Here is a 54,247-nt window from a genome sequence, read left to right as displayed (position 1 = left end):
ACCAGGCGGGCGCGTCCAGGTGGAACCGCGACTGGCAGGAACGCGTGATCGGCCCGGCGAGGACGCGACCCCCCGCCTCGCCCACGCCTCCGTCCGGAACACCTTCACCGGCGGCATCGAGGCGGCCGCGACGAGCTGCGCGTACTCGATCGTCTACGTCACCGCGAAGACCGGCTCCTTCGCCGGCATGGAACTGCTCACCGGCCGCGTCGACGGACGCGAGGGGAGCTTCGCGGTCGAGGAACGCGGGTCCTTCGGCGAGGACGGAACCGTGCACTGCACCTTCGAGGTGGTGCCGGGCTCGGGCAGCGGGCAGCTGACCGGCCTGAAGGGGAAGGGCGCCTTCACCGCACGGCACGGTGAGACGGCTGTGGAGTATCGGTTCGCCTACGAGGTGGAGTAGCCGGCCGGCCGGAACGGAACGCCGTGGCTCGGCGTAACGGGCTCTGTGTACAGTGGAGCCGCCCTCGCGCGCGGCAACGCGACGCACGGCGCCCGCCTCCTTAGCTCAGCTGGCCAGAGCAACGCACTTGTAATGCGTAGGTCGTCGGTTCGAATCCGACAGGGGGCTCTCAAGGCCCAGGCCGGATCACTCCGGACCTGGGCTTTTTCAGGCGTCGGGCGATTTCCAGCCGGGTGTCGTCGAGGGGGCGGTCGTCCTCGATGTCCCACAGGGTGTTCTGGAGGAGGCGGCCGAGGGTCCAGGCGTGGGCCCGGGGGCGGTCCAGGGTGAGGACGTCGGTCATGGCGTCGAAGCGCCAGACGATGTCGTCGGGATCGAAGCGGTTGTCCAGGGCGGGCCACAGTTCGAAGCCCGGGTCGCCCGCGAGGGGCTTGGGGTCGATCGCGAGCCACGGGGCGCGGCCCGAGGCGAGGACGTTCTCGTCGTGGAGATCCCAGTGCAGGAGCCGGTCGCCCGGCTCGTCGGCGACCTCGCGCACGGCGGCCGCGCAGTCGGCGACGAGCCGGCGGGCCTCCGGGTCGGGGATGCGGGCGAGGGCCCTGGGGGTCCGGTCGAGCATGTCCCGGGCGATGTCGCCGAGACGGCGCATGCCGGGCGGGGCCGGGAAGGACGTGAGGTGGGCCAGGAGCTCGGCGATGGTGACCACGGCCTCGTGGGCGTCCGGCACGTGGGACAGCATGCGGGTCTCGTCGAGGCGCTCCAGGAGCATGGTGCCGGTGGGCTCGTCGTGGTCGAGGAAGCGGACGGCACCGTCGCCGTTCCAGGCGCGCAGTGCGACCGGTTCGCCCTCGCTCTCCTCGTCGAGGATCTGGAGCTTGAGGACCGCCGGGGTGCCGTCGGAGCGCACGACCGGCAGGACCAGGGCGGAGACGCCGTGCATGGCCGGTCCGTCGGGTCTCAGGTCCCAGTGGTCGAGGAAGCGGGCCGTCCGCTCGGGCAGTCCGGCGATGAAGGCGCGGCCCGCCTCGCCGTTGAACTTCTCCTGTGATGCCGCCAGTTCCCGGGGAATGTCGATCACTCCCGGCACGGTAGTGGGGCGCGCCGGGTGCGTCATGTGGATATCGCGCTGAAGGCGTGGGGGGTGCGCCGGTCGTCCTCGGACCTGTCGAGGTCACGCCGGGCGGCGGGGAGGGCGATGGGTGCGTCGAGTTGAGCGTCAGCCGGGCCTGGGGCGATGTCGGCCCGGATCCACCAGCGGCCCGGGTCGGTGTCCACGGGAGGGCCGGGGCGGCGGCCGGCCTCCGCGGGTTCGTCGCCGCTGGTGGGGCGTCAGGTCACGGCTCCAGAACCACCTTTCCGGTCGTGCCGCGGGTCTCCAGCGCCCGGTGCGCGGCCGCGGCCTGTGCGAGCGGGAAGCGCTGTACGGCCGGGGTGAGCCGGCCGGCCGCGGCCTCGGCGAGGGCGCGCAGTTCGAGGGTGCGGACGGGGTCGGGCCCGCCGGCCTTCCCGAGCATCACCGGGCCGAGGACCTCCTCGGAGACGCCGTCGACGAGGTAGGGGCCGCCGCCCTGGATGCCCTCGCCGGACCAGCCGAAGACGATGTGCCGGCCGCCGGGCCCGAGGAGGCTGACGGCTTCGCGGGCGACGTCGCCGCCGACGCCGTCGAAGACGACGGTCGCGGTCCGGCCGCCGAGATGGGCGCGGACCTTCGCGGGCCAGTCGGGGTCCTTGTAGTCGACGGCGAGGTCGGCGCCGCCGGCCCGCACGCGGGCGGTTTTCTCCGGCCCGCCCGCGAGGCCCACGACGGTCGCGCCGGCGTTCTTGGCGTACTGCACGAGGAGGGTGCCGATGCCTCCGGCGGCGGCCGGGACGACGACCACGGAGTCGGGGCCGAGGTCGGCGAACTGGAGGATCCCCATCGCCGTGCGGCCGGTGCCGATCATGGCGACGGCCTCGGCGAAGTCCAGGCCGCCGGGGATCTCGTGCAGGCGCTCGACCCCGGTGACGGCCAGTTCGGCGTAGCCGCCGGGGACGAAGCCGAGGTGGGCGACGACCTTCTTGCCCAGCCACAGTCCGTCCACGCCCTCGCCCAGGGACTCGACGACACCGGCGACCTCGCGGCCGGGGATGGTAGGCAGCGGCGTCGGCTCGGCCGCCGGGCCGCCCCGCATGCCCTCGCGCAGGGCCGTGTCCAGGAGGTGGACGCCCGCCGCGCGTACGGCGACACGGACCTGGCCCGGGCCCGGGCGGGGGTCCTCCACCTGCTCGTAGGTGAGGTTCTCGGGCGGGCCGAAGGCGTGCAGGCGGATGGCGTGCATGGCAGCTCCTCTGGTGGGGCGTTCCGATGCGACCAGCCTTCAACCTCAAGCATGCTTGAGGTCAAGCTCGCGCCGGCCCAGGGCCAGGGAGACGGCCGTCAGGGCGCTGTTGAAGGAGACCTCCGAGAGCACACCGGGGGCCGCCACCTGGTCACCGGCGAGGTAGACGCCGTCGCCCCGGTCCACGGCCGGCCGGTCCCGCCAGCTGGTGCCGGGCGGATCGACCGCCCCCGTACGGCCGTTGGCCACGGATGCGCGCCGCCAGGTGACGCGCTCGCGCCAGCCCGGGAAGCCCAGGTCGAGCAGCTGCTCGGCGCGGGCGGTGCCGTCGGTCTTGGACTCGTGCGGGGCGAGGGGGATCTGGCCCTGGATCAACTGCTCACCGGCCGGGGCGAGTGTGCGGTCCTGGGCGGTGAAGCGTTCCAGCCAGCCGGGCGCGTCCAGGTCGGAGATCGCGAAGGCGTCCCCGCGCCGGGTGCGCAGGGCCAGGTCGACGAGGGCGGTACGGCCGCTCGGCCAGGTCAGGGAGTCGTCACCGAGCAGGCGGCGGGCGGCGTCGAGGGAGGTGGCGACGACGACCGGCGTGTCGGTGGGGAGCGTGTCGACCCGGGACAGCGTCTCCATCCGGACGCCCAGGTTCCAGGCCCGGGAGGCCATCCGGTCGATGAGGCTCGCCCAGCCGCCGCGCGGGTAGTGGGCCTCGGGCGGCAGCTTGGTGGCTCGGCGCAGCCTCTCCTGCACGAACGCGGCCGACAGCGACCCGGGATCGTGGTGGAACAGGGCGACCGCCGCGTAGTGGGCGGCGGCCCGGGCCCCCTCCTCGCCCGCGATGCCGGTCGCCCAGGACAGGAAGTCGGCGTCCACGGGAGCCTGCCGGCCCGTCCGGCGCAGCAGCTTCAGCATCGGGAAGGGCGGGGTGCGGCGCAGCACGCCCTGGTGCCGCAGCCTCAGCCGGGCCGCCTCCAGGGGCGGGAGCGGGGCGAGCGGGCCGATCAGGTCGCGCTGCCTGAGCCACGCCCAGTGCGGACCGCCGTTGTAGAGGGCGTGCGGGCCCTCGTTGGTGCGGTAGGGGCCCTCGGCGGTGCGCGCCCGGCCACCGAGGGTGTGGTGGGCCTCGTGGACGGTGACCTTGGCGCCCGCCTCGGCCGCGGTGATGGCCGCGGTCAGTCCGGCGAAGCCGCCGCCGATGACGGTGATGCGGTGCATGGCTGGGGGTCTCCCTCGGGTCGGGGTCGCCTTCTGGGAGTACGACCGATCGAGAGCGCCGGAATGTGACATGGCCGGCGTTCTCGCAGGTCAGGTCCGGTTGTCAGTGGTCGGGTGCAGCATGGGGGCATGGCGAGGAGAGCGGCGGGCGGTACGGGTGTGAAGGGCGCGCGGCGACCGGAGGTGCGGCTGCCGGTGCTGGAGCCGTACGAGGGCGGCGGGCTGGAGCCCGACGGGGACTACGACGGGCTGGACTTCCGCGAGGCCGACCTCTCCGGACAGGACGGAGGGGGCGCCCGCTTCATGGACTGCGCCCTGACGGGCTGCGCGCTGGACGAGACCCGGCTGCGGCACGCCCGAGTCCTGGACTCGGCCCTGACCGGCGTCCGGGGCGTGGGTACCGACCTCGCCGAGGCGACCCTGCGCGATGTGGAGCTGACCGACGCCCGGCTCGGCGGACCCCAGCTGCACGGGGCGGTGCTGGAGCGGGTGCTGGTCCGCGGCGGCAAGATCGACTATCTGAACCTGCGCACGGCCCGGCTCAGAGACGTCGTCTTCGAGGGCTGCGTCCTGGTCGAGCCGGACTTCGGCGGAGCCCGTCTGGAGCGCGTGGAGTTCGTGGACTGCGCGCTGAAGGGCGCCGACTTCCACGCGGCGACCCTGACGGACGTCGACCTGCGGGGAGCCGTGTCCCTGGAGATCAGCCGCGGGCTGGACCGGCTGTCGGGGGCGGTGATCAGCACGGCACAGCTGCTGGATCTGGCGCCGGTGCTGGCCGCGCAGTGGGGGATCCGCGTGGAGGGCTGATCCCCGGCGGCGGCTACGGGAGGCGGGGGAAGCGGGCCTGGAGGGTCCAGATCGCCGGGTTCTCCGCGAGGTCGTCGTGCAGGTCGGTGAGGTCGGCGATCAGGTCGTGCAGGAAGTCCCGGGCCTCGCGGCGCAGTTCGGAATGGGAGACGGTGAGCGCGGGCTCCTCCGCGCGCATCCAGTCGGCCTCGATGTCCACCCACCCGAAACGGCGCTCGAACAGCATCCGGTCCGTCGACTCGGTGAAGTCCAGCTCCGCCCGCTGCGGGCGGGACGCCCTCGATCCCGCCGGGTCCCGGTCGATCCGCTCCACGATGTCGCACAGCGCCCACGCGAAGTCGAGCACCGGCACCCATCCCCAGGCTGTGGACACCTCGTGGTCCGTCTTGGTGTCCGCCAGGTAGACGTCCCCGCAGAACAGGTCGTGCCGCAGCGCCCGGACGTCCGCGCGGCGGTAGTCGGTCTGCGGCGGGTCCGGGAAGCGGTTGGAGAGGGCGTAGCCGATGTCGAGCACGGAGGTGATGGTGTCACGTGATCGTAGGATCGCGGTCGTGGCCCGATCTGTACGTCTTGTCCCCACCCTGCTCGCGCCCACCCTGTCCGCCTGCGCTCTCGTGCTCACCGCGTGCGGCGGCGGAGTGCACGGCACCCCGGGCGGCTCCGGCGTACGCGACCCGTACTTCCCGAAGGCCGGCAACGGCGGCTACGACGTCACCCACTACGGCCTGCGCCTCGCCTACGACCCCGGCGCCCACCACCTCACCGGCACGGCCACCCTCACCGCCCGCGCCACCCGGGACCTCTCCGCCTTCAACCTGGACCTGCTCGGCATGGAGGTCGAGAAGGTCACCGTCGGCCGCGGGATCGCCCGCTGGAACCGCGCCGGGCAGGAGCTCACCGTCCGGCCGCACGACGACATCGACCGGGACGAGACGTTCCGCGTGACCGTCCGCTACTCCGGAGCGCCCGAGACCGTCACCGACCCGGACGGCTCCCGCGAGGGCTGGCTGCGCACCACCGACGGGGTGCTCGCCCTCGGCGAGCCGACGGGGTCGATGGCGTGGTTCCCCGGCAACCACCACCCCTCCGACAAGGCGGCGTACGACCTCACGGTGACCGTGCCGAAGGGCCTGCGGGCCGTGTCCAACGGCGAGTTGCGAGGCGAGACGACCGCGCGGGGGCGTACGACGTTCGTGTGGCACTCCGGTGAGCCGATGGCGAGCTATCTCGCCACCCTCGCGATCGGCCGCTTCGACATCAGCCGCTCCAGGGCCGGGGACCTGCCCGTGTACACGGCCGTCGACCCGGCCGAGGCGGCGGCGAGCCGGCCCGTGCTCCGGCGGATTCCGGAGGTGCTGCGGTGGGCGGAGCGGCGGTTCGGGCCGTACCCCTTCTCCTCCACCGGCGCTATCGTCGACCGCGCGGCCGACATCGGCTACGCCCTGGAGACGCAGAGCCGCCCAGTGTTCCCCGGTGCTCCCGACCTCACGCTCCTCGTCCATGAGCTCGCCCACCAGTGGTACGGAGACTCCGTCACGCCCGAGAGCTGGCGGGACATGTGGCTCAACGAGGGGTTCGCGACGTACGCGGAGTGGCTGTGGGAGGAGGACCACGGCGGGGACAGCGCCCAGGAGACGTTCGACGCGCTGTACTCGGGTGCGTACGGCGACACGGAGGAGGCCGCGGAGGAGATCTGGGAGTTTCCCCCGGTGGATCCGCCGAGCGCCGCGCGGATCTCCGACCCGCCGGTGTACTGGCGGGGGGCGATGGTGCTGCACAAGGTGCGGCAGGCCGTCGGGGACGCGAGATTCTTCGGGATTCTCCGGGGCTGGGCGGCGACCTACCGGCACGGGAACGCCGACACCGCCGACTTCACCGCCTATGTCGACAAGAGGGCGCCCGGGGCGGACTTGGCGGAGGTCTGGGACGCGTGGCTGTACGGAAAGGGGAAGCCGGAGCGGCCCTGAGGCCTCACGAGGTGGTGGTCAGTTCCTTGCGCAGGACCGTGCAGGGCCGCCGGTGCCGCAGATCCTCACGGTGGTCGACGACCTGGTAGCCGAGGGCCGTCCAGAAGGCCAGGGCCTTCGCGTTGTCCGCCAGGACGGCCAGGCGGACGGCGGTGCGGCCGGTCGCGCGGAAGCGGTCCTCCACGAGGGCGGCCAGGCGGCGGCCGTGGCCCTGGCCCTGGAGGCTCGCGTCCACCATCAGCAGGCCGATCCAGGGGTCCGGGTCGGCCGGGTCGGGGTGGTGGGCGAGGGTGACGGCGATGCCGATCAGCCGGCCGAAGCTGCGGGCGAGCAGGATCTCGGCGCCGGGGTGCTCCCCCTCCTGCGACAGCGCGGCGGCGACCTGCTCGGGGCTGATGTCGTGCGGGTCGGGGAAGTCGCCGCTGAGGGTGTGGAACTCGGGGTGGGAGGCGTAGAGGGCCGTGAGTTCCGCGAGGACGGCGGGGCCGGGGGCGGGAGGGAGCAGGGGTTCGAGGATCACTGGGCGGTGCCGGGCTTTCGTGCGGGGGCGTTTGCCGTGCCCTGAGGGCGCCGGAGCCCCCGGCCCGATACCCGCGGCCGGGGGCTCCACACGTCACGCGTGGACGGAGGGCGTCCGTCAGACGTTCACGCCGAAGTCCTGGGCGATGCCGACCAGGCCCGAGGCGTAGCCCTGGCCGACCGCGCGGAACTTCCACTCCGCGCCGTTGCGGTACAGCTCGCCGAAGACCATGGCCGTCTCGGTCGCCGCGTCCTCCGACAGGTCGTAGCGGGCGATCTCCGCGCCGCCGGCCTGGTTCACGATGCGGATGTAGGCGTTGCGGACCTGGCCGAAGTTCTGGCTGCGGTTCTCGGCGTCGTAGATCGAGACCGGGAAGACGATCTTGTCGATGTCGGCCGGGAGGGCGGCGAGGTTGACGTTGATCGCCTCGTCGTCGCCGGCGCCCTCACCCGTGCGGTTGTCGCCGGTGTGGACGATGGTGTTGTCCGGCGTCTGCTTGTTGTTGAAGAACACGAAGTGGGCGTCCGAGTAGACCTTGCCCTGCGTGTTGACCGCGATCGCGGAGGCGTCGAGGTCGAAGTCCGTGCCGGTGGTGGTGCGGACGTCCCAGCCGAGGCCCACGGTGACGTCGGTCAGGCCCGGAGCCTCCTTGGTGAGCGAGACGTTGCCACCCTTGGACAGGCTTACAGCCATTGTTGGGAGTCCCTTCCCTCGTTTACGTGCGGCAAAGAAGCTGCGGCAAAGAAGCTACAGCTACCCCCATGAACGTGGAGAGGGGTACGCGAGGTTCCAGCTCCTTTACTTTCTTTACTCGCGGTTATTCGGGTGACGTGGACGGGTCAGGAGCGGGAACATGGAGGGCATGTCCGGTCCCCACGTCATCCGCGGCTCCGTCTCCCTGCCCGAGGCCGAGCTCATGTGGCGTTTCTCGCGGTCCTCGGGGCCGGGCGGGCAGCACGTCAACACCAGCGACTCCAAGGTCGAGCTGAGCTTCGACCTGGCGAAGACCGAGGCGCTGCCCGCGGTGTGGAAGCAGCGGGCCCTGGAGCGGCTGGCCGGGCGCCTGGTCGACGGGGTCGTCACCGTGCGGTCCTCCGAGCACCGCTCCCAGTGGCGCAACCGCGAGGCCGCCGCCGTACGCCTCACCGCGCTCCTGGCCGAGGCGACCGCACCTCCGCCCAAGCCCCGCAAGCCGACCCGGATTCCCCGGGGCATCAACGAACGCCGGCTGCGCGAGAAGAAGCAGCGCTCGGAGACGAAGCGCGGACGCGGCGGGCAGAACTGGGGCTAGGCCAGCTCCATGACGCCCACCGTCTGGCCTCCGCTGGTCTCCCCGTTCGGGCGGAAGCCGAGTCCCAGGTAGAAGCCTTCCGGGCCGTCGGGGCCCGGGTGCCAGGTGACGTAGAGCTGTTCGTGGCCGCGCCGGCGCAGTTCGGCCGCCACCGACTCGACGGCGAACCGGCCGTACCCCCTGCCCTGCTCCCCGGCCGCGATGTTCAGCCGCCACAGGCCCGAGCGGCGGACGCTGCCGTCCTCGTACCAGTCGATGTCGAGGAAGGCCATGAGGAAGCCGACCGGGCGGTCGTCGTCGACGATCAGGCGGGGCCAGGCCGCTCCGGAGTGGACGTACGCCTCGGCGAGCGACTTCACGACCGGGGCGACCGCGTGTTCCTGGTCGGGGCGGACGTGGATGCCGAGGGCGGCGTCGAGGTTCGCGGGGGTGATCTCCTGGAGCCGGGGGCCGGTCGTCGTCATGGGCGCACCCTAGGCGGGCGGATCACCACCGGGCCAGCGATCACCTCAGCCCAACTGCCGGTACCGGCCCCGGAAGTACGCCAGGGGGCCGCCTTCCGCGCTCGGGACCCGGGCGGTCAGGACACGGCCGATGACCAGTGTGTGGTCGCCCGCCCGGACACGCTGCTCGGTGCGGCACTCCAGGACGGCCAGGGCGCCGCCGACCAGCGGGGCGTGGGTGTACTCGCCGCGCGTGTACGGGATGTCCGCGAACAGCAGACGGTCGCTGAGGCGGCCCTTCATCGCGAAACGGCCCGCGATGTGCCGCTGGCTCCCGGAGAGGACCGAGACCCCCCACAGCTCCTGCTCCTCCAGCAGCTCGTCCATGCGGGAGCCCTCGCGCAGGCTCACCAGCACCAGGGGCGGGTCCAGCGACACCGACATGAAGGCCGTGGCCGTCATGCCCACGTCCTCGACATCCGGCGCCGAGGGGTCGTCCGGGTCGAGCGAGGGCTCCTGCGCGGTCACCAGGACCACGCCCGAGGCCAGCCGGGACATGGCGGCGCGGAACTCGTCGTTGCTCACCCCCTCAGCATGCCCGGAGGCGGGCGACGGAATGATCGGGGACGTGGCAGCGGGAGTGTTCGGCACGGGGAAACGCTAATCTCCGCCGCGCACGCCCCGCATCGGACTCCCGCCCGATCACGGTCCTAGGACTCGCGACGGACATCCGCGGTCCGGCGACGGGCACGACGGGAATACAGGTGCGCAACCTGACAAAGTCTGCGTTCGGTGGCCGCATGTGAAGAACGCAGAAACTCCACTCAATTGTTCAGCTTTGCCTGTGACTTGAGTCACAAGGGGCAGGAATTGTTGACCCTGTGTACCGAGTGAGCAGCGCGCTGTGATTCAGTGGCGGGGAAGCTGCCAGGACGATACGCCGACGAGACCCTTGAATCGCTGCGAGTACTCGGGGGGAGGGCGAGCATGGAGACCGAGTCGGAGCCTTACGTCCGTCTTGCGTCCCTGCGACAACTGCACCAGGTCATGGCCGACATGAACACGGCCCGCAGCCTGGCGGACACACTGCAGACCGTCGCGGAGGGCGTCGTGGCGGCCCTCGGGTACGAGCTGGCGTGCGTGAACCTCGTACGGCCGGACGGCGACCTCGTCGTCGCCGCCTTCGCCGGGAACCCCGCCGCCGAGGCCCTCATCACCGGCCGGGTCGGCTCGCGCGACTCCTGGGAACGCCGCCTCGGCATGGGCGAGCACTGGGGCGATCTGGTGTTCATACCGCACACCGAGGGCTGGGTCCTCGACGACGACGACGTCCCGCAGTGGTACACCGACGGCCCCGCCCCCCGCTTCGAGGACGAGTGGCACCCGGCCGACCGGCTCTTCGCCCCGATGTACGCGCCCGCCCCGAAGGGCAGCGGGACGTGCGGCGAACTGATCGGCGTGCTCTCCGTGGACCGGCCGCGCAACGGCCGCCGGCCCGGGGCGTGGGGCCGCGAGGCGCTCCAGATGTACGCCTTCCAGGCCGCCATCGCGATCAGCAACGCCCGGCTGCGCGCCAACATGCAGCGCGCGCTGGTCCGCCTGGAGCGCGAGCAGCAGGCGCTGCGGGCGAGCGAGGAAAGCTTCAGGCAGGCCTTCGAGTACGCACCGTCCGGCATGGCCATCGCCGAGATGGGCGGCGACCAGCACGGCCGGATCCTGCGCACCAACGACGCCCTGTGCCGGCTGCTGGGCCGCCCGGCCTCCGCGATGCGCCGCTACTCGTTCTCCGACCTGGTCCACCCCGAGGACATAGGCACCCTGCTGCGCACCTCGGCGGAGGGCGGACGCGCGGAGCTCCGCCTCGGCCGCCGCGACGGCACGTACGTCTGGGTCAGCCTGCGCAACAGCGTGGTCGCGGACGCCGCCGACGGGCCGCGCTTCCTCCTCACCCACGTCGAGGACATCGAGGAGCGCAAGCGCCGCGAGCTCCAGCTCGCCCACCGCGCCTCGCACGACTCGCTCACCGGCCTGCCGAACTCCGCGGAGCTTCGCTCCCGCCTGTCCGCCCGGCTCTGTCAGCGCGCGGCGGCCCCGCACTCGGTCGTGGAGTCCGTCGACGCGGCCTACGGCCATCCCGCCTTCGACGTGGTCGGGCCCGGCTTCGACTTCCGGCAGGGCGCCGAGACGTTCGACGCCTACGACCACCATGTGCACACCGTCGCCCCGGACGGGGACCACGACGACGGCACCAAGGGCCTCGCCGTGCTCTTCTGCGACCTCGACGGCTTCAAGTCGATCAACGACCGGTTCGGGCACAACGCGGGTGACGCGGTCCTCATCGAGGTCGCCCGGCGGCTGAGCAACGGCGTCCGCGACGGTGACACGGTCGCCCGGCTCGGCGGTGACGAGTTCGTCATCCTCGCCGACGGGCTCGGCCGCGCCGACGCCCAGGACCTCGCGGTCCGGCTGCGCAACGAGATCATTCAGCCCATCCGCGCCGAGGGGCGGGCCGTCCGGGTGGGCGCCAGCTTCGGCATCGGATGGGCACACTGTGGAATGACGGCGGACGAAGTGTTGAAATCCGCTGACGAGCGGATGTACGTCGAGAAACGATCTCGTCCCAAACAACACAGACGCGCCGGGTGAAGCCCAGGTCAGTGAGTTGATGCGGTCTGAGTCACCCGTTTGGGTCTCCGGGAGCGGGTAGGCTCGCTTACTCACCCGTGTACCGCATGCACCGCACCTGACTGAGGAGACCAAGGGATGACGCCCGGCAACAACGGCGCGAGCACGCCCGAGGACGACGACCCGTTCGGCTATCTCTACGCCGACGGGCAGGCCAACGGAGCCCAGCCGCCGTCCGGGGGCTACGGCTACCCGAACTCCGTCAACCGAGTGCGAGCGGTCGGCACACGCCCCTACGGCCAGCAGCAGCCGCAGGGCGGTCAGACCGCGCCCTACGGCCAGGTCCCGCAGCAGCAGGGTGGCTACAACCGGCCGAACGCGCACTACGCGGCGCCGGAGACGTTGCCGGGCGGTGCGCAGACCGCACAGCACGCCAGCCCCGCGGGTGGTGGCGGCCGGGGTGGCCGCGGCCCCAACACCAAGGGCCTGCTGATCGGCGCGATCGCGGTGGTCGCCGCGGTCGTCATCGGCATCGGCGTGGCCATGCTGGGTGGCGACAAGGACAAGGACAAGGCGTCCGACGAGGTGGGCACGAGCCCGACCCAGTCCGAAGAGTCGAAGCCGAGCCCGTCTGCCAGCAAGGCTGGAGCGGCCAAGCCGGATCTCCCGAAGACCGACGCGAAGGCCCTCCGGCTCAGCCCCGGCATGACGACGGCGTCCGACTTCAAGGGCGCGAAGGCCGACGGCGGGGTCTACGTGACGGGCTTCAACCAGGTCGGCGCCAAGGTGACCTGGACGGTGGACGGCATCGAGAAGGCCGGCAGCTACCGGCTCTACGTGCGCTATGGCGTGCCGGGCGTGGACGCCGACGGGACCCTGGTGGTCAACGGCAAGGCGAACCCCCAGCCCTTGAGCATGAAAAATTTCGGGGGCACGCCCAAGGGTGACTGGGAGCATGGCTGGAAGGAGACCTGGGCCACGGTGAACCTGACCAAGGGCACCAACACCATCGAGCTTGCCTGCAACGAGGGCAACAAGTGCGATGCGGTGCTCGACCAGTTCTACGTCGCCAAGGGCTGACCCACCCCGCGCTCATGACGGCGGCCGTCTCCCACACTGTGTGGGAGACGGCCGCCGCCGTACGAGCGGAAACGAGCTCAGCTCACTCGACCCGGCCCCACTCCAGGCAACGGCTCGCGGCCCACGCCTTCTTGCCGTTCCACTGAACCTCGTGCCAGTCCTTCTCGGTCGGCGAGCTGCTCGTGCACTTGTAGGCGCCGCCGTTGTGCGTGCCGCTGCACCCGGCGACCCAGCACTTCACGATCTTCCCCTTCTTGAGGGTGCCGACCTTCCGTGCGGTGGTGCTGGGCTTCTCACGGATGCTGACGTCCCGGACGTCGCTCCAGCCGCCGCCCCAGTCCTGCACGGCCGCCGGACCGGCGTTGATCTCCGGCGCCGCCGAGGCCCCGGAGTTCATGGTGGCCATGAGGCCGACGGAGGCGATGCCGACCATGGCCAGCCTCGTGATCTTGTTCAATTGTTCCCCCAGCAAAAATGGTCGATCTTTGGTCATCCGCGATCTTAGGCGAGGCAGAGGCGGATCGCCCACGGATTTCGATCAGGTGTGCGCTACGCCGCCGAGGCCTCGCTCGTCACCCTGATCTGCTCGAGGAGTCCCTCGTACACCCCCCGGTCGAACTCCCCCGCAACCGGTGCCGTCACCGTCGCCGCCGCCAGGGCCGTCGCCCGGGTGAGGCGGGTCGGCCAGGGGAGGTGTTCGACCAGGCCGGACAGCAGGCCCGCGACCACCGAGTCGCCGGCGCCCGTCGGGTTGCCGCGTACCGAGGTGGGCGGGGAGGCTCGCCAGCGGCCCTCGGGGGTGACGGCGAGCAGGCCCTCGGCGCCGAGGGAGGCGACCACCGCGCGGGCGCCCCGGCGGCGGGCGTCCTGGGTGGCGCGCAGGGGCTCGTGGGAGCCCGTGAGTTCCGCCAGTTCGTCGGTGTTCGGCTTGATGATGTCGGGGCGGGCCGCGACGCCCCGGCGCAGGGCTTCGCCGCTCGTGTCCAGGAGGACCGGGACCCCGGCCGCCCTGGCCGTACGGACCAGGCCCGCGTACGCGCCCACCGGGACGCCCGGCGGCAGGCTGCCGCACAGGGCCACCGCCGACGCCGAGGGGAGCAGGTCCCCGTAGGCCTCCTGGAAGGACGACCACTCGGTGGGTGTGACGAACGGGCCCGGCTCGTTGAGTTGCGTCGTGTCTCCGGTCCGTTCGTCGACCACGGCGATGGTGCGGCGGGTCGCGCCGGAGATCGGGACGAGCGCGTCCACGACGCCCGGCACCGCCGCGAGCTTCTCCCGCACGACCCGGCCCGTCGCCCCGCCGGTGAATCCCGTCACCGTCACCTCGTGCCCGAGGGCCGCGAGCACCCGGGCCACGTTCACGCCCTTGCCGCCGGGGCGTTCGGTCACCTCGGAGACGCGGTGGGAGGCGTGCGGCCTGAGCGACCCGACGCGGTAGGTGATGTCGAGAGCGGTGTTCAGCGTGACCGTGAGGATCACCTGGGCCGACCTCCCCCGATGTGCTTGACGACGTGAATATGCAGGTAGTCCGATCATGCCAAAGAGACGGCGGCCGGCCCAGTCCTGGAGTCGGCCACCGTCTGTCGACTGCGGGATGGATCACCCCAGTTGGGGACCGACCACCCATTCGCCCCGGCGCATGACGCCCTTCAGCTCGTGATCGGCGTCCAGGAGCAGCAGGTCGGCGAACTTCCCGGGCTCCAGTGAGCCGATCGTGTCGTCCATGCCGAGCAGGCGGGCCGGGGTGGCGGACAGGGCCGTCACCGCGTCCTCGACGGACAGCCCGTCGACGGTGACCGCCCGCTGGAACGCGCGGTCCAGGGTGAGCGTCGAACCGGCGATCGTGCCGTCCTCCACGAGACGGGCCACGCCGTCCGCGACCTCCACCTCCAGCGGGCCCAGCCAGTAGCGTCCGTCGCCGAAACCGGCCGCGTCCATCGCGTCGGTGATGAACGCGACCCGGCGGGCGCCCGCGTGGTGGAACGCCAGCCGGAGCGCGGCGGGGTGCAGGTGGGTGCCGTCGTTGATCAGCTCGACCGTGATGCGGTCGTCCTCCAGGAGCGCGGTGACCGGGCCGGGGGAGCGGTGGCCGAGCGGGGGCATCGCGTTGAAGAGGTGGGTGGCGACCGTGGCGCCGGCGTCGATGGCCTCGACCGTCTGCTCGTAGCTGGCGTCCGTGTGGCCGATCGCCGCGATCACGCCGTGGTCGGCGAGGAGGCGTACGGAGTCGAGGCCGCCGGGCAGTTCGGTGGCCAGGGTGACCATTTTCGCCTGGCCCCGGGCCGCGTCGATCAGCTTGCGGACCTCCGTGGGGTCCGGGTCGCGCAGGAGGGCCTCGGAGTGGGCGCCCTTGCGGCAGGGAGAGATGAACGGGCCCTCGAAGTGGACGCCGGCGATCTCGCCCTGCTCGGCCAGTTCGCTCAGCAGGCCCGCGCGTCGGGTGAGGAAGTCCATGTCGCCGGTGACGGTGGAGGCGACGAGGGTGGTCGTGCCGTGCAGGCGGTGGGTGTGGATGCCCTTGAGGATGTCCTCGGCCGAGCCGGAGGTGAAGGAGGCCCCACCGCCGCCGTGGTTGTGGATGTCGACGAAACCGGGGAGGACGTAGTGGCCGGTCACGTCGATGACGTGGGCGTTTTCCGGGGCGGTGGCGGCGATGCGGGTGCCGTCGATCACCAGCCGGCCGTTTTCGACGGTTCCTGTGGGGAGTACCACCGTCGCGCCGGTCAGGACCGTGGGGTGTCCGGCCGTCGCGGGGTGCGGGTGCGTGGGGGCTGGTCGCGCCCCGCGGCGGAGCCGCATCTCGACGCTGTCCCGCGCCCCTGAGTCCGCTGCCATCAGGGCGTTACCTCCGTACGGTCGGTGTGGTCGAGGAGATCCCACGCCAGGAGCCCGGCGCCGAGACATCCGGCTGTGTCCCCCAGTGCCGCGGGGACGATCGACGGCTGTTTCTGGAAGGTGATGCGGCCGCGGATCGCTTCCCGCAGGGGGGTGAAGAGGGTTTCCCCCGCTTCCGCCAGGCCACCCCCGATGATCACCGTGCGGGGATCCAGCAACGTCAGGGCCGTGACCAGGCCGTCGGCCAGGGCGTCGACCGCCTGCCGCCAGACCGCCGCCGCCTTCGGGTCGCCGGAGCCCACCGCCTTCGCGCAGTCGGCCGCGTCCGCGCCCGGGTCGCCGGAGGCGGCGGCCCAGGCCTCGCTGACGGCGGCCGCCGAGGCGAAGCGCTCCAGGCAGCCGAGCTGCCCGCACGGGCAGGGCGCCCCGCCGGGGCGTACGACGATGTGGCCGATCTCGCCCGCGAAGCCGTGCGCGCCCGCCTCGACGCGGCCGTCGACGCCGATGGCGCCCGCGATGCCGGTGCCCAGAGCCACGAAGAGGAACCGGTCCGTGCCCCGGCCCGCGCCGAGGCGGCCCTCGGCGAGGCCGCCGGTGCGCACGTCGTGGCCGAGGGCGACCGGGGCGCCCAGCCGCTCCGCCAGCAGGTCGCGCAGGGGGACGTCGCGCCAGCCGAGGTTGGCCGCGTAGACCGCGACGCCGCGCGCCTCGTCGACGATGCCGGGGACGGCCACGCCGGCGGCGCCCGCGGGCGTGCCGAACCGCTCGGCGCCGTAGGCGCGCAGCTCGGCGGCGAAGTCGAGGATGCCCGCGACGACGGCGTCCGGCCCCTGGGCGCGTCCGGTGGCCCGGCGGGCCCGGTGCAGGACCTCGCCCCCGGGCCCGGCCAGCGCGGCCTTCATTCCGGTGCCGCCCACGTCCAGGGCGATGACATGTCTCACGGGGAACAGTGTGACCCGGGGACCCGCAAGAGGTCTAGTCCACTCACGTGGTGTAGACCTTGTTCCGCATATCGAAATGTTTTGGCGGCGGTGACGCCGGGGTTGGGGAAGAACAGCAGTGCAGCGGCGGCGGATGGCAGGAACGATCGCGGTGGTGTCCGCGCTGGGCATGACGGCGGTCCTCGGCGGCTGCGGAGTCACGGGCGGCTCGGGCGACGTGACCCTGAAGCTGGTCGCCGCCGACTACGGCGACAGCGCGGCCAACAGCTCGAAGAAGTACTGGGACAAGCTCGCCGAGGAGTACGAGGCCGACCACCCCGACGTCACCGTCGACGTCAGCGTCTACTCCTGGAACGACATCGACCGCAAGGTCAGGGAGATGGTCGCCGCCGGTGACCCGCCGGACATGGCGCAGATCGGTGCGTACGCCGACTACGCCGCCCAGGACCAGCTCTACAAGGCCGACGACGTGCTCTCCATACGTACGCAGGCCGACTTCGTCGGGCAGCTGGCCTCCGCGGGCCAGGTGAAGGGCGTGCAGTACGGCCTGCCGTTCGCCGCCTCTACGCGGGTGCTCTTCTACAACAAGACCCTCTTCGCCAAGGCCGGCATCACCCCGCCCGAGTCCTGGGACGACCTGGCCGAGGACGCCGAGGCGCTCAAGGCGAAGGGTGTGAAGTACCCGTACGCGCTGCCCCTCGGCCCGGAGGAGGCGCAGGCCGAGACCATGCAGTGGATGCTCAGCGGCGGGGGCGGCTACACCGACGGCGTCGACAGCTACGGCATCGACTCCCCGGAGAACATCGACACCTTCTCCTGGCTGAAGGAGGACCTGGTCGGCAAGGACCTGACCGGGCCGGTCGCGCCGGGCAATCTGAACCGGGCCGCGGCGTTCGCCGCCTTCGCCAAGGGCGAGGTCGGCATGCTCAACGGCCACCCCTCGCTGATGAAGATCGCCGCCAAGAACGGCGTCAAGTACGGAATGGTGCCCACGCCGGGCAAGGAGGGCCCGAGCAGGTCCACGCTCGGTGTCACCGACTGGATGACGGCGTTCCGCAAGAACGGCCACCGCGACCAGGTGGGCGACTTCCTCGACTTCGTCTACAGCGAGAAGAACGTGCTGGCCTTCTCCCGCGAGTACGACCTGCTGCCGGTCACCACCTCCGCGTCCGGCACCATGGCCTCCTCCGACGAGGACCGGCACCTCAGGCCGTTCCTGGAGGAGCTGCTGGCCTCCGAGCTCTACCCGGTCGGCAAGACGTCCTGGGCCGACGTCAGTTCCCAGGTCAAGCAGCAGATCGGCAAGGCCGTCGCCCCCGGTGGCAGTCCCTCGGGCGTCCTGGGCCACCTCCAGGCGTCGGCGACCCGGGCGGAGAGCGCGGAGTAGGCGCTGTCGGTGGCGGGCGCTACGGTGCCGGGCATGGACGAGGAGCACGACGGGACGCGGCTCGGGCGCAGGGAGCGGGACATCCTCGCGCTCGAACGCCGCGGCTTCTCCGGGCCCGGCGCGAAGGAGCGGGCCATACGCGAGGAGCTGGGCCTGGCCCCCGTGCGCTACTACCAGCTCCTCAACGCCCTGCTGGACGACCCCCGGGCCCTGTCCCACGACCCGGTGACGGTGAACCGGCTGCGGCGGATACGGGAGACGCGCCGGGCGGAACGCTGAGGGCCGTGGGGTGTCCGGCCGCCGCGGTGTGCGGGGGCGTCGTGGTTGTCCGCGCCCCGCGACGGAGCCGCACATCGATGCTGCCCCGCGCCCCTGAGTACGTGCCCTTCAGCCGATGAAGTCCGCCAGCGCCCTCAGTAGCCCCACTACACCCTCCGGGCCGTCGACCACCAGGTCCGCCCGCTTCCGCAGTTCCGTCACCTCGTCGCTGCCGCTGCACACCAGCAGGCCCGGGGTGCCGTCCGCGCGCAGGGTGTCGACGGCGGCGTAGGCGGGCAGGTCGCCCAGGTCGTCGCCGCCGTAGAGGACGGACCCGGCGCCGATCTCGCGGGCGAACCCGGCGAGGGCGACGCCCTTGTCGATGCCGGGCGGGCGCAGTTCGAGGACCATGCGGCCGGGCTCCACGACGAGGCCGTGCCGGATCGCCAGGGCGGTGAGCGGTTCGCGCAGGGTCTCGAAGGCGCCCTGCGGGTCGGGGGCCCGGCGGGTGTGCACGGCCACGGCCCGGCCCTTGTCCTCCACCCAGGTCCCGGTCCCTTCGAGGAGCACGGGCAGCTCGGCGCGGACGGCGTCGACGCCGGGGTGCGGGTCGGGGGCGGTGACCTTGCCGCTGCGGGCGTCCCACCGCTCGGCGCCGTAGTGGCCGAGGACGACGAGGCGCTCCAGTCCCGGTGCGCCCGCGAAGCCGCCGTTGCGCACGGCGACCTCGGCCGGCCGGCCGGTGATCACCGCCACGGCGGCCACCTTCGGCGCGAGCGCGGCCAGCGCGGGCAGCGCCCCCGGGTGGGCCCGGGCCCGCTCCGGATCGGCCACGATCGGCGCGAGCGTCCCGTCGAAGTCGAGCCCGATCAGCGCCTCGTCCGGGCGCGCGAGGAGGGCGGCGAGCCCCTCCTGCCCGGCCCGCGTGACGGGTGTGGGCAGGAGCTCGGCGCCGGGAGCGTCCGGCCCGCCCGGCCGGCTCGTGGCACCGCGCCCGGGCGGCTCGTCCTGCCGCCGCCGCGCGGCCGGCGAGTCGTGCGGGACACCCCCGCCCGTCTGGCTGCTCATCCGCCCCTCAGCCCCTCAACGCTTCGAGCTGGTCCACGAACCACTGCGCCGGCGGCAGCGCCGTCGCCGCCGCGGCCAGGCGCTTGCAGCGCTCGGCGCGTTCCTCCGGGCGCATCGACAGGGCCTCGTGCAGGGCCTGGGCCGTGCCCGTGACGTCGTAGGGGTTCACCGTGATCGCGTCCTCGCCCAGCTCCTCGTGCGCCCCGGCCTCCCGCGACAGCACCAGCGCGCAGCCCGCGTCGGAGAGGAGCGGGACCTCCTTGGCGACGAGGTTCATGCCGTCGCGGATGGGGTTGACGAGCGCCACGTCGGCCAGCCGGTAGGCGGCCAGCGAGCGGGCGAAGTCGTCCTTGACGTGCAGCACGACCGGCTTCCAGCCCGGCGTGCCGTACTCGGCGTTGATCTCGTCCGCGACGCGCTGCACCTCGGCCGTGTAGTCCCGGTACACGGCGAGGTCCTGTCGCGAGGGGTACGCGAAGGCGACGTGCACCACCTGCTCGCGCCACTCCGCGTGGGCCTCCAGCAGCCGGCGGTACGCCAGCAGACCGCGCACGATGTTCTTGGACAGCTCGGTGCGGTCGACACGGACGATGGTGCGGCGGCCCTCGCCGATCTCCTGCCGCAGCGCGGCCATCCGCTCCTCGACGTCCGGCTCGTGGGCCCGCTTGCGCAGGAAGTCCGCGTCGGCCCCCAGTCCGTGCACCCCGACCCGCGTGCCGCCGAGCCCGCCGGCGAACTGCTCGGCGCACGCGGTGAACGCCTCCGCCCAGCGCTCGGTGAGAAAGCCCAGCCGGTCCGCGCCGAGCATGCCGCGCAGCACCTGCCCGGCCACGTCGTCCGGCAGCATCCGGAAGTACTCCGGCGGCGCCCACGGCGTGTGCGAGAAGTGCCCGATGCGCAGGTCGGGCCGCAGCTCGCGGAGCATGCCCGGCACCAGCGTCAGGTGGTAGTCCTGCACCACGACCGCCGCGCCCTGCGCCGCCTCCTCGGCCAGCGCCTCGGCGAAGGCCCGGTTGTACGTCTCGTAGGACGCCCACTGCCGCCGGAACTCCGCGTCGAAGACCGGCTCCAGGGGCGTCTGGTACAGCATGTGGTGGACGAACCACAGGACCGAGTTGGCGATGCCGTTGTACGCGTCGGCGTGCACGTCGGCCGGGATGTCCAGCATCCGCACGCCGTCCTCGCCGATTCCGCGCCTCACCGCCTCCCGGTCGCCGTCGGACAGCGCCGAGCACACCCACAGCGCGTCCGCGTCCGAACCGATCGCGGAGAGCCCGGAGACCAGGCCGCCGCCACCCCGTTTGGCGTCCAGCGAACCGTCCTCGCCCACCGTGTACGAGACCGGACCGCGGTTGGAGGCCACCAGCACCTGCGCAGCACCGTACGTTGAAGCCATAGACCTCAACCTAGCCCGGCCCGGAAACGCTCAAACGTACGGATCTGCCGCGCCCGGCCGAAAACGGCCCCGGTCAGGCCGCCCTCCGCGCCTGGTACTCGGCGATCTCCACCATCGGCGGACGTTCCTCGGTGTCCACGGAGTACGTCCGCGGCTCGAAGCCGTCCTCGCCCCGCTCGAACTGCGTCAGGGACGGCCGGACCATGTGCCCGCGGGCCAGCCGCAGCTGGGCCGTGCGGTAGATCGCGGCGGCCATCCGGCCCAGCGCCTGCCCGTCCTGGTGCCGGTGCTTGCGCACCCCGACGTCCACCTGGGCGAGGGCGTCCAGGCCCGCCAGGTGCAGGGCGTCGACGAGCATGCCCAGCTCCACGCCGTAGCCGACGGGGAACGGCAGCCGCTCCAGCAGGGAGCGGCGGGCCGCGTACTCGCCGCCGAGCGGCTGCACGAAGCCGGCCAGTCGCGGCCAGTGCATGTTGAGCAGCGGGCGCGCCATCAGTTCGGTGACCCGGCCGCCCTGCCCGGCGGTCGTGCCGGAGGCGAGCGGATCGAACTCAGTGCCGAGCGGACGGTCGTACATGGCCTTCACCAGGTCCACGTCCGGCTCGGTGAGCAGCGGGCCCACGATCCCGGAGACGAAGTCGGACGAGAAGTCCCTGAGGTCCGCGTCGACGAAGCAGACGATGTCCCCGCGGGTGACGAGCAGGGAGCGCCACAGCACCTCGCCCTTGCCGGGCACGGTGGGCAGGCGCGGGAGTATCCCGTCCCGGTGCACCACCCGCGCGCCCGCGGCGGCGGCCACCTCGGACGTGCGGTCGGTCGATCCCGAGTCGACGACGACCAGCTCGTCGACGAGCGGGACCTGCCGCATCAGGTCGTGGCGGATGACGGAGACGATGTCACCGACCGTCGCCTCCTCGTTGAGCGCGGGCAGCACGACGCTGACCGTCTGGCCCGTGCGCTGCTTGGCGGCCAGGATCTGGTGGAGCGGGCGATCGTTCGCGGACCAGGAACGGGTGCTCAGCCACCGCTCGACTTCTTCCAGCACCGTGGCGGCTCCTCTGCGTACTCCAGGCGGGACGGACTGTGATCCATCTCGCGGTTCGGACGGCTATCTCAACTGTCCTGGTCGTCGGTTACAGTCTTGAACAACGCGGATGACCATCGCATGTCCGGGGTCACCCGCCGCCTACAACCACATACAGCTCATCCAGAGGGGCAGAGGGAAACGGCCCGATGAAGCCCCGGCAACCCTCCAGTCGGTTCTCGTAGGTCACTGGCGACCACTTCGCGAGGCTCCCGGCTAGGGAAGGTGCCAAATCCGTCTCACGGCGAAACGCGTCGTGAGGAAGATGAGGAAGGGCCTCGCCTCACATGGCTGTGCAGACTGTTGCAAGCACCACTGACTCCACCGTAGACCTCGGTCCCGCCGCGGCGCTGAGCTGCCGCGAGTGCGGTCACCGCGTCCCCCTCGGCCCGGTCTTCGCGTGCGAGGAGTGTTTCGGCCCGCTGGAGATCGCCTACGACTTCTCGGCCTACGACACCGAGGAACTGCGTAAGAAGATCGAGGCGGGCCCCGCGAACATCTGGCGTTACGCCCCCCTGCTGCCGGTTCCGGCCGACGTGGCGGACAAGCCGAACATCAACCCGGGCTGGACCAAGCTCGTCAAGGCCGACAACCTCGCCCGCGAGCTGGGTGTCGACGCCGGCAAGCTCTTCGTCAAGGACGACTCCGGCAACCCGACGCACTCCTTCAAGGACCGCGTCGTCGCCCAGGCCCTGGAGGCCGCCCGCGCCTTCGGCTTCACCACGCTCTCCTGCTCCTCCACCGGCAACCTCGCCGGTGCGGTGGGTGCCGCCGCGGCCCGCGCCGGCTTCCGCTCCTGTGTCTTCATCCCGCACGACCTGGAGCAGGGCAAGGTCGTCATGGCCGCGGTCTACGGCGGCGAGCTCGTCGGCATCGAGGGCAACTACGACGACGTGAACCGCTTCTGCTCCGAGCTGATCGGCGACCCGGCCGGAGAGGGCTGGGGCTTCGTCAACGTCAACCTGCGGCCGTACTACGCCGAGGGCTCCAAGACCCTCGCGTACGAGATCTGCGAGCAGCTCGGCTGGCAGCTGCCCGACCAGCTCGTCGTGCCGATCGCCTCCGGCTCGCAGCTCACGAAGATCGACAAGGGTCTGCAGGAGCTGATCAAGCTCGGTCTGGTCGAGGACAAGCCGTACAAGATCTTCGGCGCGCAGGCCGAGGGCTGCTCGCCGGTGTCGACGGCGTACAAGGCCGGGCACGACGTGGTCCGCCCGCAGAAGCCGGACACCATCGCCAAGTCCCTCGCCATCGGCAACCCGGCGGACGGGCCGTACGTGCTGGACATCGCGCGCCGCACCGGCGGTGCGGTGGAGGACGTGAACGACGAGCAGGTCGTCGACGCGATCAAGATCCTCGCCCGGACCGAGGGCATCTTCGCGGAGACCGCCGGTGGTGTGACGGTGGGCGTGACGAAGAAGCTGATCGAGAGCGGTGCGCTCGACCCGTCGAAGACGACCGTGGTGCTGAACACCGGGGATGGTCTCAAGACGCTGGATGCGGTGGCGGGCACGGGTCTCACGGCGACCATTCGGCCCAGCCTGGATTCGTTCCGGGCAGCTGGGCTCGTCTGATCGTTGATCCCTGCGGGCCGGTGGGGGTTGCTCGCGCAGCTCCCCGCGCCCCTAGGTTTGTCACCCAACCGGAGGTTTTGAAGTCATGAGCGTCACCGTTCGCATCCCCACCATCCTGCGCACCTACACCGGCGGTCGGGCCGAGGTCGCCGCCGAGGGGGCGAATCTCGGCGAGGTCATCGCCGATCTGGAGAAGAACCACACCGGGATCGCCGCCCGGGTGCTGGACGACCAGGGCAAGCTGCGCCGGTTCGTCAACGTGTACGTCAACGACGACGACGTGCGGTTCGAACAGGGACTGGAGACGGCGACGCCCGACGGTGCCGGGGTGTCGATCATTCCCGCCGTCGCCGGCGGCTGAACCGGTCGACCGGCCCGATTATTACCTTCGGTAACGGCCGTCACTGAGAGTTCATTGAATTGCCCCCTCCGTGAGAGAAGCGGAGGGGGCAATTCTGCGTGATTGAGCGCGGTACAGTTGGGGAACGCGCTCCTGATCCTCTGATCGGAACCCTGAATTCCTGCCGCGAGCCCGACAAGATGTAGCCAAAGTGTGCGCATCTTTTGCGGCTTTTGTTCCCTTTGTGGAGCCCGACTTGCCCTGAATTCGGGCGAATTCTCCCTACATTCCGGACCCTGCGCGTCCAGAATTCTCGTCCGATTGACCTGTTGCAGACGGCAGTTGGACAGATACATTCGGCCGCGGTCGACGCGTTCCGGCGCACGCCCCCAACCGTGGGGGGTGAGGTCTGACCCGGGTCCGCGAAGTGTGGATCTGTGCAAGGGCCAGTAATAGGGGAGTTAGGCATGGCTCAGGGCACCGTCAAGTGGTTCAACGCGGAGAAGGGGTACGGCTTCATCGCGGTCGACGGTGGTGCGGATGTTTTCGTCCACTACAGCGCGATTCAGATGGACGGCTACCGCACCCTTGAAGAGGGCCAGCGGGTCGAGTTCGAGATCTCGCAGGGCCAGAAGGGACCGCAGGCCGACATGGTTCGCGTCTCTGCCTGAACGCGCACCACGACCAACGCTCAAGCGACCGGTCTTCTCAGAAGGGCCCGTACCCCCCGGGGTGCGGGCCCTTCGGCCTGTTCGAAAGCCCTGCCGGACGGCGTTCGCGGGCGGCTGACGACCCCGCCCGATCCCCGGGAGGCGCTTGCACTCGCAGGGGTCGAGTGCTAATCATTGCGTTAGCACTCTGAAGGTGAGAGTGACAACGTAAGGACCGGGTCGGTGAGGCCCACGGACCGGATGGGGCAAGGAACCAACCGGTCGGGGCCGTCCGTCGCGGGCGCGGGCGCGGTCCGAAGTAATCACCCCCAGTCCTGGAGGGACCACTTCACATGGCCAAGATCATCGCGTTCGACGAGGAGGCGCGGCGCGGCCTCGAGCGCGGCATGAACCAGCTCGCGGACGCCGTGAAGGTGACGCTCGGCCCCAAGGGCCGCAACGTCGTCCTCGAGAAGAAGTGGGGCGCGCCCACGATCACCAACGATGGTGTGTCCATCGCCAAGGAGATCGAGCTCGAGGACCCGTACGAGAAGATCGGCGCCGAGCTGGTCAAGGAAGTCGCCAAGAAGACGGACGACGTCGCCGGTGACGGTACGACCACCGCGACCGTGCTCGCCCAGGCCCTGGTCAAGGAGGGCCTGCGCAACGTAGCCGCCGGCGCCAACCCGATGGCCCTCAAGCGCGGTATCGAGAAGGCCGTCGAGGCCGTCTCCGCCGCCCTGCTGGAGCAGGCGAAGGACGTCGAGACCAAGGAGCAGATCGCCTCCACGGCCTCCATCTCCGCCGCCGACACCCAGATCGGCGAGCTCATCGCCGAGGCCATGGACAAGGTCGGCAAGGAAGGCGTCATCACCGTCGAGGAGTCCCAGACCTTCGGTCTGGAGCTGGAGCTCACCGAGGGTATGCGCTTCGACAAGGGCTACATCTCGGCGTACTTCGCCACCGACATGGAGCGTATGGAGGCCGTCCTCGACGACCCGTACATCCTGATCGCGAACTCCAAGATCTCCAACGTCAAGGACCTGCTCCCGCTCCTGGAGAAGGTCATGCAGTCGGGCAAGCCGCTGCTGATCATCGCCGAGGACGTCGAGGGCGAGGCCCTGTCGACCCTGGTCGTCAACAAGATCCGCGGCACCTTCAAGTCCGTCGCCGTCAAGGCCCCGGGCTTCGGCGACCGCCGCAAGGCGATGCTGCAGGACATCGGCATCCTCACCGGCGGCGAGGTGATCTCCGAGGAGGTCGGCCTCAAGCTGGAGAACGCCACGATCGACCTCCTGGGCAAGGCCCGCAAGGTCGTCATCACCAAGGACGAGACCACCATCGTCGACGGTGCCGGCTCCGCCGAGCAGGTCCAGGGCCGGGTCAACCAGATCCGCGCCGAGATCGAGAACAGCGACTCGGACTACGACCGCGAGAAGCTGCAGGAGCGCCTGGCGAAGCTCGCCGGCGGTGTCGCGGTCATCAAGGCCGGTGCCGCCACCGAGGTGGAGCTCAAGGAGCGCAAGCACCGCATCGAGGACGCCGTGCGCAACGCCAAGGCGGCCGTCGAGGAGGGCATCGTCGCCGGTGGTGGCGTGGCCCTGCTGCAGGCCTCCTCGGTCTTCGAGAAGCTGGACCTGGAGGGCGACGAGCTGACCGGCGCCAACGCCGTGAAGCTGGCCCTGGAGGCCCCGCTCAAGCAGATCGCCGTCAACGGTGGTCTCGAGGGTGGCGTCATCGTCGAGAAGGTGCGCAACCTGCCCGTCGGTCACGGTCTGAACGCCGCGACCGGTGACTACGTCGACATGATCGCCGAAGGCATCATCGACCCGGCGAAGGTGACGCGCTCCGCTCTGCAGAACGCCGCTTCCATCGCCGCGCTGTTCCTCACCACCGAGGCCGTCATCGCCGACAAGCCGGAGAAGGCCGCCGCGCCCGCCGGCGGCGGCATGCCGGGCGGTGACATGGACTTCTGATCGACCTGACGGTTGATCGACGTCCTTACCGAGGGCGGTACCTCCTGTTCGGCAGGAGGTGCCGCCCTCTGGCGTGTCCGGTGCGCGTCCCGCGTGATCGGCGCGTGACCGGGATCACAGCCGGGGCGGGATGCCGGGGCGGGGCCGGAGGGTTGAAACGTACGTCCTATGCGTATGCACATACCCTCCGGTATCCGAAAGCGAGCCCCCCCACGTGACTGTCGCCGCCTCCGCTTCCCGCGCCGCCGAAATTCTGTCCCGGCCCGTATCGCTGGGCGGCCTGACCGTTCCGAACCGGATCGCGATGGCGCCGATGACCCGCATGTTCTCCCCGGGCGGTGTGCCCGGCGAGGACGTCGTCTCGTACTACGCGCGCCGCGCCGCCGCCGGAGTCGGCCTGATCGTCACCGAGGGCACCTACGTCGGCCACGAGTCGGCCGGACAGAGCGACCGCGTGCCCCGGTTCCACGGCGACGAGCAGCTCGCCGGCTGGGCCAGGGTCGCCGAGGCGGTGCACGCCGCGGGCGGCACGATCGTGCCGCAGCTGTGGCACATCGGCATGGTCCGCAACCAGGGCGAGCCGCCGGTCGCCGACGCCCCGGCCGTCGGCCCCTCCGGCCTGCGCATCGGCGCGACGGAGCCCACCGGCAAGGCCATGACGCAGGCCGACATCGACGCCGTCATCGGCGCGTTCGCCGAAGCCGCGGCCGCCGCCGAGCGCATCGGCTTCGACGGCGTCGAGATCCACGGCGCCCACGGCTACCTGCTCGACCAGTTCCTCTGGGAGGGCACCAACCGCCGCACCGACGCCTACGGCGGCGACCGGGTGGCCCGTGCCAAGCTCTCGGAGGAGATCGTCGCGGCCGTCCGCGAGACCGTCTCCGCCGACTTCCCCGTCATCTTCCGCTACTCCCAGTGGAAGCAGGAGGCCTACGACGCCCGCCTCGCCGAGACGCCCGAGGAGCTTGAGGCCATCCTGACGCCGCTGGCCGCCGCCGGTGTCGACGCCTTCCACGCCTCCACCCGCCGCTACTGGGTCCCCGAGTTCGACGACTCGGACCTCAACCTGGCCGGCTGGACCAAGAAGCTCACCGGCAAGCCCGCCATCACCGTCGGCTCGGTCGGCCTGAACGGCGACTTCATCAAGGCCTTCCAGGGCCAGGGCGCCGAAGTGGGCGACCTCGACAACCTCCTCGACCGCTTCGAGCGCGACGAGTTCGACCTGGTCGCCGTCGGCCGCGCCCTGCTCCAGGACCCCGAGTGGGCCCGCAAGGTGCTCGACGGCCGCTTCGAGGACCTCGCGCCGTACAACCCGGCGTCGCTCAAGACCCTCAGCTGACCCCGCCTCCCGAAGGGCCCTGGATCTGCTTGCGTCAGTCAAGGACACTGACCTGACGCCTGTTCACTCGCGGTTCGTGAGGAGATCCAGATGACGACGACCGAGTCCCGCCCCCCGGCGGACGGCCCTTCCGAGCAGCCCGGACCGGTGGTGCGCACCACCGCCGGTGCCGTCCGGGGGCGCAGGGAGGCGGGGCTCGCGGTCTTCCGTGGCATCCCGTTCGCCGCGCCCCCGGTGGGTGAGGCCCGCTTCATGGCCCCGCGCCCCGCCGACGCCTGGGACGGCATACGGGACGCGTACGCCTTCGGCCCGCCGCCCCCGCAGGATCTCGGCAGTCTGGGCGGCCCGGGCCTGATCGAGGTGCCCGAGGGCGACGAATGGCTCACGGTCAACGTCTGGACACCCGAGCCCGACCCGGGCGCCCACCGGCCGGTGATGGTGTGGATCTACGGCGGCGCCTACAAGCTCGGCCACTCCGGCAGCCCCGGCTACGACGCCCGGCACATCGCCGCCGACGGCGACGTGGTGGTCGTGTCCCTCAACTACCGCCTGGGCATGGAGGGTTTCGCGTCCATCGAGGGCGCGCCCGCCAACCGAGGGCTGCTCGACCAGGTGGCCGCCCTGGAGTGGGTGCGGGACAACATCGAATCCTTCGGCGGCGACCCCGGCCAGGTCACGGTCTTCGGGGAGTCCGCGGGAGCCGGTTCGGTCGCCTCGCTGCTCTCCATGCCGCGCGCGACCGGCCTGTTCCGGCGGGCGATAGCCCAGAGCGTGCCGGGGACGTTCTTCTCCGACGCGCTGGCCCGGGACATCGGTGCCGCCCTCGCCGCCGAGCTGGGTCTGCGCCCCACGGCCGCCGACCTCTCGACGATCGATCCGCGCCGGCTGACGTCGGCCGGGGAGACGCTGAGCGCCAAGATGCTCCAGCGCGTCGACCGCTGGGGCCGGGCGGCGCCCACGGTCACCCCCTTCTCCCCGGTGGTCGACGGCGAGATCCTGCCGACGACCCCGTGGCAGGCGCTGGCGTCCGGTTCGGCGAAGGACGTCGACCTCCTCGTCGGCCACAACCGCGACGAGTACCGCCTCTTCATCGCCATGGCGGGCCGACTCGGCCGGATCACCGAAGAAAGGGCGGCCTCGGCCCTCCGCCTCTTCGCTCCCGGACCCGACGGCGAACAGGCCTACCGCACGGCCTTCCCCGACGCCTCCCCGGGCGAGCTCTACGAACGCGTCCAGACGGACTGGCTGTTCAACATGCCCTCGCTGCACCTGGCCGAGGCCCAGCGCGCCGGCGGCGGCAGCGCGCACGTCTACGAACTGACCTGGCCGGCCCCGGGCAACGGCGGCGCGCTCGGCGCCTGCCACGGCCTGGACATCCCGCTGCTGTTCGGCACGTACGGGGCGGACCTGGGGCTGCTGCTGTTCGCGGGCGTGGAGCCGTCCGCCGAGGCCGAGGCGCTGTCGTCCCGCTTCCGCTCGTCCTGGACGTCCTTCGCGAGGACGGGGGACCCGGGCTGGCCGGCGTACGACGACGCGCGGCGGCTGGTGCAGGTGCTGGACGCGGAGCCGGTGGTCACGGCCTATCCGGAGGAACGGTCGCGGCGCCTGTGGGAGGGGCACGAGTTCCGCCCGCTGCCGCTGCTGTGATCCCTGGTGGTCAGAGGTTGCCCATGGGCTCGATGTCCACCTTCACCGGCGTCCCCCACACCCGCAGCACCTCGTAGTCGGTGAACTCGTGCACCAGCCGGTACGCCATGGCGGCCCGGGGGGCCTTGCGCTGGGCGGCGATGAACAGCTCGGCCTCACGCCGGTCCCGGCGCGGGGTGCCGCACAGCTGCCAGGTCTGGCCGTTCCACAGCTCCGCCAGCCAGCGCTGCTGGGGCTGGGGGCGGTCGCCGCGTACGCCGTAGCGGGACTGGACGGGTTCGGTGGGCTGGTACTGGGGGGCGGGGCCGTTGAACTCGTTCCGGCGGGCCGCCCTGCGCCGGGTCTCGCACAGCAGGCACCGGTCAGGGGCGCTCTCGTCGACCGGGCCGGTGGGGTGTTCCGGGCAGCGCGTGGTGGGCGCCGCGGTCGTGACGCTGTCCTCCAGCAGGTCCAGGGCACGCTTCAGGTCGGCCTTGATCTCGTGCAGTTTGGCGTCCGGGGTGTCGGAGCCGAGGGCTTCCCCGTGCTCACCGAGAAGACGGAGGGCACGGCCTAGGGCGGTGAGCTGGGCGTGGTTCATGATGCCCATTGTCCTCAGCCGGCGTAGTCCGTGAGTTTCTCGGTGTCCAGGGTGATGTTCACGGGGGCGGGCAGCTCGACGATGGCCCCCCAAGCGTGCGGGGAGATCCGCTGGTAGCGGCCGTCTTCCGGTTGTCGGTCAGGGGTACCAGGGGCCATGGTGGTGCCTCCTCCCTTCCAGCCGTCATGTGTGTGCCTTCTCATGCCGTCGTCGGGACATCGCGGTGCGGATCCCGGCCGCGTGGGCGTGGACCGTGGGGGCGGACAGGGGTGCGGGGGGTTGCGCGGGGGCAGGTTCGCCCCGGCAGGCGCTGCAACGACCCCCTGGCAGGGTTTCCGGACGCCCCGGCGCGCCGCAGTTCGCGCACTCCAGGACCCGTAGGGGTGAGCGTGGGGCGGGCGGCGCCGGGATTTTGCTGGTCAGGCGGGTGCGGACCAGGGCGGCGGGGTGGTGGACGGGGGTCGGCAGGCCGGCTGTGAGCGCACGCAGTACGTCGTCCTCCGAGGCGCCCCGCGCGAACCACTCCGCCACGAGGGGGGCGAGGGTCGCGCAGTCCGCCTCGGAGAGGGACAGGACGGGGGCTGTGCGGCCGAGGGCGGCGAGGAGGATGTGGGCACGGGAGCGGGTGGGGCGCGCTGCCTGCCGCGGTACGTCGCCGCGGGTGAAGGCGGCCCACCAGTCGTCGTCCCGGGCGGTGCGGGTGAACCACGTTCGGGTGATCCAGCGGGAGCTTCCGTCGTCGGCGGTTACGCACTCCCGGCCACGCCGTAGATGCCCCGCCTGCTGGATGCGGTTGAGGGCGGTGCCGAGGGCGCACTGTCCGTACGGGAGCTGTTTGGCCAGCGTCTTCACGGAGATGTCGGCGCCGTCGGGGAGCCGGTCGAGGTAGGTGGCGATGGCGGCTTCGCGGGGTGGGAGGTGGGCGAAGTCTTGCTTCGTGCGGGGGAGTTGGTCGGGGGTGGAGCGCTTGCCGTAACCCGGGCTCGCCATGGGGTGCGTGGACGGGTAGGCAGCACTAAAGTTGGCTTCATCCATGGGATCGATTGCTCTCGATCTCGTTGGTAAGCCCCCGCAGGTGTTGGCGCACCTGGCGGGGGCTGTTGCTTTGTGCAGGGAACGTTAAGGGTAGGTGACTGTCCGTGGCAAGCCGGACGCGTCGCGTCAACTTGCCGGGTGGGAGGGTGGGTTGAGGCCCTCCACCCGTTCCTTGAAAAAGGGGCTCGAAGCCCGGGTCCCGAAGCTCAGGCCGTCTCGTCCTTGAGGTTCTCGGCGAACCGGCCCAGGCCGTGGCCCGGAACACGAGCCCGGCCTCCGCGGAGTGCGCTCGCTGCCCGTCGGGGAGACGCTGCGGGTTCGCGTCAGGCAGGTCGACCGGGGGGTCAAGTCGCGATGAAGTAATGGTGATCGGGAGGTGTACAACCTTTCACCCCTCATCACCGTCGAACTGGCGTATCGCGCGTACACCGGCGTCCGCCCCACCGCACGCCGCCCCCGGAAAACACGTCCTTCCCCAGAGAAAGTCTCTCCATGACGTTCCGTTGGCTGTGCGGTGTCCTGCGTGTGCGCGGGAAGACCGACCTTCTTCTCGTGTTCCTGTTCGCCGCCGGTTTCGCCGCCCTGCCCGTGTTCGCGCTGCTCCCGTCGCTGTGGGGCTTCGCCGCGGCCTCGGCCGTGACGTACGTCGCGGACGAGGTGCTGCACACGCGGGCCCCCGCCTTCGTGCGGCGGCTGGCCGCGCTGCAACTGACCCGCACCATGCGGTTCGCCGTGCGGGCGGTGATGCTGCTGGCCCTGGCCGACCGCATGGGCGCGCCGGATGCGGTGCTGGTGGCCGCCCTGGCGGTGTTCAGCGCTCACTTCGCGCTGGTGATGATGTACACGGCGGTGCATCACGCGATACGGAGGCGGCGCGTCCTGCCGGTCGTGGTGCGCAACCTGGACATGAGCGGGGCGGGGATCCCGGCCGCGCCGCCCGCCTTCCTCTACCGGCGGTTCCTGCGCAAGCTGTTGCATCTCGACGTGCCCGCGCACGCCGGGCTGCTCGCCGCGCTGGCGGCCGGGGCGTGGCAGCCCGCGGGGGCCGGCTTCGCCCTCACCGCCGGGCTGGCGGTCGCGGGCGTCGTGGCCCTGCTCGGGCAGCTGCGCCGGGCCCGCCGGATGCCCTCGGGGGACGAGGTCATCGCCGAGGTCAACCGTCAACTGGACCTGTACCGGCCGGAGGTGGCGCTGTACTTCAGTTTCGCGGCCGTGTCCCGGGACTTCATGTACCAGGTCAACATGTGGATCGAGACGCTGGAGCAGCTCGACCGGCGGCCGCTGATCATCCTCAGGGAGCGGGCCTCGTTCCGCTACCTCGGCCGTACGTCGATCCCCGTCGTGTGCGTGCCGAAGGCCGACGACGTGGCGCAACTGGAGCTGCCCGAGCTGCGGGTGGTGCTCTATCCGGGCAACGCGGGCAAGAACGTGCACATGCTGCGCGTCGCCGAGGCCAAGCACGTGTTCATCGGGCACGGCGACAGCGACAAGCTCGCCAGCAGCAACCGGGTGAGCAAGGTGTACGACGAGATCTGGGTGGCCGGGCGCGCCGGGCGCGACCGTTACCAGCGGGTGCGGCACGCCATCAGCGACTCGGCGATCGTCGAGGTGGGCCGCCCGCAGCTGTCGTCGATCCGGCTGCACAGCGACCACGTGCCGGGGCCGCTGCCGACCGTGCTGTACGCGCCGACCTGGGAGGGCTGGAGCGACGACGACTGCCACACGTCGCTGATCCCGATGGGCGTGACGCTCGTCGAGAAGCTGCTCGCCGAGAACGTCCGGGTCCTCTACAAGCCGCACCCGCTCACCGGCAAGCGTTCCCGCGCCGCGGCCGAGGCGGACCGGGCGATCCGGGAGCTGCTGCGCGCCGGCAACGAGCAGCGGGGTGCCCAGGAGGCCGAGGCCGCGATCGCCGCCGTCCGGCCGCGGCTCGCCGAGATCCAGGCCCGGCTCGGCGAACTGTCCGGGCGGCTCGCCGGCGACGACGCCCAGCAGACCAGGGAGGCGCGCCTGTCCGGCCTGGAGGGGGACGCCGAGTGGCACGCACTGCGCGCCGAGTGGCACCGGTTGTTCTGGGAGAGCCGGGGCCCGCTCGGGCACCAGGTGATCGTCAGGCAACTGCCCACGCTGTACGAGTGCTTCGACCAGGCCGACATCCTCGTCAGCGACGTGTCGTCCGTGGTGGCGGACTTCGTGGCGAGCCTCAAGCCGTACGTGCTGACCAACGCGAACGACCTGCCGGACGAGGACTTCCGGGCCGCCTACACCACGGCCGGGGGCGCCTACCTCCTCGACCGGGACTGCGCCCGGCTGCCGGAGATCCTCCGCTCGGTGCGCGAGCCGGCGCACGACCCGATGGCACCCGAGCGCCGGGTCCTGAAGGAGTACGTCCTGGGCCCGGACCGCCCCACTTCCATGGAGCGCTTCAACACGGCGGTCAACACCCTGGCCGAGAAGGCGACGGCGGAACAGGCCGAGCGGTTCGGGGACGAACAGCGGGTGGTCGTGGTGGCGTGACGGCTCAGCCGCTCGCCGCCAGGGCCGCCCGCAGGTGGCCGTCCGACTCGGCCAGGAGTCTGGCCGCCGTCGGGCCGTCCACACCGGCCAGGAGGGTCAGGATCGCGTTCTTCACCTCGCCGTCCGTGGCGGTGAGGGCCTCCTCGATCTCCTTGTCCTCGGCGCCCGTGGCCAGGGCGACGATGCGGTGGGAGCGGGCGCGGAGCTTGTCGTTCGAGGCGCGGACGTCGACCATCAGGTTCCCGTAGGTCTTGCCCAGCCGGATCATCGTGATCGTCGACAGCATGTTGAGGACGAGCTTCTGGGCCGTGCCGGCCTTCAGGCGGGTGGAGCCGGTCAGCAGTTCGGGGCCCACGACGATCTCGATGCCGTGGTCGGCGGCGGCGGCGAGCGGGCTGCCGGCGTTGCAGGCGAGGCCGATGGTGAGGGAGCGGCGGGCGCGGGCGTGCTCGACCGCGCCGATGGCGTACGGGGTGCGGCCGGAGGCGGAGATGCCGACCACCGTGTCGTCGGGGGTCAGGGCGAGGGGCTCCAGGTCCGCCCGGGCCAGCTCCCGGGAGTCCTCGGCACCCTCGACCGAGGTGACCACGGCGCCCGGGCCGCCCGCGATCAGGCCGACGACCCGGGAGGGGTCGGTGTTGAAGGTGGGCGGGCACTCGGAGGCGTCCAGGACGCCCATCCGGCCCGCCGTGCCGGCGCCCGCGTAGACCAGGCGGCCGCCGCGGGCCATCCGCTCGGCGACGGCGTCGATCGCGGCGGCGATCCGGGGCAGCCGGGCCGCGACCGCCCCGGCCACCGTGGCGTCCTCGCCGTTCATCAGCCGCGCGATGTCGAGGGTGGGCAGCCGGTCGATCTCCGCGAGTTCCGGCCGGAAGGCCTCGGTGGTCAGGGACTCCAGCGCGGTCCTGAGGTCACGGGGGTCGGAGGTGGAGGTCATGAACGGCTCTTTCCGTGTCTTTCCGGTGCTGGTGGTGCTGGTGCGGGGCGGGGCGGCCGACTCAGGAACGGTGCCGGTGGGCCAGCGCCTCGTACGACGCCGACAGCGCCGGCGCCGCCGTCTCGTACGTCCGCTGCGCCACCCCCACGAACAGGCAGTCCACCACGAGGAGCTGTCCGGTCCGGGACGACATGGCCGCGGGACGCAGCTCACTCTCGCGGGCGGTGGAGGTGGTCAGGACGTGGTCGGCGTACTGCGTGACGGGGCCGGTCGGGCGGCCGGTGATCGCCACGGTCGTCGCGCCGCGCTCGAAGGCGACCCGCAGCGGTTCGATGACGTCGCCGGTCGACCCGGAGTGCGTGACGGCGATCGCGACATCGCCCGCGCGCAGTTGCACGGCGTTGGTGACGGCGAGGTGCGGGTCGCTGTGGGCGTGCGCCAGCAGCCCTATGCGCAGCAGCTTCTGTGTGAGGTCCTGGGCGACCAGGCCGGACGCGCCGACGCCGTACACATCGGTGCGACGGGCCGTGGTCAGCGCGGAGACGGCCGCGGCCAGTTGGACGGTGTCGAGGCCGGCGGCCGTGTCGGCGAGGGTCTGCTGCTCGTCGTAGGCGAGCTTGGCGACCACGTCGGCGATCGGGTCGTCCACCGCGATGTCCGTCGTGATGGCCGGGGCGCGGCCCGACTGCTGCTGCGCGGCGAGGCCGGCGAGGGCCAGGCGCAGATCCCGGTAACCCGGATAGCCCAGCAGGCGGGCGGTGCGTACGACGGTCGCCTCACTGGTGCCGGTGAGTTCGGCGAGACCGGTGACCGTGAGGGCCGCGCAGCCGGCCGGGTCGCCCGCAACGGCCTCGGCGACGCGCTGCATGGAACGCGTCATCGAGGGTCCCAGCGTGCGGACCTTGGCCGCGAGGGCGGCCGGGGCGGGCGGGGTGGCGCTCGCTCCGGGGGGCCCGCCGCGCTCGCTCGCGAAAATTTCCTTCACGTCTCGGGTCACCCATGAAAGATATTTTCGGCTCGGCGCCGGGGTCAAGAGTGCGCACAATGGGTGCATGGACCCCATCAGCCCACTGGAGCAGGCGCTGCACGCCGCGCGCGCCCTCGTGCTGGCCGACCTCGTCGCCGGACGTGTCGCCGAGGCGGACGTCGTCTCCCTGGTCGAGGACTCCGTCACGCAGCGGCGATGGTGGATCGAGCAGTGGCCCGAGGGCGCGCGGTACGTGGCCGGCCTGGTCGCGCAGGACGTCCAGGACGCCCTGCTGGACCGGTACGGCCGCTGGCCGCTGTGCCCGGTGTGCGGCACCGGCGAGCCGCACGCGCTGGACGTGGAACCGGAGTTGGGGCCCGACCCGCACTGGGTGTGCAGCGAGGCGGGCGTGAAGGTCGCCGCCGTGGGAGCGCTGGGCGAGGCCATCGGCGGGACGGCGTCCTCGTGAGGCCCGCGTGACGATCTACATCGACCCGCCGACCTGGCCCGGCCACGGCCGCATGTGGTCCCACCTCGTCAGCGACGTCTCCTACGACGAACTGCACACCTTCGCCGCCCGCCTCGGCGTCCCCCGCCGGGCCTTCGAACGCGACCACTACGACATCCCCGCCCAGCGGTACGCCGACGCGGTGGAGGCGGGGGCCGTGGAGGTCAGCAGCCGCGAGGTGGTGCGGCTGCTGCACGGGGCGGGGCTGCGGCGGCCCAAGGGGCGCTATCCCACGCGGGGTTCGCGCAGCTCGTAGGTCAGGTGCTCGGGGTCCTCGGCGACCTGGGTGAAGCCGGCCCGCGCGAGCACGTTCTGCGACGGCAGGTTGTCCCGCTCGACGTTCGCGACCACGGTCCGCACCTCGTCCCGGCCCAGCGCCCAGGCCGACAGCGCACGCAGCGCCTCGGTGGCGTAGCCGTGGCCGCGGGCCCCCTCGACCAGGTCGTAGCCGACCTCGACCCGTCCTGTCCCGTCCGGGACGCTGTGGAAGCCCATGGCGCCGATCGCGCGGCCGTCCTCGCGCCGGACGAGCACGTACATGCCCCACTCCGGCCGGTGGACCCCGTCCTCGTACTGCTTGTACACCAGCCCGGCGCCGACCCGGGTGCCCTCGATCGGGCCGCCCTCGATCCACGCGAAGCCGCCGTCGCCGACCGTGGACAGATCGGTGGCCGCCGCCGGAGTGACGCCCTGGAGGGTGAGCCGCTCGGCGTCGATCACCAGGTTGTTGTTCCAGCGCCACTGGGTGACCGGCGCCCGGCCGGGCAGCTCACCGCGGCCCGTCGCCCACAGCAGGGTCGACCACGGGGTGGGTCCCGGCTGCACGTACGGGAAGATCCGGGTGAGCACGAAGTCGCACAGCTCGGGCGCCGGTTCGTACGACAGACCCAGCCCCTCGGAGATGTCGTGCGTGTGCAGCAGCACCTCGGCCACGCCCATCGCGGCGAACCCCTCACGGTTCGCGCTGCGGAACGGGTACGGATGGAAGGCCCGCACCTCGCGCGGGGCGGTGCGGATCGCGGCGGCGAACAGGGCGCCCATCGTGCTGATCACCCGCAACGCGCCCGCGTTGCCGGCCCCCTCCTCCAGCGACAGCTCGAACGGCGTGTACGCGTCCTGCTCCCGCCCGGCCAGCTGTCCCGCGTAAGCGATGAGGTCCTCGGCGATGTGCACCGCCGTCTCCCGGCAGTCCCACTCCAGCCGTCCGGCCCGTACGCCTTCCCAATCCCGGTCGGTGACCGCCCCCAGCAGGCCCACGCACTCGGCGACGGCCTGCTCCACCTGTTCCGCTCCCGTTGTCCACATGGTGGGCAGGCTACGAGGGGCCGGGGGCCGGAAGCGACAGCATTTCCAGCTCGGCGGTCAGGTTGTAGCGGGCCGTCGCCTCCCACTCACTTGCTCCGTACGACGTCCTGAAGAGGCGCGGGAGGTCCAGGAGTTGGCGCAGGACCGCGGCGCGGCCGGTGCGGAAGGCGTCGTTGGGGACGAAGTGGTACTCCTCGCGGACGGCCGTCGTGTACGCGGCGTACGCCGACGGGGGCGAGGCGAGGATCGCGAGGTCGGCGTCGCACAGGACCTGGCCGTCGGGGTCGTCGTCGGCCGGGTCGTGCGTGACGGTGAGCCGGACCAGGCTGGCCACCTCGTCGGTCTTCGCGTCGGGAAGCCCGGCTTCCGCGAGGGCGCGTTCGGCGAGGCGGGCGGAACGCTCCTCGTTCTCGGAGCGGTCGGGCAGGTAGACGGCGTCGTGGAACCAGGCGGCCAGCCGGACCACGTCCGGGTCGCGCGCGTACCGTTCCAGCACGTCGACGCGGTCGAGGACCGCCGTGAGGTGCTCGACCGTGTGGTAGCGCCGCTGGGGCTCCTGCCAGCGGGTGAGCAGGTTGTCGGCGTACGGCGCCGGGTCCGGGCCGTCGGCCGGGCCCCGGGCCGCCTCCAGGGTGCGGGCGAAACGGGTGCGCAGGGAGTCGAGATCGGCCATGGGGGCATTCTCCCGCCGAGCGGGGTCGGGCACCTAGCGTAGGGGCATGACGACTCCTGCTGATGTGCATGACGTACGGGACCCCGAGCAGCCCGGGCGGCTGCTGACGATCGAGCGTGACGCGCTGATCCCGCTGCTGCGGGGCCGGAGCGGGGAGGACTTCGCGCTGCCCGTCGCCGCGTGTCCGGGCTGGACGGTGCGGGACGTGCTGGCCCACTGCTCGGCCGCGCTGTCGCGGGCGGTGGAGGGCCGGTTCGAGCCGGGCGTGTTCTCGCCCGAGTCCAACGACCGGGACATCGCCGAGCGGTCCGGCTGGAGTAACGCGCGGATCGTGGACGAACTGGAGCGCGGGATGACCGAGGCGGGGCCCGTGATCGCCGGGGCGGGCGGGAAGCTGGACGTCCTCGCCCTGGGCGAGTGGGTGCACGCCGGTGACGTGCGCGAGGCCTTCGGCGAGCCGGGCGCGTACGGCGGGGCCGGTTTGCCGGACGCGCTCGCGCTCCTCGCCCGGATCACCCGTGAGCGGGGGCACGTGCCGCTGCACGCCGACCTCGACGACCTGGACGAGCCGCTGCGGCTCGGGGAGGGCGGCGGGGAGCGGCCCCCGGGCCGTTTCATCGGGGACGGGCCGACCCTCGTACGGCTGTACACGGGGCGGCCGGTCGACGGGGTGCCGGCGTTCGAGCTGGCCGGGGTGGAGGCGAAGGAGCTGAACATCTTCGGCTGATGCACGGCTTGAGGGGCTTGGGATTCCGCGGGAGTGGGCAGCGTAGTCTTTGATTGGACTAGACCTGTTGTCGAACGTCGACGCCCATCCGACGAAGGGGCCCCATGAGCAAGCGTGCAGTCCTGGAGGTGATCGCCCTCGGCGTCGAGGACGCGGTCGCCGCCCAGGCGGGAGGCGCGGACCGCCTCGAGCTGGTCACCGACATGGCGGCCGACGGGCTCACGCCGTCGGCCGCCACCGTCGCCGGGATCCGCCGGGCGGTCGACATCTCGCTGCGGGTGATGATCCGGCTGGCCGACGGCTTCGCGGCCGGGGACGTGGACCGGCTGGTGCGGGCGGCGGGCGAGCTGCGGGAGGCCGGGGCCGAGGAGTTCGTGCTGGGGTTCCTCGACGCCGGGGGTGCGGTGGACCTGACGGCCGTGGAGCGGGTCGTGGGGGTGCTGGACGGCTGCCCCTGGACCTTCCACCGGGCCATCGACCGGGCCGCCGACCGGGACGCCCTGCGCAAGCAGCTGGACGGGATGCCGGGACTCGACACGTACCTGACGGCCGGGTCGGCGGAGGGCGTCGACGACGGGTTGCCCGTGCTGCTCGCCGAGGCCGGGCGGGCCGGGGAGCCGGGGTACGAGCAGCGGCTGCTGGTCGGGGGCGGGCTGCGGCTCGATCACGTGCCGATGCTGCTGAAGGCCGGGGTCGACGGGTTTCACATCGGCGGGGCGGCTCGGCCACGGGGATGGGACGAGCCGGTGTCCTCCGGGATGGTCGCGGAGTGGCGGGCCGCGGTGGACGGTTCCTGAGGGGCACCGCGCCCGCCGGACACCCCCCTAGGCCAACTGTGCCGGCAGCGGGGCCGTGTGGGTGACCGTCAGGCCTGACACCGCCCTCGTCAGCGCCACGTACAGGCGGCGCAGGCCCGTCCGTTCGTCCGGTTCGCCGTCGACCACCGCCCGGGGCTCGTCCAGGACGACGTAGTCGTACTCCAGGCCCTTCGCGAGCGACGCGGGGACCAGGGTCAGGCGGGTGTCCCGGGTGGTCTCCTCACCGGGGCCGAGGTACGGGATCCCGGCCGCCTTCAGCGCCTCGGCGAGCTCCGGGACGCGGGCGTCCGCCGCGATCAGGCCTGTCGAGCCCTCGTGGCGCAGGGACGCGCGGCAGGCGTCGGCCACCTCCGACGCGGCGGAGACCTGCCGGATCTCGAAGTGGCCCGGGTTCTCACGGATCGACACCACCGGGGTGAGGCCCGGGGCGATGTGCGGGAGCAGCCGGGAGGCGTAGGTGATGACGTCCGTCGGGACGCGGAAACCGGCCGTCAGCTCCTCCACCAGCGCGTCCGGCTTGCCCAGGTGGGTCAGTGCCTCCTGCCAGCCGCGGGTCGCCCACGGTGTGGTGCCCTGCGCCAGGTCGCCGAGGACGGTCGCGCTGCCGGTGGTGCAGCGGCGGCCCACCGCCCGGTACTGCATGGGGGACAGGTCCTGCGCCTCGTCGAGGACGACATGACCGAGGGAGTGCGTGCGCTGGATCAGGTCGGTGGCCTCGTCGATCAGGACGGCGTCCGCCGCCGACCACTTGGCCGACTTCACGCTGCGCGCCGGCTTCGGCCAGAGGATCGCCTTCTGCTCGTCCTCGTCGAGGATCCCCTCGGCGTGCTCGGCGAGGAACTCCGCGTCCGACAGCAGCCGCAGCACCAGCTTCGCCGGGTCGACCGCCGGCCAGACCGCCTTCACCGCCGCCTTGACCGCGCCGTTGCGGGCCACCGCGTCCTGCACCCGGTCGTCCGGCGCCTCACCCGAGCGCTCCATCTGCACCAGCACGGCGTGCGCGATGCGCTGCGGCAGGGCCTCGCGGGCGGCGCCGTAGCGGATGTCGCGGTCGAGCAACTCCCGGACGATGTCCTCCAGTTCGTACGCCGGGACCCGCCAGCGGCGGGAGCCGCGCACGACCATGACCGGCTCGGTGGGCATGGTGACGTGCGAGTAGAGGGCCCGGCGCAGCACCCGCGCCAGCCGGGCGTCGCCCTTGACGACCGCGCCCGTCGCGTCGTCCGTGCCCGTGATCTCGACGTGGGACACGAGGTCGTCGACGGTGGCCTGCTGGACCGTCAACTCGCCCAGCGCGGGCAGGACCTGTTCGATGTAGTGCAGGAAGGACCGGTTCGGCCCGATGACCAGGGTGCCGGTGCGGGCGAGGCGCTCCCGGTGGGCGTAGAGGAGGTAGGCGACCCGGTGCAGACCGACGGCGGTCTTCCCGGTGCCCGGGCCCCCTTGGACGCACACCGTGCCGGAGAGGCCGGAGCGGACGATCTCGTCCTGCTCCGGCTGGATCGTCGCGACGATGTCCCGCATCGGGCCGACGCGCGGCCGCTCGATCTCCTGCTGGAGCAGCTTGCTGGTGTGGGCCGCCTCGGCGGGGTCGGACAGGTGCTCGTCCTCGTACGCCGTGAGGTCACCGCCGGTGTAGCCGAAGCGGCGGCGCAGGGCGATGTCCATCGGGTCCTTCTTGGAGGCCCGGTAGAACGGCTGCGAGACCGGGGCGCGCCAGTCGATGACCATGGGGTCGCCGTCGTGGTCGTGCACATGCCGCCGGCCGATGTAGAAGCGCTCCCCTTCCGCGCCCTCGGCCTCCTCGGCGCCGGGCGCGTGCAGGTAGTCGAGCCGGCCGAAGAACAGCGGGGTGTCGCTGAGGTCGGCCAGGGCCTTGATGCGCTCCTCGATCTGGCGGGCCAGCACCTCGGCGTTGACCCAGTTCGCGGTGACGTCGCTGATGTCGAGGGCCTCGACGTCCTCGCGCATGGCACGCAGGGCGGAACGGGACGCGCAGAGGTGGGAGCGCTCACGCGAGAGCGGGTCGTGGACGGGCGTGGACAAGGGGGTGCCTCCGGAGGGACCTGCTGAGAGTGGTCGGTGACGTGCCGGCCGGTTTCCGTCCGGTCGGCGGCGCTCCATGAGGGAGGCGGGCAAGAGCGGAGATCTTAGAGGAGCGGGGGCGGCGGCCGCCAACGGTTTTCCCGGCGACTCACCCCGCATCCCCTAGGGGACGGGCCCCTCCTCCCTGAGGGGCGGGGATCGGCCCAGGGGCGTACGTGGGCCGCCGGAAGGTTCGGTCCCGAGACCGACGCGGACTTTACGGGCCGAATCGCACCATGGAGACATGAGCGCAGCAACCATCCACCCCGCCCCGGCACCGGGCCGCCCGCCCGGCGCCACCGCCGTGGCGGGCAGCCACCGCCACCGCCTCGGCGATGCCCTGCGCGCCGTCAAGGTCTTCGCGGGCGCCGCCTTCGACGTGATCGTCCTCGGTCAGTACGGAGAGGAAGTCGGCGTGGTCCGCCGCAAGTGAGCGGACCGGCCGGGCGCCGTCAGCTCTCCGCCAGCAGCTCGTCCGCGTCCATGATCCGGTACGCGTACCCCTGCTCCGCCAGGAAGCGCTGCCGGTGCGCGGCGAAGTCCTGGTCGATGGTGTCCCGGGCGACCACCGAGTAGAAGTGCGCCTGGTGCCCGTCCGCCTTGGGGCGCAGGACCCGGCCGAGGCGCTGGGCCTCCTCCTGCCGGGAGCCGAAGGTGCCCGAGACCTGGATGGCGACCGTCGCCTCCGGCAGGTCGATCGAGAAGTTCGCGACCTTGGACACGACGAGCACGCTGATCTCGCCCTCGCGGAAGGCGTCGAAGAGCTTCTCCCGCTGCGCGTTCGACGTCTCGCCCTTGATCACGGGCGCCCCGAGGTGCTCGCCCAGTTCGTCGAGCTGGTCGATGTACTGGCCGATGACGAGGATCTGCTGCCCGGCGAAGCGGCGGACGATGGCCTCGGTGACCTTCCGCTTGGTCGCGGTCGTCGCACAGAAGCGGTACTTCTCCTCCGCCTCGGCCGTGGCGTACGCGAGCCGCTCGGAGTCGGTCAGATTGACCCGGACCTCCACGCAGTCGGCGGGCGCGATGTAGCCCTGCGCCTCGATCTCCTTCCACGGCGCGTCGAACCGCTTGGGACCGATCAGCGAGAACACGTCCGACTCGCGGCCGTCCTCCCGGACCAGGGTGGCGGTCAGTCCGAGCCGCCGCCGCGCCTGGAGGTCGGCGGTGAACTTGAAGACCGGAGCGGGCAGCAGGTGCACCTCGTCGTAGACGATCAGCCCCCAGTCCCGCGAGTCGAACAGCTCCAGGTGCGGGTAGACGCCCTTCCGCCGGGTCGTCAGCACCTGGTACGTGGCGATCGTGACGGGCCGGATCTCCTTCCGCGTCCCGCTGTACTCGCCGATCTCGTCCTCGGTGAGCGACGTCCGCTTCACCAGCTCGTGCTTCCACTGCCGGGCGGAGACGGTGTTCGTGACGAGGATGAGGGTGGTCGACTTCGCCTGGGCCATCGAACCGGCCCCGACGAGGGTCTTCCCGGCGCCGCAGGGCAGCACGACGACACCCGACCCGCCGTGCCAGAAGTTCTCCACGGCCTGCTTCTGGTACGGCCGGAGCGCCCAGCCGTCCTCGGCCAGCTCGATCTCGTGCGCCTCGCCGTCGACGTACCCGGCGAGGTCCTCGGCCGGCCAGCCCAGCTTGAGCAGCGTCTGCTTGATCTGGCCGCGCTCGGAGGGGTGCACGACGACCGTGTCCGGGTCGATCCGGGCGCCGACCAGGGGCGTGATCCGCTTCGACCGCAGGATCTCCTCCAGCACCGGGCGGTCGGTGGTGGTCAGGACCAGGCCGTGCGCCGGGTGCTTGGAGAGGGTGAGACGGCCGTAGCGGTCCATCGTCTCGGCGATGTCGACGAGCAGCGCGTGCGGCACCGGGTAGCGGCTGTACAGCACGAGCGCGTCCACGACCTGCTCGGCGTCATGGCCCGCCGCGCGGGCGTTCCACAGGCCCAGCGGGGTCACGCGGTAGGTGTGGATGTGCTCCGGCGCCCGCTCCAGTTCCGCGAACGGGGCGATGGCCCGGCGGCAGTCGTCGGCCTGCTCGTGGTCGACTTCCAGGAGCAGGGTCTTGTCGGACTGGACGATCAGCGGACCATTCACGCGCGGCACCCTTTCTGTGGCCGGAGGGCTCGGACGGCTCGACAGTGCGATGCCTCGGCCAAACGTCCAGTGTGCCTGATCGACCGCCTCGGGTGGTGTGATCTGCGCGTCCGGTCGTACTGAATGCCTATTCATCCCAACGTGTGGTGTGAATTCAGTTTTTCCGGTGCGGCCCCGAAGAATGGCGCAGGTGCAGAACCCGACGACCACCACGCTCGGATACGCCCTGTTCGCCACCCGCTGGCTCCAGGCCCCGCTGTACTTCGGGCTGGTGGCCGCCCAGGGCGTCTACGTCTACAAGTTCTTCAAGGAGCTGTGGACCTTAATCCTGATGTGCGTCAGCGGGCACGCCACCGAGACCTACGTGATGCTCGCCGTGCTCAAGCTGGTCGACGTCGTCATGATCGCCAACCTGCTGATCATGGTGATCGTCGGCGGCTACGAGACGTTCGTCTCGCGCATCGGCCTCCAGGGCCACCGTGACCAGCCGGAATGGCTCTCGCACGTCAACTCCAACGTGCTGAAGGTCAAGCTCGCCACGGCGATCGTGGGCATCTCCTCCGTGCACCTGCTCCAGATGTTCGTGGACGTCCACCACACCTCCCGGCACGCCCTGCTGTGGGGGACGGTGATCCACATGGCGTTCATCGCCTCGGCGGCGATCCTCGCCTACATGTCGGGCCCGATGGTCGCCCACACGGACCGCGGCCACGCCGACCGCTCGGGGGCCGCGCCCGCGCAGGCGCACCACGGAGGCGGGCCGCGGACGACGCCGGACCCGGAGACGGCCGCGCCGGTGGTCCCGCGGCAGCCGGGCCCGGGCGCCGACGAGGCCCCGGTGGCCGCACCGGCGTTCCCGCCGCGGCTCGATCCGGAGACCGGTGCCGAAGCCGTGACCGCTGCGGCCGTCCCGCGGCGGCCGGGCCCGGACACCGATGCCGAGGCCCGGATCCGCGCCGCCGGTTTTCCGGCGCGCAAGCTGCTGGAGGACTTCGACCAGCAGCACCCCCGGGGCTTCGACCGGGACACCGTGGCCCGCCTCGGCAAGGCGGACTTCGTCGCCGCCCGGCGCAACGTGGTCCTCGTCGGACCGCCCGGCACCGGCAAGACCCACCTGGCGATCGCCCTGGGCGTCCGTGCCTGCCAGGCCGGGCACCGCGTGCAGTTCGCGACCGCCGCCGAGTGGGCCGGCCGGCTCGCGGGCGCCCGGGCCGCCGGCCGGCTCGACGAGGAGCTGACCGCTCTCGACGATCACCCCCTCCTGATCGTCGACGAGGTCGGCTACACGCCCTTCGACGCGGCGACCGCCGGCCTGTTCTTCCGGCTCGTCGCCCACCGCTACGAGCGGGCCTCGCTGATCGTGACCAGCGACCGTCCGCTCGGCCGCTGGGACGAGGTCTTCGGCCCGTCGGCACCGGCGCTGACCGACCGCCTCGCCCATCACGCCGACCTGGTGCGGCTGGAGGGCGACAGCTACCGGACGCGCCGCGCTACCTCAGCGTGGGCAGACTGACGTTCTGCACCAGCGGGCCCTCGATGGTGACCCCCTCGGTGACCAGCGGCTCCGCACCGGCGACCGGCAGGGGCAGCGGCAGTGCGGGGGCCGCGGCGGCACAGGGCCCGGACACCCCCACGAGAGCGACGGCACAGAGGACGACGGCGGGCAGCTTGACACGCATGGGGGACGACAAGGCCTTTCACGGTCTGGGGGACGAGGAGCCCCCCGGGCCGGCCCGGGGACGCCGGAGCCGGCCCGACGCGGGGGCGGGAACGGGTCAGATCTGCGGTGTCTCCAGGACGAGGCCGGCGACGTCGATGCTCACCGCGGAGGCCGGGGTGGCGAGCCCACCGAACGTCATGAGGGCGGCGGTGGCGAGGACGGCGGCGACTCGACGGACAGCGCGCATGCGGGGGACTTCCTTTCGGTGAAGCTCACAGGACACCCGGTGGCTGCCCCCGCCCGCACGGCGTGATGCGGCACGCCCGGCAAGGTCGCCCGAGCGTGGGACATCCCCGGCGTGGCGTGCATGAACGCCCGCCTGCACCCGAACGGGTGACACGGCCGACGAGGGCCGTCAGTCCCCGTCGTCGGCGAGTTCCGCGACCCCGGTGATCCGGTGCAGCGGATACGTACGGACCTCGTCCGCGGTGTGGTCGTACGCCGTGACGAAGCCGCCCTCGACGCGGATCGGGGCGACGACCCGCTGACTGGCGGACCCCTCGGCGTTGACGTAGCCGATCCACAGGGCGTCTCCGGTGAGCACGGCGGCCTGCATGGTGGCGAGGGTCTCGGCGGCACCGGTGCGGGGCAGCTCCCCGTCGGGCGCCGGGGCGGTGCCGGGCTTGCGCGGGGTGGTGGAGGCGAGGTCACCGGCCCGGATGGCGCGCAGCGCGGCCGCGAGGAGGGTGTCGTCGGGAACCGGCGGGCCGTCCGGCACCGGCTCGGGCGGGGTGCGGGGCGGGGTGCGGTGGGCCAGGGCGCGGGTGATCAGCACATCGCCCTCGGCGGACTCGGCGGCCGGCGCGAAGCCCATCGCCCGCAGGCCCTCCAGCAGCCCGGACGGGTCGGCCTGCGCGGCCAGCACGGTCGGCGCGAGCCGGCGCAGCCCGAGTCCGGCGGCCCGTTTGTCGGCGAGGATCTCGTTGAGCACCGCGTCGTCGTCGCAGCGCACGTACGCCGAGGCCGCGCCGACGCGCAGATGGCCGTGCCGCCGGGCCACGTCGTCGATCAGGTACGCGAGCGGCTGCGGCACCGGCGTGCGGGAGTGCGCGGCGAGAAAGGCGTGCAGGTCGGAGGCGGCCTGCCCGGCGTCCAGCGCCCGCCGCACCGAGCCGGGCGTGAACCGGTACACCGTGGCCCCGCCCTTGGACTCGACGTCCGCCAGCACGCCCAGCATGTCCGCCAGCGGCCGCCGCAGGGGCCCGGGCGCCACCGCCGTCAGGTCGGCCTGGAGCAGCACGTGGTCCAGCGGCTCGGGCAGCAGCGGCGCGAGCAGCCGGGCCGCTGCGGCGGAGGCGACGGCCTGTTCGGCGGGGGAGAGGGGAGCGAGCGGGGCGGGGTGGTGATGGTGGTGGACGGGCAGTTTGTCGCCCGGTCCGGCGGGCTCCGCCTCCGGTCCCTTCGCGGGAGCCGCGGGGGCGCCCAGCAGCGCCCGGCCCTGGGCCGACAGCGCGCCCCGGCCCGTGACGCCCAGCAGCTCCGCCTCGGACAGGGCCCACTCGGCGAGCCGGCCGCGCGGGTCGTCCTCCCGCCGGTCGCCGCGCAGGGGCCGCTCCCAGCGCAGCCGGGCCAGCACCGACCCGGCGGCCGGAGCGGCGCCCTCCGGCAACCCGGCCAGCAGCGCCAGCACCCGGTGCCGCACCTCGGGCGCCGCCGAACGGTCCAGGCCCGGCCCGAGCGCCGACAACGTCCGGTCCTTCGCGTCCCGCCCGCCCACCGGACCGGCCGTGCGGGTCGCCGCGAGCCACGCCGTGACCAGCCGCGACCAGCGCTCGGGGGCGGGCAGCTCCCGCCACTCGTCGTACGCCGGGGTCGCCGCGTACCGCTCGTCGGCCTCGCCGTCCGAGGCGATCAGACCGGCCGCGTACGCCAGTTCCACCCAGAACGCGGCGACGGGCTCCGGTACGTCGAGGGCGACGGCGGTCCGCTTCAGGTCCCGCACGCTGAGCCCACCGGCCCGCAGCACCGCCGGCCCGCCCTCGTCCCAGTCCTTCAGCAGCTCCTCGACGGTCGCGAGCGCGGTGTACGCCTGTCCGGCCGCGGTGCTGTCCACAACCTGTGGACGATGTGCGGCCGCCACCTCGACCACCGGCGGCACCGGCTCGGGCGTCCGGTGCGCCAGGCCCCGCCGCAGGTGCAGGGCGACCTCACGTGGCAGGACGACCGTCCCGGGCGCCGTCGGCAGCAGCAGCCCCCGGTCCAGCAGCCAGCGCAGCCGGGGCGCCGGATCGGCGGTGACCTGCCCGTACGGCGGCCCCCACACCAGGCGTTCCAGTACCTCCAGGGAGTCGGCCGGGGCCTGGGCGAGCAGCGCGGCCATCCGGCGCCGGTCCGTGAACAGCCCGGTCAGGGCGGTCACCGCGGAGACCGAGTCGTGCGTCGAGGGCAGACCGGCGGCCGTGACGATCTCCTGGATCCGCCCCGGGGACATCCCGGCGGTGGCCTCCTGGACCGTCGGGCCGAGCCCGGTCGGCGAGGGATGCTGCGGCGAGGGGGCCAGCAGTTCACGCGCCGTGCGGACCAGCCGCAGCCGGTCGTCGCCGCCCCACACCAGGGCCTGTTCGCGCAAGCCGTCCAGGGCGTGCGGCAGGGCCGCGACGACGGCCGGGTCGGCGTCGTCCCCGGCCATGAGTCCGAGCAGTTCGCCGTAGGTCGCCGGGTCCGCCGCCACGGCCAGCGCCTCCGCCGTCTGCAACGCGAACCGGTCCAGCCGTTCCAGGGCCCGCACCACCGAGGCACGGGTGCCGGCGCGGGTCGCGAGCTGGGTGAGGTCGGTGGGGACGGGCGTGATGAGATCCGGGCGGCTGCGCAGGAGCGCGCCCAGCGAAGCGTCGCCCCGCGCGCGGAGCGCTTCCGCGAGGGAGCGGGGGGCCGGGGGCCTGTCCTCGGTGCTCATCCGGTCCACGGTAGCGGGTCGCCTCCCCGGGCCGGGCCGACCGTGCGCGGCCCCCTCCCCGAACGCGGTACGGGGTTTTGGCGGCCCCGCGGGCACTCGCGGTACCGTCGTGCGACGGCGTCACGCAACGCACCCGCCCCGGAGGGGACTTCGTGGGGATTGAGAGCGACCAGGTCGTTTACGAGTATCTGAGCCGCGTCGGTGACGTGGCCCAGCAGCGGCAGTTGTCGTCGGCCACCCGTATGCGCCTGGTCGCGGACCTGCGCAACGAGATCGACAAGCGCCGCGCGAAGGCCACCGTCGACTCGCCCGCCGCCGTCCGCCGCATCCTGTCCCGGCTGGGCAGCCCCGACGACGTCGTGACCGCGGCAGCGGGCGGCACGGCGGGTGAGCCGCGCAGCGCCGCCCCCGCCTCCGTCCCCGTGCAGCGCGACGCCGCGCCGGAGGAGCGGGCGAAGGGCGTCATGCGGCGCGTCGTCCCGCGCCCCCGCCCGGCGCGGCAGGCCGAGGAGTCGCACCCCGCGCCCTTCGACGGCCCGGCCCCGCCGCACCTGGCCGCCGGGCACGAGCTCGGGGACAGCGCGGTCCAGCCGGACTGGTGGCGGGTGGACAGCGGCCCGTTCGGCGTCGGGGACGAGGTGCCGGGGTTCGTGGGCGGTGTGGAGCTGCCGGACCTGCTGAAGCCGCCGGCGCCGCGCAAGGCGGAGCAGGACGAGGCCGCCGAGGAACCGGCCCCGGTCGTCGAGGCGGCCGAGGTGACCGGGGAGGGGGGTCGCCGCCGGCTCCCGCGCCTTCCCGCCGGAAACTGGAGCAACCCGCTCCTGCTGATCGCCGCCGGACTCCTCGTCGCCGGTGCCGTGCTCGGCAACTGGTTCGTCCTCCTGCTCGGCTGGCTCATCGCCTACGCCTCCCGCCGCCTGAGCCAGGCCGAGACGAAGTGGGCGGTCGTGATCCTGCCGGGCCTCTCCGTGGCGGGGGGCCTGGTGTGGCTGTGGGGCAGGATGAACGGCCGCTGGGGCACCCCGATCGCCGAGGGCCAGATGAACGCGGCGGTGGCGGAGACCTGGCCGTGGGTGGTGCGCGGAGCGGCGGTGGCGTCGGCGCTGTTCCTGGTGTGGCGTTCCCAGCGCTCGCGCTAGCCGTCGCGGGGGGACGTCTGCCGTTCGAACCGCCTGGGCACAATGGCCCATATGGCCTTCATGACCCCGCCCCCGCTCACCGTCGGCTTCGACCTCGACATGACCCTCATCGACTCCCGGCCCGGCATCCGCGCCTGCTACCAGGCGCTGTCCGAGCGGACGGGGACGTACGTCGACGCCGACCTCGCGGTCACGCGGCTCGGGCCGCCGCTGGCCGAGGAGCTGATCCACTGGTTCCCGGCCGGGGAGGTGGAGGCCGTGGCGGACCTGTACCGGGAGATGTACCCGACGATCGCCATCACCGCGACCCCGGCGCTGACCGGCGCCCGGGAGGCCATCGCGGCCGTACGGGAGGCCGGGGGACGCGCGATCGTCGTCACCGCCAAGTACGAGCCCAACGCCAAGCTGCACCTCGCCCACCTCGGCATCGAGCCCGACGCCGTCATCGGCGACCTGTGGGCCGAGCAGAAGGCGGAGGCCCTGCGCGAGCACGACGCGGGCGTCTACGTCGGCGACCACGTCGGTGACGTGCGCGGGGCCCGGGCCGCCGGGGCGCTCTCGGTCGCGGTGGCCACCGGTCCCTGCCCTCCGGCGGAACTGCGCGCGGCGGGCGCGGACGTCGTTCTCGCCGATCTGACCGAATTCCCGCGCTGGCTTTCGGACTACCGTCCCGCGCGCGCCTGACGCCGGCCCGCTGCCACGGAACGCAGCACTCCCGCACCGGCCATCAGGAATCCGACCGCCATGAGCATGCTCAATCCGAACATGTACGTCGGAAAGGGCGCCGTCCCGAGGAACAGCGGGGCGACGGTGACCAGTGTGGCCAGGGCGCCGAGGAAGAAGACGACGGCTCCGGTACGGACCAGGCGGTCACCGGGAGCGGCGGAATTCGTTTGGGTTTTGTCACGCACCCGACCAGGGTAGTTCCCAGCGCGAAGGAACAACCGGGTGACGTCTTGTCACCGGCTGCAAGAGCATTAGCCTTGGTACCGGCGGGTCCGTACGACCCGCCCGAGTGCTATCAAGAGCCGTTTCCAGAAGCAGTTTTCCGACGAGTACGAGGACGAGGACAGACGTGCCTACCGGCAAGGTCAAGTGGTTCAACAGCGAGAAGGGCTTCGGCTTCCTCTCCCGCGACGACGGCGGTGACGTCTTCGTCCATTCCTCGGTCCTCCCCGCCGGAGTCGAGACGCTCAAGCCGGGTCAGCGCGTGGAGTTCGGCGTCGTCGCCGGGCAGCGCGGCGACCAGGCGCTGTCCCTGACGATCCTGGACCCGACCCCGTCCGTCGCCGCCGCGACCCGCAAGAAGCCGGACGAGCTGGCCTCCATCGTCCAGGACCTGACGACCCTGCTGGAGAACATCACGCCGATGCTGGAGCGGGGCCGCTACCCCGAGAAGACGGCCGGCAAGAAGATCGCCGGCCTGCTGCGCGCGGTCGCCGACCAGCTGGACGTCTGAGCCTCGGGGAAGACGTCCGAGCCTCAGGGAAAACGCAGCGCGTCCGGGCCGAGGGGCGGCAGCAGTCCCTCGGCAGCCGCGCGGGTCAGCAGCCCGCGTACGGCCGCGTAGCCGTCCTCGCCGAGGTCGGCCGTGAACTCGTTGACGTACAGCCCGATGTGCTGGTCGGCGACGGCCGGGTCCATCTCCTGGGCGTGTTCCATGACGTAGGGCCGGGAGGCCTCGGGATCGTCCCAGGCGGCGCGCACCGACGTGCGGATGGAGTCGGCCAGCAGCCGCAGCTTCTGCTCGCCCAGCGACCGCTTGGCGATGATGGCGCCCAGCGGGATCGGCAGCCCGGTGGTGTTCTCCCAGTGCTCGCCCATGTCGGCGAGCTTGTGCAGCCCGTAGTCGCGGTAGGTGAAGCGCGCCTCGTGGATGACGAGCCCCGCGTCGACCTTCCCGTCCCGCACGGCCGGCATGATCTCGTGGAACGGCATGACGACGATCTCGCCGACCCCGTCGGCCAGCGTGTCCGCGGCCCACAGCCGGAACAGCAGATAGGCGGTGGACCTCTCACCGGGCACCGCGACGGTCCGCCCGGTGAGGTCGACGTCCGCTTCCCGGGTCAGCACCAGCGGCCCGCAGCCCCGCCCCAGCGCGCCCCCGCAGGGCAGCAGGGCGTAGTCGTCGAGGACGTAGGGCAGCACGGCGTACGACACCTTCAGCACGTCGAACTCGCCGCGCTCGGCCATGCCGTTGGTGATGTCGATGTCGGCGAAGGTCACGTCGAGGGCGGGGGCGCCGGGGACGCGGTCGTGGGCGAGGGCGTCGAAGACGAACGTGTCGTTCGGGCAGGGCGAGTACGCGATCTGCAGCTGCTCAACGGTCATGCCGGTTCCAACTCTCCAGTACGGGCGTGAGCTTCCCGAATCCCTCGGTCAAGGCCGCCAGGGCGTCCGGGATGCGCCAGGCGGCGCGGTCCCGCGGCCCCACGGGATTGGAGATCGCCCGGATTTCCAGCACGGGCACCCCGTGCGCGGCGGCCGCCTCGGCGACGCCGAAGCCCTCCATGGCCTCGGCGAGGGCGGTGGGGTGCCGTTCCCGCAGCGCGGCGGCCCTGGCGGCCGTGCCGGTCACGGTCGACACCGTGAGCACGGCCCCGGTCCGGGCGCCGGCGGCGTCGGAGACCCGCCGTACGAGATCCGCGGGCGGCCGGTGCCTGACGGTCCCGAAGCCGAGCTCGGTGACCGGCAGAAACCCGTCCTCGGTCTCGGCCCCCAGATCGGCTGCGACGATCTCGTCGGCGACCACGAGCGACCCCACGGCCGCCTCGGGCAGGAACCCGCCCCCGATCCCGGCGGACACGACGAGGGTGCGGGGCTCGCCCTTCAGGGCGGCCGTGGTGAGGGCGGAGGCGGTGGACGCAGCCGCGAGGGCGGGCCCGACGCCGACGGCGATCACCTCGATGCCGCTGTCGCCCGGGAAGGCCCGGGCCACCGCGTCCCTCTCGACGGGCACGGCGGTGGCCACCAGGACCCGGTGCAGCCCGGCGGCAGCGATCAGGCGTCCTTCTTCAGCTTGAAGTTCCACAGGCCCGACGGGTCCTTGTCGCCCTCCTTGATGGACACCAGCGTCGAGTTGCCCTGCGCGCCGTACTGGGCGTTGAAGAACACGCTGCCCGGAATCGTGCGGTAGGTCTTCGTGCTGGAATCGGTCAGCGGCTGACCGTTCATCAGGATCGTCCAGCCCTTGTCGGCGATCTCGGGGTCGACACCGAAGCGCACGGTCTCGTCGGGGTCGACGGAGATGCTCTTGATGCCCTTGTCCTTCAGGCACTGGGTGAGATCGGACGGCTTCAGGGTGTCGCCCTCGCCGCCACAGGTGGCCTCGGTGTTCACCGAGTCGCTGCCCACGGTGACCGTGGCCATCGAGGTCGGCTTGTCACAGGCCGACAGGACGAGCAGTCCGGCGGATACGACGCCGGCGACGGCGACGGCGCGGCGGCGTCGCACAACGGATTGCAACGTGTTCATGGGCGAAGGCTATCGGGCCGACGCCTCGCACCGCCCACGCGGGGTACGGCTCCCCGGGAGAACCATCAGAAGGGCTCTACGCGACGCGCGCCCGTCCCGTGCCCCCGCGCCGGGCCGAGTCGATCAGCCCCCGTACGGTCACCAGCCACCCGGCGCCGACGATCGCGGCGCCCACCGCCAGCCCGGCCGTGCCGTTGAGGGGCATCGCGATGCCGACCGCCCCGCCCAGCACCCAGGACATCTGCAGCAGCGTCTCGGAGCGTGCGAAGGCCGACGTACGGACGAGTTCGGGCACGTCCCGCTGGATCAGCGCGTCGAGCGAGAGCTTGGCCAGGGCCTGCGCGAACCCGGCGATCGCGGCCAGACCCGCCACCAGGACCGCGCCGAAGAACACCGCGGCCGTGATCGCCGCGCCCGCCACGCACGCCACCACCGTCACGATGATGATCTCCGGGGCCCGCGAGCGCAGCCACGCACCGACGGCCGTGCCGAGCGCGTTGCCCGCGCCCGCCGACACGCCCACTATCCCCAGCGACACCGCGGCGCTCTGGCCGGAGACCGGGTGCTCGCGCAGCAGGAACGCCAGGAAGAAGATCAGGAACCCGGTCAGGCAGCGGATGGCGGCGTTGGCGGCCAGGGCGTGGGTGACGGCCGGGCCCACCGTGCGCAGCCCGGGGCGCTTGACCGGCTGCCGGTGCGGCCCGTGCAGGTGCTGCTCGTCCGCCGCCAGCAGGGCCCGGTCCTCGCCCTTGGCCGAGTCGACCTTCGGCGGCAGCGTGAACGACAGGACCGTCCCCGCGACGAAGATCACGAAGGCGCCGTAGAGGGGCCAGCGCGGCCCGATCTGCTGGAGTCCGGCGCCGATGGGCGCGGCGATGCCGGTGGCGAGGAGGCCGCCGAGGGTGACGCGCGAGTTGGCCTTCACCAGGGAGAAGCCGGGCGGCAGCAGCCGGGGCACGACGGCGCTTCTGACCACGCCGTACGCCTTCGACGAGACGAGGACGCCGAGCGCGGCCGGGTACAGCTCCAGGCCGCCGCTGACGACCGCGCCGGACAGGACGAGCGCGAGCAGCGCCCGGGCCAGCATCGCGCCGGCCATCGCGGCGCGGCGGCCGTGCGGGAGGCGGTCGAGGAGGGGGCCGATGACGGGCGCGAGGAGGGTGAAGGGCGCCATGGTGATGGCGAGGTACAGGGCGACGCGGCCGCGGGCCTCGTCGGTGGGCACGGAGAAGAAGACCGTGGAGGCCAGGGCGACGGTGATCATGACGTCGCCGGCGCCGTTCACCCCGTGCAGTTCGATCAGCTTGCCGAGGCCGGACTCGCCCGCCCCGTGCGCGTGGGTGGCCTTGCGGATACCGCGGGCCGGGCCCGTCACCGGGAAGTGCAGGGCACGGCCGACCGCCCGGAGGGAGCCGCCCAGACGGCCCGGCCCGCTCGGTCGGCTGCTTCCCTTGACCCCTTTCGACCCACCGGTCCCGGTGGCGCCCGGGGGTGTCTTCGCGGCTGCCACGACGTCATAGTGCCCCGATAAGGCCGTGGGTAGTGCCATTACCGCTTGTATAGGGCCTGTGGGGTGACTGTCCGGGGCGTCGGTTCGTGATCAGGTGGGGGCGCA

General features: G+C 72.3%; 56 protein-coding genes, 1 tRNA gene, 1 pseudogene and 1 riboswitch (1 of these 59 running past the window's edge). Of the genes and pseudogenes, 25 read left to right on the top strand and 33 right to left on the bottom strand.

The genetic code is table 11. The features are described 5' to 3' along the window. Positions 1–46 (bottom strand): annotated as a pseudogene (locus tag ACFY9E_RS24170) (helix-turn-helix transcriptional regulator) (its annotated part extends 554 nt beyond the left edge of the window); the annotation flags it as partial. Here ACFY9E_RS24170 and ACFY9E_RS24165 point away from each other — a divergent pair. Together ACFY9E_RS24165 and ACFY9E_RS24160 are read left to right on the top strand one after the other, a co-directional pair. Then, complete coding sequence (locus ACFY9E_RS24165) at positions 20–403, top strand: DUF3224 domain-containing protein (protein WP_390987433.1); 384 nt, start codon at positions 20–22, stop codon at positions 401–403. The pseudogene ACFY9E_RS24170 and the gene ACFY9E_RS24165 overlap by 27 nt on opposite strands. A 94-nt stretch (positions 404–497) precedes the next feature. Beyond that, positions 498–571, top strand: a tRNA-Thr gene (locus ACFY9E_RS24160). Between the two features lies 1 nt (position 572). On the opposite strand, the gene ACFY9E_RS24155 is transcribed toward ACFY9E_RS24160, so the two are convergent. From ACFY9E_RS24155 to ACFY9E_RS24145, 3 genes are all read right to left on the bottom strand, one after another. Beyond that, the gene (locus ACFY9E_RS24155) at positions 573–1,517 is read right to left on the bottom strand and encodes an aminoglycoside phosphotransferase family protein (RefSeq protein WP_390987431.1); all 945 of its coding nucleotides are present in this window, start codon (positions 1,515–1,517) and stop codon (positions 573–575) included. Between the two features lie 220 nt (positions 1,518–1,737). Beyond that, positions 1,738–2,721 carry a zinc-binding dehydrogenase gene (locus ACFY9E_RS24150; RefSeq protein WP_390987429.1) on the bottom strand — a complete coding sequence of 328 codons (984 nt, stop codon included), beginning with the start codon at positions 2,719–2,721 and terminating at the stop codon, positions 1,738–1,740. Positions 2,722–2,766: 45 nt separating this feature from the next. Continuing rightward, positions 2,767–3,927: an FAD-dependent oxidoreductase gene (locus tag ACFY9E_RS24145; RefSeq protein ID WP_390987428.1), complete on the bottom strand. Its 1,161-nt coding sequence runs from the start codon at positions 3,925–3,927 to the stop codon at positions 2,767–2,769. Between the two features lie 129 nt (positions 3,928–4,056). Here ACFY9E_RS24145 and ACFY9E_RS24140 point away from each other — a divergent pair, with 129 nt between their 5' ends. Beyond that, a complete protein-coding gene (locus tag ACFY9E_RS24140) occupies positions 4,057–4,734 on the top strand; it encodes a pentapeptide repeat-containing protein (protein ID WP_390987426.1) in 678 nt (225 codons plus the stop codon). A 13-nt stretch (positions 4,735–4,747) separates the two neighbouring features. Here ACFY9E_RS24140 and ACFY9E_RS24135 read toward each other — a convergent pair whose 3' ends face one another. Continuing rightward, positions 4,748–5,248 (bottom strand): hypothetical protein, encoded by a 501-nt coding sequence (locus ACFY9E_RS24135; protein WP_184561072.1) that lies wholly within the window; start codon positions 5,246–5,248, stop codon positions 4,748–4,750. A 37-nt stretch (positions 5,249–5,285) separates the two neighbouring features. Between ACFY9E_RS24135 and ACFY9E_RS24130 the strand changes: the two genes are divergently transcribed. Then, positions 5,286–6,701 (top strand): M1 family aminopeptidase, encoded by a 1,416-nt coding sequence (locus ACFY9E_RS24130; RefSeq protein ID WP_390987425.1) that lies wholly within the window; start codon positions 5,286–5,288, stop codon positions 6,699–6,701. 4 nt (positions 6,702–6,705) lie between these two features. Here the strand turns inward: ACFY9E_RS24130 and ACFY9E_RS24125 are convergent, their stop codons facing one another. Further along, positions 6,706–7,221: a GNAT family N-acetyltransferase gene (locus ACFY9E_RS24125; protein WP_390987423.1), complete on the bottom strand. Its 516-nt coding sequence runs from the start codon at positions 7,219–7,221 to the stop codon at positions 6,706–6,708. Between the two features lie 117 nt (positions 7,222–7,338). Next, positions 7,339–7,914, bottom strand: a complete 576-nt coding sequence (locus tag ACFY9E_RS24120; protein WP_033312269.1) for a TerD family protein — start codon at positions 7,912–7,914, stop codon at positions 7,339–7,341. 160 nt (positions 7,915–8,074) lie between these two features. On the opposite strand from ACFY9E_RS24120, the gene arfB reads away from it, so the two are divergent. Then, positions 8,075–8,512 (top strand): alternative ribosome rescue aminoacyl-tRNA hydrolase ArfB, encoded by a 438-nt coding sequence (gene arfB / locus ACFY9E_RS24115; RefSeq protein ID WP_390987422.1) that lies wholly within the window; start codon positions 8,075–8,077, stop codon positions 8,510–8,512. Here arfB and ACFY9E_RS24110 read toward each other — a convergent pair. Together ACFY9E_RS24110 and ACFY9E_RS24105 are read right to left on the bottom strand one after the other, a co-directional pair. Continuing rightward, positions 8,509–8,976, bottom strand: coding sequence for a GNAT family N-acetyltransferase (locus ACFY9E_RS24110; RefSeq protein ID WP_390987421.1), 468 nt, complete (start codon positions 8,974–8,976; stop codon positions 8,509–8,511). The two genes, arfB and ACFY9E_RS24110, sit on opposite strands and share 4 nt — an antisense overlap. Before the next feature lie 45 nt (positions 8,977–9,021). Then, positions 9,022–9,606, bottom strand: coding sequence for a flavin reductase (locus ACFY9E_RS24105; RefSeq protein WP_390987420.1), 585 nt, complete (start codon positions 9,604–9,606; stop codon positions 9,022–9,024). Between the two features lie 336 nt (positions 9,607–9,942). Between ACFY9E_RS24105 and cdgB the strand changes: the two genes are divergently transcribed. Both cdgB and ACFY9E_RS24095 read left to right on the top strand, forming a co-directional pair. Beyond that, entirely contained in the window at positions 9,943–11,601 is a 1,659-nt protein-coding gene (gene cdgB / locus ACFY9E_RS24100) for a diguanylate cyclase CdgB (protein WP_390987418.1), read from the top strand. 117 nt (positions 11,602–11,718) lie between these two features. Beyond that, complete coding sequence (locus tag ACFY9E_RS24095; RefSeq protein ID WP_390987417.1) at positions 11,719–12,660, top strand: carbohydrate-binding protein; 942 nt, start codon at positions 11,719–11,721, stop codon at positions 12,658–12,660. Between the two features lie 82 nt (positions 12,661–12,742). On the opposite strand, the gene ACFY9E_RS24090 is transcribed toward ACFY9E_RS24095, so the two are convergent. From ACFY9E_RS24090 to ACFY9E_RS24075, 4 genes are all read right to left on the bottom strand, one after another. After that, the gene (locus ACFY9E_RS24090) at positions 12,743–13,117 is read right to left on the bottom strand and encodes an SH3 domain-containing protein (RefSeq protein WP_390987415.1); all 375 of its coding nucleotides are present in this window, start codon (positions 13,115–13,117) and stop codon (positions 12,743–12,745) included. A 92-nt stretch (positions 13,118–13,209) separates the two neighbouring features. Next, positions 13,210–14,139: a hexose kinase gene (locus ACFY9E_RS24085; RefSeq protein ID WP_390987413.1), complete on the bottom strand. Its 930-nt coding sequence runs from the start codon at positions 14,137–14,139 to the stop codon at positions 13,210–13,212. Positions 14,140–14,259: 120 nt separating this feature from the next. Next, on the bottom strand, positions 14,260–15,495 hold the full coding sequence (gene nagA, locus ACFY9E_RS24080) for an N-acetylglucosamine-6-phosphate deacetylase (RefSeq protein ID WP_390987411.1): 1,236 nt from the start codon (positions 15,493–15,495) through the stop codon (positions 14,260–14,262). Continuing rightward, the gene (locus ACFY9E_RS24075; RefSeq protein ID WP_390987409.1) at positions 15,495–16,436 is read right to left on the bottom strand and encodes an ROK family protein; all 942 of its coding nucleotides are present in this window, start codon (positions 16,434–16,436) and stop codon (positions 15,495–15,497) included. The genes nagA and ACFY9E_RS24075 overlap by 1 nt, the downstream gene beginning before the upstream one ends. A gap of 133 nt (positions 16,437–16,569) precedes the next feature. Here ACFY9E_RS24075 and ACFY9E_RS24070 point away from each other — a divergent pair, with 133 nt between their 5' ends. Both ACFY9E_RS24070 and ACFY9E_RS24065 read left to right on the top strand, forming a co-directional pair. Continuing rightward, a complete protein-coding gene (locus ACFY9E_RS24070) occupies positions 16,570–17,823 on the top strand; it encodes an extracellular solute-binding protein (protein WP_390987407.1) in 1,254 nt (417 codons plus the stop codon). 33 nt (positions 17,824–17,856) lie between these two features. Beyond that, positions 17,857–18,102, top strand: coding sequence for a DUF3263 domain-containing protein (locus ACFY9E_RS24065; RefSeq protein WP_390987406.1), 246 nt, complete (start codon positions 17,857–17,859; stop codon positions 18,100–18,102). A 108-nt stretch (positions 18,103–18,210) separates the two neighbouring features. On the opposite strand, the gene otsB is transcribed toward ACFY9E_RS24065, so the two are convergent. From otsB to ACFY9E_RS24050, 3 genes are all read right to left on the bottom strand, one after another. Next, positions 18,211–19,149 carry a trehalose-phosphatase gene (gene otsB, locus ACFY9E_RS24060; protein ID WP_390987404.1) on the bottom strand — a complete coding sequence of 313 codons (939 nt, stop codon included), beginning with the start codon at positions 19,147–19,149 and terminating at the stop codon, positions 18,211–18,213. A gap of 7 nt (positions 19,150–19,156) precedes the next feature. Continuing rightward, positions 19,157–20,545, bottom strand: a complete 1,389-nt coding sequence (locus ACFY9E_RS24055) for a trehalose-6-phosphate synthase (RefSeq protein WP_390987402.1) — start codon at positions 20,543–20,545, stop codon at positions 19,157–19,159. Positions 20,546–20,618: 73 nt separating this feature from the next. Further along, positions 20,619–21,590: a glucosyl-3-phosphoglycerate synthase gene (locus ACFY9E_RS24050; protein ID WP_390987400.1), complete on the bottom strand. Its 972-nt coding sequence runs from the start codon at positions 21,588–21,590 to the stop codon at positions 20,619–20,621. 155 nt (positions 21,591–21,745) lie between these two features. Continuing rightward, positions 21,746–21,901: riboswitch (SAM riboswitch) on the top strand. A 15-nt stretch (positions 21,902–21,916) separates the two neighbouring features. Here ACFY9E_RS24050 and thrC point away from each other — a divergent pair. The 6 genes from thrC (at position 21,917) to ACFY9E_RS24020 (ending at position 29,155) form a co-directional block, all read left to right on the top strand. Continuing rightward, on the top strand, positions 21,917–23,203 hold the full coding sequence (gene thrC, locus ACFY9E_RS24045) for a threonine synthase (protein ID WP_390987398.1): 1,287 nt from the start codon (positions 21,917–21,919) through the stop codon (positions 23,201–23,203). Between the two features lie 85 nt (positions 23,204–23,288). Further along, complete coding sequence (locus ACFY9E_RS24040; RefSeq protein WP_283974768.1) at positions 23,289–23,564, top strand: MoaD/ThiS family protein; 276 nt, start codon at positions 23,289–23,291, stop codon at positions 23,562–23,564. Positions 23,565–24,010: 446 nt separating this feature from the next. Continuing rightward, entirely contained in the window at positions 24,011–24,214 is a 204-nt protein-coding gene (locus ACFY9E_RS24035) for a cold-shock protein (protein ID WP_010035953.1), read from the top strand. A gap of 332 nt (positions 24,215–24,546) precedes the next feature. Next, on the top strand, positions 24,547–26,169 hold the full coding sequence (groL, locus tag ACFY9E_RS24030) for a chaperonin GroEL (protein ID WP_283974767.1): 1,623 nt from the start codon (positions 24,547–24,549) through the stop codon (positions 26,167–26,169). A gap of 214 nt (positions 26,170–26,383) precedes the next feature. Then, positions 26,384–27,508 carry an NADH:flavin oxidoreductase gene (locus tag ACFY9E_RS24025; protein ID WP_390987396.1) on the top strand — a complete coding sequence of 375 codons (1,125 nt, stop codon included), beginning with the start codon at positions 26,384–26,386 and terminating at the stop codon, positions 27,506–27,508. 90 nt (positions 27,509–27,598) lie between these two features. Further along, entirely contained in the window at positions 27,599–29,155 is a 1,557-nt protein-coding gene (locus ACFY9E_RS24020) for a carboxylesterase family protein (protein WP_390987394.1), read from the top strand. A 10-nt stretch (positions 29,156–29,165) separates the two neighbouring features. On the opposite strand, the gene ACFY9E_RS24015 is transcribed toward ACFY9E_RS24020, so the two are convergent. The 3 genes from ACFY9E_RS24015 to ACFY9E_RS24005 are packed head-to-tail and all read right to left on the bottom strand — an operon-like array spanning position 29,166 to position 30,725. Beyond that, entirely contained in the window at positions 29,166–29,735 is a 570-nt protein-coding gene (locus tag ACFY9E_RS24015; protein WP_390987393.1) for a hypothetical protein, read from the bottom strand. A 14-nt stretch (positions 29,736–29,749) separates the two neighbouring features. Beyond that, positions 29,750–29,893: a hypothetical protein gene (locus ACFY9E_RS24010; RefSeq protein ID WP_390987391.1), complete on the bottom strand. Its 144-nt coding sequence runs from the start codon at positions 29,891–29,893 to the stop codon at positions 29,750–29,752. A gap of 25 nt (positions 29,894–29,918) precedes the next feature. Further along, entirely contained in the window at positions 29,919–30,725 is an 807-nt protein-coding gene (locus ACFY9E_RS24005) for a hypothetical protein (protein ID WP_390987624.1), read from the bottom strand. Between the two features lie 537 nt (positions 30,726–31,262). Between ACFY9E_RS24005 and ACFY9E_RS24000 the strand changes: the two genes are divergently transcribed. Then, positions 31,263–33,287 (top strand): hypothetical protein, encoded by a 2,025-nt coding sequence (locus tag ACFY9E_RS24000; protein WP_390987390.1) that lies wholly within the window; start codon positions 31,263–31,265, stop codon positions 33,285–33,287. 4 nt (positions 33,288–33,291) lie between these two features. Here the strand turns inward: ACFY9E_RS24000 and murQ are convergent, their stop codons facing one another. After that, complete coding sequence (gene murQ, locus ACFY9E_RS23995) at positions 33,292–34,224, bottom strand: N-acetylmuramic acid 6-phosphate etherase (protein WP_390987388.1); 933 nt, start codon at positions 34,222–34,224, stop codon at positions 33,292–33,294. Positions 34,225–34,285: 61 nt separating this feature from the next. Beyond that, the gene (locus ACFY9E_RS23990) at positions 34,286–35,221 is read right to left on the bottom strand and encodes an SIS domain-containing protein (RefSeq protein WP_390987387.1); all 936 of its coding nucleotides are present in this window, start codon (positions 35,219–35,221) and stop codon (positions 34,286–34,288) included. 55 nt (positions 35,222–35,276) lie between these two features. On the opposite strand from ACFY9E_RS23990, the gene ACFY9E_RS23985 reads away from it, so the two are divergent. Together ACFY9E_RS23985 and ACFY9E_RS23980 are read left to right on the top strand one after the other, a co-directional pair. Continuing rightward, positions 35,277–35,660, top strand: coding sequence for a hypothetical protein (locus ACFY9E_RS23985; RefSeq protein ID WP_390987385.1), 384 nt, complete (start codon positions 35,277–35,279; stop codon positions 35,658–35,660). A gap of 7 nt (positions 35,661–35,667) precedes the next feature. Next, positions 35,668–35,955 carry a DUF4031 domain-containing protein gene (locus ACFY9E_RS23980; protein WP_390987383.1) on the top strand — a complete coding sequence of 96 codons (288 nt, stop codon included), beginning with the start codon at positions 35,668–35,670 and terminating at the stop codon, positions 35,953–35,955. On the opposite strand, the gene ACFY9E_RS23975 is transcribed toward ACFY9E_RS23980, so the two are convergent. Both ACFY9E_RS23975 and ACFY9E_RS23970 read right to left on the bottom strand, forming a co-directional pair. Further along, on the bottom strand, positions 35,925–37,004 hold the full coding sequence (locus tag ACFY9E_RS23975; protein ID WP_390987381.1) for a GNAT family N-acetyltransferase: 1,080 nt from the start codon (positions 37,002–37,004) through the stop codon (positions 35,925–35,927). The two genes, ACFY9E_RS23980 and ACFY9E_RS23975, sit on opposite strands and share 31 nt — an antisense overlap. Positions 37,005–37,014: 10 nt before the next feature. Then, entirely contained in the window at positions 37,015–37,677 is a 663-nt protein-coding gene (locus ACFY9E_RS23970) for a hypothetical protein (protein ID WP_390987380.1), read from the bottom strand. A gap of 46 nt (positions 37,678–37,723) precedes the next feature. Here ACFY9E_RS23970 and ACFY9E_RS23965 point away from each other — a divergent pair, with 46 nt between their 5' ends. Both ACFY9E_RS23965 and ACFY9E_RS23960 read left to right on the top strand, forming a co-directional pair. Continuing rightward, positions 37,724–38,404 carry a maleylpyruvate isomerase family mycothiol-dependent enzyme gene (locus tag ACFY9E_RS23965; protein ID WP_390987378.1) on the top strand — a complete coding sequence of 227 codons (681 nt, stop codon included), beginning with the start codon at positions 37,724–37,726 and terminating at the stop codon, positions 38,402–38,404. A gap of 104 nt (positions 38,405–38,508) precedes the next feature. Further along, positions 38,509–39,201 carry a copper homeostasis protein CutC gene (locus ACFY9E_RS23960; RefSeq protein WP_390987377.1) on the top strand — a complete coding sequence of 231 codons (693 nt, stop codon included), beginning with the start codon at positions 38,509–38,511 and terminating at the stop codon, positions 39,199–39,201. A 27-nt stretch (positions 39,202–39,228) separates the two neighbouring features. Here ACFY9E_RS23960 and ACFY9E_RS23955 read toward each other — a convergent pair whose 3' ends face one another. Beyond that, a complete protein-coding gene (locus ACFY9E_RS23955) occupies positions 39,229–41,268 on the bottom strand; it encodes a UvrD-helicase domain-containing protein (protein WP_390987376.1) in 2,040 nt (679 codons plus the stop codon). Between the two features lie 283 nt (positions 41,269–41,551). Here ACFY9E_RS23955 and ACFY9E_RS23950 point away from each other — a divergent pair, with 283 nt between their 5' ends. Then, a complete protein-coding gene (locus ACFY9E_RS23950) occupies positions 41,552–41,740 on the top strand; it encodes a hypothetical protein (RefSeq protein WP_351641451.1) in 189 nt (62 codons plus the stop codon). A 19-nt stretch (positions 41,741–41,759) separates the two neighbouring features. Here the strand turns inward: ACFY9E_RS23950 and ACFY9E_RS23945 are convergent, their stop codons facing one another. Beyond that, positions 41,760–43,403, bottom strand: coding sequence for a DNA repair helicase XPB (locus ACFY9E_RS23945; protein ID WP_390987374.1), 1,644 nt, complete (start codon positions 43,401–43,403; stop codon positions 41,760–41,762). A 190-nt stretch (positions 43,404–43,593) separates the two neighbouring features. Between ACFY9E_RS23945 and istB the strand changes: the two genes are divergently transcribed. Next, a complete protein-coding gene (gene istB / locus ACFY9E_RS23940; RefSeq protein WP_390987372.1) occupies positions 43,594–44,916 on the top strand; it encodes an IS21-like element helper ATPase IstB in 1,323 nt (440 codons plus the stop codon). Here the strand turns inward: istB and ACFY9E_RS23935 are convergent. From ACFY9E_RS23935 to ACFY9E_RS23925, 3 genes are all read right to left on the bottom strand, one after another. Then, positions 44,894–45,082 (bottom strand): hypothetical protein, encoded by a 189-nt coding sequence (locus ACFY9E_RS23935; RefSeq protein WP_390987370.1) that lies wholly within the window; start codon positions 45,080–45,082, stop codon positions 44,894–44,896. The genes istB and ACFY9E_RS23935 overlap by 23 nt on opposite strands. 96 nt (positions 45,083–45,178) lie before the next feature. Then, positions 45,179–45,310 (bottom strand): hypothetical protein, encoded by a 132-nt coding sequence (locus ACFY9E_RS23930; RefSeq protein WP_267886819.1) that lies wholly within the window; start codon positions 45,308–45,310, stop codon positions 45,179–45,181. 168 nt (positions 45,311–45,478) lie between these two features. Further along, positions 45,479–48,019, bottom strand: a complete 2,541-nt coding sequence (locus tag ACFY9E_RS23925) for a helicase-associated domain-containing protein (RefSeq protein WP_390987369.1) — start codon at positions 48,017–48,019, stop codon at positions 45,479–45,481. 152 nt (positions 48,020–48,171) lie between these two features. On the opposite strand from ACFY9E_RS23925, the gene ACFY9E_RS23920 reads away from it, so the two are divergent. Both ACFY9E_RS23920 and ACFY9E_RS23915 read left to right on the top strand, forming a co-directional pair. Continuing rightward, positions 48,172–49,158 (top strand): hypothetical protein, encoded by a 987-nt coding sequence (locus tag ACFY9E_RS23920; protein WP_390987367.1) that lies wholly within the window; start codon positions 48,172–48,174, stop codon positions 49,156–49,158. Positions 49,159–49,200: 42 nt separating this feature from the next. Continuing rightward, complete coding sequence (locus tag ACFY9E_RS23915; protein ID WP_390987366.1) at positions 49,201–49,842, top strand: haloacid dehalogenase-like hydrolase; 642 nt, start codon at positions 49,201–49,203, stop codon at positions 49,840–49,842. Here ACFY9E_RS23915 and ACFY9E_RS23910 read toward each other — a convergent pair. Further along, the gene (locus tag ACFY9E_RS23910; protein WP_390987364.1) at positions 49,821–50,069 is read right to left on the bottom strand and encodes a hypothetical protein; all 249 of its coding nucleotides are present in this window, start codon (positions 50,067–50,069) and stop codon (positions 49,821–49,823) included. The genes ACFY9E_RS23915 and ACFY9E_RS23910 overlap by 22 nt on opposite strands. Before the next feature lie 164 nt (positions 50,070–50,233). On the opposite strand from ACFY9E_RS23910, the gene ACFY9E_RS23905 reads away from it, so the two are divergent. Continuing rightward, complete coding sequence (locus tag ACFY9E_RS23905; protein ID WP_010035896.1) at positions 50,234–50,617, top strand: cold-shock protein; 384 nt, start codon at positions 50,234–50,236, stop codon at positions 50,615–50,617. 23 nt (positions 50,618–50,640) lie between these two features. Here ACFY9E_RS23905 and ACFY9E_RS23900 read toward each other — a convergent pair whose 3' ends face one another. The 4 genes from ACFY9E_RS23900 to ACFY9E_RS23885 form a co-directional block, all read right to left on the bottom strand. Then, the gene (locus ACFY9E_RS23900; protein WP_390987362.1) at positions 50,641–51,489 is read right to left on the bottom strand and encodes an MqnA/MqnD/SBP family protein; all 849 of its coding nucleotides are present in this window, start codon (positions 51,487–51,489) and stop codon (positions 50,641–50,643) included. Continuing rightward, positions 51,479–52,189: a futalosine hydrolase gene (locus tag ACFY9E_RS23895; protein WP_390987361.1), complete on the bottom strand. Its 711-nt coding sequence runs from the start codon at positions 52,187–52,189 to the stop codon at positions 51,479–51,481. Before ACFY9E_RS23895 ends, ACFY9E_RS23900 begins: the two co-directional genes overlap by 11 nt. Next, complete coding sequence (locus tag ACFY9E_RS23890; protein ID WP_390987359.1) at positions 52,159–52,632, bottom strand: DUF2771 domain-containing protein; 474 nt, start codon at positions 52,630–52,632, stop codon at positions 52,159–52,161. The genes ACFY9E_RS23895 and ACFY9E_RS23890 overlap by 31 nt, the downstream gene beginning before the upstream one ends. Positions 52,633–52,708: 76 nt before the next feature. After that, positions 52,709–54,142: an MFS transporter gene (locus tag ACFY9E_RS23885; protein ID WP_390987357.1), complete on the bottom strand. Its 1,434-nt coding sequence runs from the start codon at positions 54,140–54,142 to the stop codon at positions 52,709–52,711. Positions 54,143–54,247: the final 105 nt, after the last annotated feature.

It is taken from the genome of Streptomyces sp. NPDC012466 (assembly GCF_042955215.1).
In the GTDB taxonomy this organism is placed as follows: domain Bacteria; phylum Actinomycetota; class Actinomycetes; order Streptomycetales; family Streptomycetaceae; genus Streptomyces.
This window is presented reverse-complemented; position numbering and strand designations above follow the sequence as displayed.

Excerpts from the sequence above, each read along its gene's own strand:
- ACFY9E_RS24155 (WP_390987431.1), bottom strand. The coding sequence starts at position 1,517 with ATGACGCACCCGGCGCGCCCCACTACCGTGCCGGGAGTGATCGACATT.
- ACFY9E_RS24150 (WP_390987429.1), bottom strand. The coding sequence starts at position 2,721 with ATGCACGCCATCCGCCTGCACGCCTTCGGCCCGCCCGAGAACCTCACC.
- ACFY9E_RS24145 (WP_390987428.1), bottom strand. The coding sequence starts at position 3,927 with ATGCACCGCATCACCGTCATCGGCGGCGGCTTCGCCGGACTGACCGCG.
- ACFY9E_RS24140 (WP_390987426.1), top strand. The coding sequence starts at position 4,057 with ATGGCGAGGAGAGCGGCGGGCGGTACGGGTGTGAAGGGCGCGCGGCGA.
- ACFY9E_RS24120 (WP_033312269.1), bottom strand. The coding sequence starts at position 7,914 with ATGGCTGTAAGCCTGTCCAAGGGTGGCAACGTCTCGCTCACCAAGGAG.
- arfB (WP_390987422.1), top strand. The coding sequence starts at position 8,075 with ATGGAGGGCATGTCCGGTCCCCACGTCATCCGCGGCTCCGTCTCCCTG.
- ACFY9E_RS24110 (WP_390987421.1), bottom strand. The coding sequence starts at position 8,976 with ATGACGACGACCGGCCCCCGGCTCCAGGAGATCACCCCCGCGAACCTC.
- cdgB (WP_390987418.1), top strand. The coding sequence starts at position 9,943 with ATGGAGACCGAGTCGGAGCCTTACGTCCGTCTTGCGTCCCTGCGACAA.
- ACFY9E_RS24095 (WP_390987417.1), top strand. The coding sequence starts at position 11,719 with ATGACGCCCGGCAACAACGGCGCGAGCACGCCCGAGGACGACGACCCG.
- nagA (WP_390987411.1), bottom strand. The coding sequence starts at position 15,495 with ATGGCAGCGGACTCAGGGGCGCGGGACAGCGTCGAGATGCGGCTCCGC.
- ACFY9E_RS24070 (WP_390987407.1), top strand. The coding sequence starts at position 16,570 with ATGGCAGGAACGATCGCGGTGGTGTCCGCGCTGGGCATGACGGCGGTC.
- ACFY9E_RS24065 (WP_390987406.1), top strand. The coding sequence starts at position 17,857 with ATGGACGAGGAGCACGACGGGACGCGGCTCGGGCGCAGGGAGCGGGAC.
- otsB (WP_390987404.1), bottom strand. The coding sequence starts at position 19,149 with ATGAGCAGCCAGACGGGCGGGGGTGTCCCGCACGACTCGCCGGCCGCG.
- ACFY9E_RS24055 (WP_390987402.1), bottom strand. The coding sequence starts at position 20,545 with ATGGCTTCAACGTACGGTGCTGCGCAGGTGCTGGTGGCCTCCAACCGC.
- thrC (WP_390987398.1), top strand. The coding sequence starts at position 21,917 with ATGGCTGTGCAGACTGTTGCAAGCACCACTGACTCCACCGTAGACCTC.
- ACFY9E_RS24040 (WP_283974768.1), top strand. The coding sequence starts at position 23,289 with ATGAGCGTCACCGTTCGCATCCCCACCATCCTGCGCACCTACACCGGC.
- ACFY9E_RS24035 (WP_010035953.1), top strand. The coding sequence starts at position 24,011 with ATGGCTCAGGGCACCGTCAAGTGGTTCAACGCGGAGAAGGGGTACGGC.
- groL (WP_283974767.1), top strand. The coding sequence starts at position 24,547 with ATGGCCAAGATCATCGCGTTCGACGAGGAGGCGCGGCGCGGCCTCGAG.
- ACFY9E_RS24020 (WP_390987394.1), top strand. The coding sequence starts at position 27,599 with ATGACGACGACCGAGTCCCGCCCCCCGGCGGACGGCCCTTCCGAGCAG.
- ACFY9E_RS24015 (WP_390987393.1), bottom strand. The coding sequence starts at position 29,735 with ATGAACCACGCCCAGCTCACCGCCCTAGGCCGTGCCCTCCGTCTTCTC.
- ACFY9E_RS24010 (WP_390987391.1), bottom strand. The coding sequence starts at position 29,893 with ATGGCCCCTGGTACCCCTGACCGACAACCGGAAGACGGCCGCTACCAG.
- ACFY9E_RS24005 (WP_390987624.1), bottom strand. The coding sequence starts at position 30,725 with ATGGCGAGCCCGGGTTACGGCAAGCGCTCCACCCCCGACCAACTCCCC.
- ACFY9E_RS24000 (WP_390987390.1), top strand. The coding sequence starts at position 31,263 with ATGACGTTCCGTTGGCTGTGCGGTGTCCTGCGTGTGCGCGGGAAGACC.
- murQ (WP_390987388.1), bottom strand. The coding sequence starts at position 34,224 with ATGACCTCCACCTCCGACCCCCGTGACCTCAGGACCGCGCTGGAGTCC.
- ACFY9E_RS23985 (WP_390987385.1), top strand. The coding sequence starts at position 35,277 with ATGGACCCCATCAGCCCACTGGAGCAGGCGCTGCACGCCGCGCGCGCC.
- ACFY9E_RS23975 (WP_390987381.1), bottom strand. The coding sequence starts at position 37,004 with ATGTGGACAACGGGAGCGGAACAGGTGGAGCAGGCCGTCGCCGAGTGC.
- ACFY9E_RS23970 (WP_390987380.1), bottom strand. The coding sequence starts at position 37,677 with ATGGCCGATCTCGACTCCCTGCGCACCCGTTTCGCCCGCACCCTGGAG.
- ACFY9E_RS23965 (WP_390987378.1), top strand. The coding sequence starts at position 37,724 with ATGACGACTCCTGCTGATGTGCATGACGTACGGGACCCCGAGCAGCCC.
- ACFY9E_RS23960 (WP_390987377.1), top strand. The coding sequence starts at position 38,509 with ATGAGCAAGCGTGCAGTCCTGGAGGTGATCGCCCTCGGCGTCGAGGAC.
- ACFY9E_RS23950 (WP_351641451.1), top strand. The coding sequence starts at position 41,552 with ATGAGCGCAGCAACCATCCACCCCGCCCCGGCACCGGGCCGCCCGCCC.
- ACFY9E_RS23935 (WP_390987370.1), bottom strand. The coding sequence starts at position 45,082 with ATGCGTGTCAAGCTGCCCGCCGTCGTCCTCTGTGCCGTCGCTCTCGTG.
- ACFY9E_RS23930 (WP_267886819.1), bottom strand. The coding sequence starts at position 45,310 with ATGCGCGCTGTCCGTCGAGTCGCCGCCGTCCTCGCCACCGCCGCCCTC.
- ACFY9E_RS23925 (WP_390987369.1), bottom strand. The coding sequence starts at position 48,019 with ATGAGCACCGAGGACAGGCCCCCGGCCCCCCGCTCCCTCGCGGAAGCG.
- ACFY9E_RS23915 (WP_390987366.1), top strand. The coding sequence starts at position 49,201 with ATGGCCCATATGGCCTTCATGACCCCGCCCCCGCTCACCGTCGGCTTC.
- ACFY9E_RS23900 (WP_390987362.1), bottom strand. The coding sequence starts at position 51,489 with ATGACCGTTGAGCAGCTGCAGATCGCGTACTCGCCCTGCCCGAACGAC.
- ACFY9E_RS23890 (WP_390987359.1), bottom strand. The coding sequence starts at position 52,632 with ATGAACACGTTGCAATCCGTTGTGCGACGCCGCCGCGCCGTCGCCGTC.